Annotated in this window: 43 protein-coding genes; 21 read left to right on the top strand and 22 right to left on the bottom strand. The window is 73.0% G+C overall.

Features of this window, described 5'->3' with window-relative positions:
* Positions 1-2: 2 nt before the first annotated feature.
* Complete coding sequence (locus E1293_RS12710) at positions 3-872, bottom strand: LysR family transcriptional regulator (protein ID WP_165978184.1); 870 nt, start codon at positions 870-872, stop codon at positions 3-5.
* A gap of 76 nt (positions 873-948) precedes the next feature.
* On the opposite strand from E1293_RS12710, the gene E1293_RS12705 reads away from it, so the two are divergent.
* Positions 949-1650 carry a CTP synthase C-terminal region-related (seleno)protein gene (locus tag E1293_RS12705; RefSeq protein ID WP_132197246.1) on the top strand — a complete coding sequence of 234 codons (702 nt, stop codon included), beginning with the start codon at positions 949-951 and terminating at the stop codon, positions 1648-1650.
* On the opposite strand, the gene E1293_RS12700 is transcribed toward E1293_RS12705, so the two are convergent.
* A complete protein-coding gene (locus E1293_RS12700; RefSeq protein WP_132197244.1) occupies positions 1633-3075 on the bottom strand; it encodes an MFS transporter in 1443 nt (480 codons plus the stop codon). The two genes, E1293_RS12705 and E1293_RS12700, sit on opposite strands and share 18 nt — an antisense overlap.
* A gap of 105 nt (positions 3076-3180) precedes the next feature.
* Here E1293_RS12700 and E1293_RS50170 point away from each other — a divergent pair, with 105 nt between their 5' ends.
* Positions 3181-6027, top strand: coding sequence for a helix-turn-helix transcriptional regulator (locus E1293_RS50170; protein WP_132197242.1), 2847 nt, complete (start codon positions 3181-3183; stop codon positions 6025-6027).
* Here the strand turns inward: E1293_RS50170 and E1293_RS12690 are convergent.
* Positions 6021-7214, bottom strand: a complete 1194-nt coding sequence (locus E1293_RS12690) for an FAD-dependent monooxygenase (RefSeq protein ID WP_132197240.1) — start codon at positions 7212-7214, stop codon at positions 6021-6023. The two genes, E1293_RS50170 and E1293_RS12690, sit on opposite strands and share 7 nt — an antisense overlap.
* Before the next feature lie 84 nt (positions 7215-7298).
* On the opposite strand from E1293_RS12690, the gene E1293_RS12685 reads away from it, so the two are divergent.
* Genes E1293_RS12685 through E1293_RS12675 form a run of 3 tightly spaced genes read left to right on the top strand, consistent with a single transcriptional unit; the run spans position 7299 to position 9653 of the window.
* Complete coding sequence (locus E1293_RS12685; RefSeq protein WP_132197238.1) at positions 7299-7877, top strand: TetR/AcrR family transcriptional regulator; 579 nt, start codon at positions 7299-7301, stop codon at positions 7875-7877.
* Positions 7878-7915: 38 nt separating this feature from the next.
* Complete coding sequence (locus tag E1293_RS12680) at positions 7916-8554, top strand: TetR/AcrR family transcriptional regulator (protein WP_243716189.1); 639 nt, start codon at positions 7916-7918, stop codon at positions 8552-8554.
* 4 nt (positions 8555-8558) lie between these two features.
* Entirely contained in the window at positions 8559-9653 is a 1095-nt protein-coding gene (locus E1293_RS12675; RefSeq protein ID WP_243716188.1) for a winged helix DNA-binding domain-containing protein, read from the top strand.
* Here the strand turns inward: E1293_RS12675 and E1293_RS12670 are convergent.
* Entirely contained in the window at positions 9650-10162 is a 513-nt protein-coding gene (locus tag E1293_RS12670; RefSeq protein ID WP_132197234.1) for a MarR family winged helix-turn-helix transcriptional regulator, read from the bottom strand. The two genes, E1293_RS12675 and E1293_RS12670, sit on opposite strands and share 4 nt — an antisense overlap.
* Before the next feature lie 88 nt (positions 10163-10250).
* Here E1293_RS12670 and E1293_RS12665 point away from each other — a divergent pair, with 88 nt between their 5' ends.
* Positions 10251-11015, top strand: coding sequence for a dioxygenase family protein (locus tag E1293_RS12665; RefSeq protein WP_132197232.1), 765 nt, complete (start codon positions 10251-10253; stop codon positions 11013-11015).
* 45 nt (positions 11016-11060) lie between these two features.
* Here E1293_RS12665 and E1293_RS12660 read toward each other — a convergent pair whose 3' ends face one another.
* Entirely contained in the window at positions 11061-11915 is an 855-nt protein-coding gene (locus tag E1293_RS12660; protein ID WP_132197230.1) for an NAD-dependent epimerase/dehydratase family protein, read from the bottom strand.
* 253 nt (positions 11916-12168) lie between these two features.
* On the opposite strand from E1293_RS12660, the gene E1293_RS12655 reads away from it, so the two are divergent.
* Positions 12169-12681: an O-acetyl-ADP-ribose deacetylase gene (locus E1293_RS12655; RefSeq protein ID WP_132197228.1), complete on the top strand. Its 513-nt coding sequence runs from the start codon at positions 12169-12171 to the stop codon at positions 12679-12681.
* On the opposite strand, the gene E1293_RS12650 is transcribed toward E1293_RS12655, so the two are convergent.
* From E1293_RS12650 to E1293_RS12640, 3 genes are all read right to left on the bottom strand, one after another.
* On the bottom strand, positions 12678-13151 hold the full coding sequence (locus tag E1293_RS12650) for a universal stress protein (protein ID WP_132197226.1): 474 nt from the start codon (positions 13149-13151) through the stop codon (positions 12678-12680). The two genes, E1293_RS12655 and E1293_RS12650, sit on opposite strands and share 4 nt — an antisense overlap.
* Before the next feature lie 63 nt (positions 13152-13214).
* A complete protein-coding gene (locus tag E1293_RS12645; RefSeq protein ID WP_132197224.1) occupies positions 13215-14003 on the bottom strand; it encodes a TIGR03084 family metal-binding protein in 789 nt (262 codons plus the stop codon).
* A 55-nt stretch (positions 14004-14058) separates the two neighbouring features.
* A complete protein-coding gene (locus tag E1293_RS12640; RefSeq protein ID WP_132197222.1) occupies positions 14059-15672 on the bottom strand; it encodes an AMP-binding protein in 1614 nt (537 codons plus the stop codon).
* Positions 15673-15798: 126 nt separating this feature from the next.
* Between E1293_RS12640 and E1293_RS12635 the strand changes: the two genes are divergently transcribed.
* Positions 15799-16620 carry a class I SAM-dependent methyltransferase gene (locus E1293_RS12635; protein WP_132197220.1) on the top strand — a complete coding sequence of 274 codons (822 nt, stop codon included), beginning with the start codon at positions 15799-15801 and terminating at the stop codon, positions 16618-16620.
* On the opposite strand, the gene E1293_RS12630 is transcribed toward E1293_RS12635, so the two are convergent.
* Positions 16608-17366 carry an SDR family NAD(P)-dependent oxidoreductase gene (locus E1293_RS12630; RefSeq protein ID WP_132197218.1) on the bottom strand — a complete coding sequence of 253 codons (759 nt, stop codon included), beginning with the start codon at positions 17364-17366 and terminating at the stop codon, positions 16608-16610. The two genes, E1293_RS12635 and E1293_RS12630, sit on opposite strands and share 13 nt — an antisense overlap.
* 128 nt (positions 17367-17494) lie before the next feature.
* On the opposite strand from E1293_RS12630, the gene mshA reads away from it, so the two are divergent.
* From mshA to E1293_RS12610, 4 genes are all read left to right on the top strand, one after another.
* Entirely contained in the window at positions 17495-18808 is a 1314-nt protein-coding gene (mshA, locus tag E1293_RS12625) for a D-inositol-3-phosphate glycosyltransferase (protein ID WP_132197216.1), read from the top strand.
* Entirely contained in the window at positions 18805-19296 is a 492-nt protein-coding gene (locus E1293_RS12620) for a type III secretion system chaperone family protein (protein ID WP_132197214.1), read from the top strand. The genes mshA and E1293_RS12620 overlap by 4 nt, the downstream gene beginning before the upstream one ends.
* Before the next feature lie 29 nt (positions 19297-19325).
* A complete protein-coding gene (locus E1293_RS12615) occupies positions 19326-20126 on the top strand; it encodes a phosphoglyceromutase (RefSeq protein ID WP_132197212.1) in 801 nt (266 codons plus the stop codon).
* Positions 20127-20244: 118 nt separating this feature from the next.
* Positions 20245-21054 carry an IclR family transcriptional regulator gene (locus E1293_RS12610; RefSeq protein ID WP_132197210.1) on the top strand — a complete coding sequence of 270 codons (810 nt, stop codon included), beginning with the start codon at positions 20245-20247 and terminating at the stop codon, positions 21052-21054.
* A gap of 9 nt (positions 21055-21063) precedes the next feature.
* On the opposite strand, the gene E1293_RS12605 is transcribed toward E1293_RS12610, so the two are convergent.
* Entirely contained in the window at positions 21064-22362 is a 1299-nt protein-coding gene (locus E1293_RS12605; RefSeq protein ID WP_207938814.1) for an MFS transporter, read from the bottom strand.
* Positions 22363-22622: 260 nt separating this feature from the next.
* Between E1293_RS12605 and E1293_RS12600 the strand changes: the two genes are divergently transcribed.
* From E1293_RS12600 to E1293_RS12585, 4 genes are read left to right on the top strand one after another with little or no spacing between them, the layout of a single operon-like run.
* Positions 22623-23513 (top strand): DUF6282 family protein, encoded by an 891-nt coding sequence (locus E1293_RS12600; protein WP_132197206.1) that lies wholly within the window; start codon positions 22623-22625, stop codon positions 23511-23513.
* Positions 23514-23531: 18 nt separating this feature from the next.
* Positions 23532-24461: a cupin domain-containing protein gene (locus tag E1293_RS12595; protein ID WP_132197204.1), complete on the top strand. Its 930-nt coding sequence runs from the start codon at positions 23532-23534 to the stop codon at positions 24459-24461.
* Positions 24458-25393 (top strand): 3,5-dioxohexanoate:acetyl-CoA acetone transferase, encoded by a 936-nt coding sequence (kce, locus tag E1293_RS12590; RefSeq protein ID WP_243716187.1) that lies wholly within the window; start codon positions 24458-24460, stop codon positions 25391-25393. The genes E1293_RS12595 and kce overlap by 4 nt, the downstream gene beginning before the upstream one ends.
* A gap of 33 nt (positions 25394-25426) precedes the next feature.
* Positions 25427-26197, top strand: coding sequence for an SDR family NAD(P)-dependent oxidoreductase (locus E1293_RS12585; RefSeq protein WP_132197202.1), 771 nt, complete (start codon positions 25427-25429; stop codon positions 26195-26197).
* A gap of 19 nt (positions 26198-26216) precedes the next feature.
* Here the strand turns inward: E1293_RS12585 and E1293_RS12580 are convergent, their stop codons facing one another.
* Complete coding sequence (locus E1293_RS12580; protein ID WP_132197200.1) at positions 26217-27392, bottom strand: erythromycin esterase family protein; 1176 nt, start codon at positions 27390-27392, stop codon at positions 26217-26219.
* A gap of 90 nt (positions 27393-27482) precedes the next feature.
* Here E1293_RS12580 and E1293_RS12575 point away from each other — a divergent pair, with 90 nt between their 5' ends.
* Entirely contained in the window at positions 27483-28166 is a 684-nt protein-coding gene (locus tag E1293_RS12575) for a TioE family transcriptional regulator (protein WP_132197198.1), read from the top strand.
* 14 nt (positions 28167-28180) lie between these two features.
* Here E1293_RS12575 and E1293_RS12570 read toward each other — a convergent pair whose 3' ends face one another.
* Positions 28181-28918: an SDR family NAD(P)-dependent oxidoreductase gene (locus tag E1293_RS12570; protein ID WP_132197196.1), complete on the bottom strand. Its 738-nt coding sequence runs from the start codon at positions 28916-28918 to the stop codon at positions 28181-28183.
* Positions 28919-28928: 10 nt separating this feature from the next.
* Positions 28929-30083: an MFS transporter gene (locus E1293_RS12565; protein WP_243716186.1), complete on the bottom strand. Its 1155-nt coding sequence runs from the start codon at positions 30081-30083 to the stop codon at positions 28929-28931.
* Positions 30084-30164: 81 nt separating this feature from the next.
* Between E1293_RS12565 and E1293_RS12560 the strand changes: the two genes are divergently transcribed.
* Together E1293_RS12560 and E1293_RS12555 are read left to right on the top strand one after the other, a co-directional pair.
* A complete protein-coding gene (locus E1293_RS12560) occupies positions 30165-30578 on the top strand; it encodes a MarR family winged helix-turn-helix transcriptional regulator (protein ID WP_132197192.1) in 414 nt (137 codons plus the stop codon).
* Positions 30579-30679: 101 nt separating this feature from the next.
* A complete protein-coding gene (locus E1293_RS12555) occupies positions 30680-31018 on the top strand; it encodes a hypothetical protein (protein ID WP_132197190.1) in 339 nt (112 codons plus the stop codon).
* A 23-nt stretch (positions 31019-31041) separates the two neighbouring features.
* Here the strand turns inward: E1293_RS12555 and E1293_RS12550 are convergent, their stop codons facing one another.
* The 3 genes from E1293_RS12550 to E1293_RS12540 are packed head-to-tail and all read right to left on the bottom strand — an operon-like array spanning position 31042 to position 35621.
* Positions 31042-32121, bottom strand: a complete 1080-nt coding sequence (locus tag E1293_RS12550; protein WP_243716185.1) for a WD40/YVTN/BNR-like repeat-containing protein — start codon at positions 32119-32121, stop codon at positions 31042-31044.
* Positions 32122-32166: 45 nt separating this feature from the next.
* Positions 32167-34320, bottom strand: coding sequence for an arylsulfatase (locus E1293_RS12545; protein WP_165978183.1), 2154 nt, complete (start codon positions 34318-34320; stop codon positions 32167-32169).
* Positions 34317-35621: an MBL fold metallo-hydrolase gene (locus E1293_RS12540; RefSeq protein WP_132197186.1), complete on the bottom strand. Its 1305-nt coding sequence runs from the start codon at positions 35619-35621 to the stop codon at positions 34317-34319. Before E1293_RS12540 ends, E1293_RS12545 begins: the two co-directional genes overlap by 4 nt.
* 99 nt (positions 35622-35720) lie before the next feature.
* Here E1293_RS12540 and E1293_RS12535 point away from each other — a divergent pair, with 99 nt between their 5' ends.
* Both E1293_RS12535 and E1293_RS12530 read left to right on the top strand, forming a co-directional pair.
* Positions 35721-36431, top strand: a complete 711-nt coding sequence (locus E1293_RS12535; RefSeq protein ID WP_165978182.1) for a TetR family transcriptional regulator — start codon at positions 35721-35723, stop codon at positions 36429-36431.
* Between the two features lie 178 nt (positions 36432-36609).
* Complete coding sequence (locus tag E1293_RS12530) at positions 36610-38103, top strand: MFS transporter (RefSeq protein WP_132197182.1); 1494 nt, start codon at positions 36610-36612, stop codon at positions 38101-38103.
* On the opposite strand, the gene E1293_RS12525 is transcribed toward E1293_RS12530, so the two are convergent.
* The 6 genes from E1293_RS12525 to phoU all read right to left on the bottom strand — a co-directional run bounded on the left by E1293_RS12525 (position 38100) and on the right by phoU (position 43923).
* The gene (locus E1293_RS12525; RefSeq protein WP_132197180.1) at positions 38100-38456 is read right to left on the bottom strand and encodes a hypothetical protein; all 357 of its coding nucleotides are present in this window, start codon (positions 38454-38456) and stop codon (positions 38100-38102) included. The two genes, E1293_RS12530 and E1293_RS12525, sit on opposite strands and share 4 nt — an antisense overlap.
* Before the next feature lie 10 nt (positions 38457-38466).
* Positions 38467-38928, bottom strand: coding sequence for a hypothetical protein (locus E1293_RS12520; protein WP_132197178.1), 462 nt, complete (start codon positions 38926-38928; stop codon positions 38467-38469).
* A gap of 68 nt (positions 38929-38996) precedes the next feature.
* On the bottom strand, positions 38997-39770 hold the full coding sequence (locus tag E1293_RS12515; RefSeq protein WP_132197176.1) for a hypothetical protein: 774 nt from the start codon (positions 39768-39770) through the stop codon (positions 38997-38999).
* Entirely contained in the window at positions 39770-41113 is a 1344-nt protein-coding gene (locus E1293_RS12510) for a serine/threonine-protein kinase (RefSeq protein ID WP_207938812.1), read from the bottom strand. Before E1293_RS12510 ends, E1293_RS12515 begins: the two co-directional genes overlap by 1 nt.
* On the bottom strand, positions 41100-43190 hold the full coding sequence (locus tag E1293_RS12505; RefSeq protein ID WP_132197172.1) for an outer membrane protein assembly factor BamB family protein: 2091 nt from the start codon (positions 43188-43190) through the stop codon (positions 41100-41102). Before E1293_RS12505 ends, E1293_RS12510 begins: the two co-directional genes overlap by 14 nt.
* Positions 43191-43260: 70 nt before the next feature.
* On the bottom strand, positions 43261-43923 hold the full coding sequence (gene phoU / locus E1293_RS12500; RefSeq protein ID WP_132197170.1) for a phosphate signaling complex protein PhoU: 663 nt from the start codon (positions 43921-43923) through the stop codon (positions 43261-43263).
* Positions 43924-43970 lie beyond the last annotated feature (47 nt).

Genomic DNA, 43970 nt, shown 5'->3' with positions numbered 1-43970 from the left:
GGTCAGGGGAGTGCGTCTATGAACGTCGCGGTCGCGGGGCCGGGGGTGCGGAGGTGGAGGAGTTCGGTTCGGTGGACGATCCGGGGCTCGCGGACGGGGACCTCGACCAGGCCCGGGTGCAGGGCCACGCCGGCGGGGACGACGGCCAGGCCGTGCCCGGCGGCCAGCAGGGCGGCGAGGAGGCCGGGGTCGCCGCCCTCGCAGGTGAGGGGCGTGCGGAACCCGTCGCGCCTGCCCGTGGCCCGCCGGAGGGACGCCATGGGGACGACCACGTCCGGGACGTCGACCCAGAGCGCGTCCGCGAGATCGTGGAGGTCGAGACCGGAGCGGGACGCGAGCGGGTGCGTGAACGGGAGCGGCACGACGAGCGGGCGCTCGCCGATCGCGACCGCCGTGACCGGGACGTCGAGCCGCAGCGGGTCGCTGGGCGCGGCGGCGCCGTCGACGAGCCCGATGTCCAGCTCGCCGGTCGCGACGGCTGCGGCGATGCCGGCGCGCGGCAGGACGCGGACGGTGGCGTCCAGCCGGGGATGTGCGCGGCGCGCCTCGGCCAGCGGGTCCGCGATGTGGACGGCCGCGAGCGGGGACGCGCCGGCGCGCAGCCGGAGACGTGGCGTCGCGGCCAGCCGGGCGATCTCGGACCGCGCCGCCTGGAGTCGCAGCAGGATCGGCGACGCATGGTCGAGCAGCCGTGCCCCTGCCTCCGTCGCGCCGACCGGGCGGCGATGCAGGAGGGTGACCTTGAGGTCGTTCTCCAGCGACGCGATCTGCTGCGAGACGGCGGCCTGCGTGTAGCCGAGTTCGCGGGCGGCGGCGGAGAACGACCCCGTCCGGACGACGGTGACGAAGGTGCGCAGCAGGTGGGGATCCACGAGATAAGTGTTGCTTATGCGTGCATCGGAATTCATCGTTGGCGCTTAAGTGTCGTGGCGGGCCAGGATCGTTGCCATGACCTTCACCGCACGCATCGCGCTCGTGGGGGAGCGTTCCCCCAGCGTCCAGTCGCACGTTCGGATACCGCGCCTCCTGGAGGCCGTCCGGGAGCGGGACGGCCTGCTCGTCGAGGCGTACTGGGTCTCGACGGAGGAGGTGGGGGACGGCCTCACCGGCTTCGACGGGGTGTGGCTGCTGCCCGGCAGCCCCTACCGGAGCGAGGACGGCGCCGTGGCCGCGATCCGTTCCGCCAGGAAAGGCGATATCCCCGTTCTCGGCACCTGTGGCGGCTTCCAGCACATGGTGCTCGAATTCGCCCGCGATGTCTGCGGCCTGGAGCGGGCCGAGCACGCCGAGAACGAGACCGGCGCGGACGACGCGGTGATCACGCCGCTGGCCTGCTCGCTCGCCGGGCACGAGGCGGAGGTGAACGTGACCGCGGGCTCGCTCGCCGAGCAGATCATGGGGACGAGGCGCAGCATCGAGCGCTTCAACTGCGCGTTCGGCCCGAACCCGGCGTACGTCGACGTCCTCCGGCGGAACGGCCTGCGGTTCACCGGCCACGACGACGAAGGGCAGGTGCGCATCGCGGAACTCCCCGGCCACCCGTTCTACTTCGCCACGCTCTTCCAGCCCGAACTGGCCGGCGACGGCACCCGCCCGCATCCCGTCATCGCCGCGTTCACCGCCGCCTGCGCCTCACACGCGCCGGTCTAGGACGGGCTCCGGCCGCGCCGCTTCGGCGGCGGCCGGACGCAGGAACAGCAGTGTGAGCAGGACGGTCGCCGTGACCAGCGCGACGTCGGACCAGACCGCGGTTTCGGCCGCGGCGGCGAAGGCGTCCCGGTCCGGGTGGGCGCCGAGCGAGGCGAAGAACACCGCGCCCAGGACCGCGACACCGGCCGCTCCCGAGAACTGCTGCGCGGTCGTCAGCACGCCGGACGCCGCGCCCGCCTGGGCCGGCCTGATCCCGGACAGGACGGCGCCGATCACGGACGGCAGCGTCAGCCCGCCGCCCGCACCGAGCAGCCCGAGCGGGACGAGCAGCCACCACGCCGTGACGCCGCCGCCGAGGACGTCCAGTTCGACGGCGAATGACAGCACCGCGACCGCGTTGACGACGCTCCCGCAGACGAGGACCCTCGGCCCGAACCGTTCGACGAGGCGGCGTCCGAAGAGCGAGGCGACCATCGTCAGCAGCGCCATCGGCCCGAACGCCAGGCCCGCCTGGGACGGCGTCAGCCCGAGGCCGCCCTGGAGGAGCAGGGTCAGCACCAGGTTGATGCTCCCGAACGAGGCCAGGAACGTGATGTTGATCGCGAGGCCGAGGTTGAACGAGCGGGCGCGGAACAGGGCGAGGTCGAGCAGCGGGTCGCGGCCCGCGCGGGTGAGGCGCCGCTCCCAGCCGAGCGTCCCGGCCAGGACGGGGACGGACGCGGCGAGCGAGAGCCACGTCCACGCCGGCCAGCCCTGCGCGCGTCCCATGGCGAGCGGGACGAGGACGAGCGCGAGACCGCCGGAGACGCCGATGGCGCCGACGGGGTCGAGGCGGGGACGCCGGTCCGAGCGCCCGGCGGGCAGGACGCGGAGCGCGCAGCCGATGGCCGCGGCGCCCACCGGCACGTTGACGAGGAAGATCGTCCGCCAGCCGAGGCCGAGGACGTCCGCCTGGAGCAGCAGCCCGCCGAGGACCTGCCCGGCGACCCCGCCGCCGCCCAGCACCACCCCGTACCAGGCCATCGCGCGGGTCCGCGCCGAGGCCGGCAGGGACGCGGTGATCAGCGCGAGCACCTGCGGGACCATCGCCGCGCCCGTCAGCCCCTGGAGCAGCCGGGCGGCGACGAGCTGGGACGGCGACCGCGCCAGCCCGCACAGCAGCGACGCCACCGTGAACGCGGCCATGCCGTGGACGAACAGGCGGCGGTGCCCGAACAGGTCGCCGAGCCGCCCGCCGGTCACCATTCCGCCCGCGTAGGTGAAGGCGTAACCGGCGATGACCAGTTCCAGGGCGATCGGGCCGGCGTGCAGGTCGCGCTCGAAGGACGGGGTCGCCACGTTGACCACCATGTAGTCGAACGACGCCATGAACGTGGCGGAGAGGATGACGGGCAGGACGAGCCTGCTCCGCGCTTCGGAGATCATGGGATCCACGCTCGCGCCGTGCGGTCCGCGTCCGCATGGAGAGGAATACCTAGATCGGCGGGCCGGGTTCTTCAGATTCCGGAGGCCGATGTTCAGGAGGGGCCGGTGTTCGTCGCGCGTACGGCCGAGATGGGCAGGCTGTCGGAGGCGCATGCGCGGGCGCGCGGCGCGGGGCCGGTCACGGTCCTGATCGGCGGCGAGGCCGGGATCGGGAAGAGCCGGCTGGTCGCGGAGTTCGCGGCGCGGCTCCCGTCCGGGACGCGGGTGGTGCGGGGCGACTGCCTGGAGGTGGGCGCCGGCGGCCTCGCGTACGCGCCGTTCATCGCCGCGATGCGCGCCCTCGTGCGCGAGCTGGGCGCCGAGCACGCGGCCGGGCTCCTCCCCGGGCGTGGACGGCACGGCCTGGCGCACTGGCTGCCGGTTCTCGGTCCCCCTGACGGCGTCTCAGACCCGATCTACGGGCGGGCCCGGTTGTTCGGGGACGTCCTCACGCTGCTGGAAGCGCCCACCGGGCCGTTGGTGCTCGTCCTGGAGGACCTGCAGTGGGCCGACCCTTCGAGCCGTGAGCTGCTTGTCTTCCTCGTCCACAACCTGTCCAGGCCGGGCGTGCTGGTGCTGGGCACTTACCGGTCGACCGACCTGGACGAGCGGCATCCGCTGCGTCCGGTGCTCGCGGGCCTGGCGCGTTCCCCGCGCGTCGAGACCCTGGACCCCGTCCCGCTGAGCCGCGCGGACGTCGGCGCCCTGGTCGCCGGACGGCTCGGCCGGGACCCGGAGCCGGACGAGGTCGCGGAGATCCACCGGCACAGCGAAGGAAACCCGCTGTTCGCGGAGGCCCTCGCGGACGCGGGCACGCGCGGGGGAACGCCCGTCCGGCTGCGCGACCTGCTCCTGACCGGTTTCCGCGCCTTGCCGGACGACTCCCGGGAGGTTCTGCACGCCGCCGCCGTCGCGTCGGCGTGGGGTGGCGAGGCGGCGCATGGCCTCCTGGCCGCGCTGAGCGGCCTGGACGATACGGCGCTTGAGGCGGCGCTGCGTCCGGCCGTGGACCGCGGGCTGCTGCCCACCGGTGAGCGAGGCTACGCGTTCCGGCATGCGCTGCTCCGCCGGGCGATCTACGAGGACGTGCTGCCGGGCGCGAGGGCCCGCCTGCATGCCCGGTCGGGGGCCGCGCTGCACGACGACCCCGGGCTCGTTCCGGACGGGCGGGCCGCGGCCGAGGAGGCGGCGCACTGGTGCCGGGCGGGCGAGCGGGAGCGGGCGTTCGAGGCGCTGTGGCGTGCGGCGCTGGCGGCGCGCTCCGTCCACGCCCATCCGGAGCGGCTGCGCATCCTGACCCGCCTGCTCCGCCAGTGGGACGGGATCGGGGAGCCCGAACGCATGCTCGGTACCGACCGTGTGGACGTCCTGCACAATGCCGCCGAAGCGTGCCTCCCGGCGGGCGAGGCCGCGCGCGGCGCCGAACTGGCGACCGAGGCGCTGGCACTCGGCCCCGTACCGGAACGGGCGGCCGCCCTCCTCGAACTGCGCAGCATGCTGCGGCATCGCCTCGGCGACGACGGCATCGCCGACCTCCGGGCCGGAATCGAGCTGCTCCCGGACGGAGCACCCGCTCGCGGACGGCTCCTCGCCACGCTCGCCAACCGGCTGCTCCTGCTGGGGCACACGGCGGAGGCGGCAGAAAAGGCGGCCGAAGCACGCGCGACCGGACCCGATGCCCGCGTTCGGGCGTCGGCGATGCTCACGCTCGGTTCCATCCGCGGGCTCGACGGCGATCCGGACGCGGCGCGAGCGGCATTCGCGGGGGCGCGGGAGGCCGTTCCCGGTGGAGAGGCCGTCCTGCCGGTCATCGCCGCGATGGCCGAAACGGAAGCGCTCCACGGCCTCGGCCTGGACGAGCAATCCGCCGAATGCGGCCGACGCGGCCTGGAGGTCGCGCGGCGCGCCGGTCTCGCCCGCGACCAGGGTGCGGGCCTCGCGACGAAGGTCGCCGAACCGCTGTTCGCCCTCGGGCACTGGGCGGAGGCCGCCGCCCTGCTGCGAGATGCCCTCGCCCTGGACCCGCCGCCGCTGTTCCGCGCCCTCGCCCACACCAGGCTGGGCTTGATCGCCCTCGCGGAGGGAGACGTCACGGGCGCGGCCGACGCGGCGGGGGAAGCGCACGCGATCATGAGCCCGTCGAGGTGGGGCCGCATGTTCCGCCTCCCGCTCCACGATCTGCGCTGCCAGGTGGCTCTCGCGCAGGACGACCTCCCCGGCGCGGACGAGATTCTCGCCGGCGTCCTCGCCGAGCCGGGCTTGGCCGGCATCCCGCGCCACGCATGGCCCGTGTTGCTGACCGGCGCACGGCTGGCGGCCGAGCGCGCCGCACGCGCACTCGGCGACCCGGGGGAGGCGCAGGCCGCCGCCGTGCGCCTGGCCGGGCTGCGTGACCTGGCCGGACGGCTGCCGGTGATCGGCCCCGTCCAGTCCGCCCAGCGGAAGACCTTTCTCGCCGAAGCGGGCGACGCGCCCTGGGACGACGCGGTATCGGCCTGGCGCGAGCTGGACCGTCCCCACGCGCTGGCCTACGCGCTGCGGCATGCGGCCGAGGCGTCCCTTGATCCGGTGCGGTGCCGCGAGGCGGCCGGCATCGCGTCCAGGCTCGGGGCGAAACCGCTGCTCAAGGAGGTCGAGCTGCTCGCCGTCCGGGCCCGCCTTCCGCTGCACGAACCGGAACCGCGGGACACCGAACCCGGCGACCGGCTGGGCCTGACGCCGCGCGAGACCGAGGTCCTGCGCCTGGTGGCGGACGGACGCAGCAACCGCCAGATCGGTGAGACGCTGTTCATCTCCACCCGGACGGCCGGCGTCCACGTGTCCAACATCCTGGCGAAGCTGGACGCGTCGTCCCGGACGGAGGCGGCGGCGCTCGCGCACCGCCTGCGCCTGTTCGGACCGGTGGGTCAGTAGTTCTTCAGGGTGATCGCGTTGGCCGCCGCGTGGATCGGGGCGATGATCTTCGCCATCATCCGCTCCCGGCCCGGCATCCGCGCCATCAGGCCGAGCATCGCCATCGAGACGCGGACCTGGCCGCGGGTCCGCAGCACCATGCGCTTGATGTTGGACGGGCCGAGCTTCTGGTTCCGCTCGGCGAACGGCCGCATCTCCCGCTCGTAGGCGTCGAACGCGGCCCGGTGGTCGCCGCCGGCCGCCGCCAGCTCCCCGGCGAGGACGTAGGCGCCGACCAGCGCCAGGCTCGTCCCCTGGCCGGACGCGGGGGACGCGCAGCACGCCGCGTCGCCGAGCAGCACGACCCGGCCCCGGGACCAGCGGTCCATGTGGACCTGGCTGACCGAGTCGAAGTAGAGGTCGGCGGCCTCGCCGGCGGCCTCCAGGAAGCGGGGGACCTCCCAGCCTTCGCCCTCATAGGCGGCGGTCAGTGCCTGCAGCCGCCCCGCCCGGTCACGCGGGACGTCCTCCTCGGAACGGAAGAGGAACATCGCCTTGGCGTCGCCGCGTGCGGTGCTGTAGGCGAGCGCGGTGCGGCCGGGACCGACGTAGGTGACCTCCTCGCGGTCCAGTTCGAGGTGGTTCGGCACGCTGAAGATCGAGATGCGGTGCCCGAGGTCGCGGACGAACTCCCGCTCGGGCCCGAAGACCAGCTCGCGCGTCACCGAGTGGAGCCCGTCGGCGCCGACGACCAGGTCGAATGTGCGCGTCGCGCCGCTTTCGAAGGCGGCCTCGACCCCGCCGGACGTCTCGCGGAGCGCGGTGACCGAGTCGCCGAACAGGTACTCGGCCTCGTTCTCCGTCCGCGCGAACAGGAGCCGGTGCAGGTCGCCGCGCAGGATCTCCGCGTCGCCGTGCACGCGCCCGCCGAAGGTGTCGCCGTCCATGCTCGCGACCCGCCGGCCGGACGCGTCCACGACCGTCCCGCTCCGCACGTCGGTGCGCAGGGCGCGGATCTCCTCCAGCAGGTCCATGCGCTCGGCGACCGTCAGCGCGGCACCGCGGACGTCCACCTTGTAGCCGCCGTCGCGGATGCCGGCCGCCCGCTCCACGACGGTCACGGAGAAGCCGTGCCGGGTCAGCCAGTAGGCGAGGGTGACGCCCGCGATGCCGGCGCCGGAGATCAGGACCTTGCGGCTCGTGTTCATGCCGCAGACGGTACAACGGTCTTAGACAGTTGTGCAAGACATGCGTGTTAGACGATCGTGCGAGAACTTCGCTACGGTGGGGCCATGGGCAATCGCGAAGATCTCCTGGCCGGTGCCAAGCGCTGCCTGCTCGCCAAGGGCTACACGCGCACGACGGCGCGCGACATAGCGGCGGAGTCGGGTGTCAGCCTCGCCGCGATCGGCTACCACTTCGGCTCGAAGGAGGTGCTGCTGCAGGAGGCGCTCCGCGACGCGATCACGGAGTGGGGGGACGGGATCGCCGCCGTCCTCGCCGCCGAGACCGACCCGGCCGCGCCCGCCGCCGAGCGGCTGGAGGCGATCTGGGACCGGATCGTCGGGTCGTTCGCCGGCACGCGCCCGCTGTGGGCGCTCCAGTTCGAGGTCATCGCGCACATCGAGCGGACGCCCGACCTGCGCGCGTCGTTCGCCGAGGCCAACCGGCAGGCCCGGCTCGGGCTGGCGGAGCTGTTCGGCACCGGCGCCGAGGCGGTCGGAGACCGGCACGCCGAGCGGGTCGGCGCGTACTATCAGACGATGCTCGCGGGCATGGCGGCGCAGTGGCTGATCGACCCGCAGACGGCGCCTTCTGGACCCGATCTCGTCGCGGCGATGCGCACCGTCGCCGCCGGAATCGCCCCGTGAACGTAGAACGGAATTCTTCGTTCCCTTACTATGGGGGCATGGAGACGACGGCACGGGCGCCCATGAGCGGGCGCAAGGCGCAGGCGGCACGCAACGACGAGCTGATCCGGGAGGCGGCCCGGGCGGTGTTCACCGCCGACCCGGGCGCGCCGATCTCCGCGGTGGCCGAGCACGCCGGCGTCGGCATCAGTGCCCTCTACCGCCGCTACAAGAGCAAAGAGGACCTGCTCCAGAAGCTCGCCGACGACGGCATGGACCGCTACCTCGCCGAGGTGGAGCGCGCACTCGACGACGGCGGCGACCCGTGGGAGGCGTTCGCCGCGTTCATGCGCCGCTGCCTGGACATCGGCGCCGGGTCCCTCACCATGCGGCTCGCGGGCACCTTCGAGGTCACCGAGGACATGAGCCGCAAGGGCCGGGAGATCCACCTCGCGACGACGCGGCTGCTCCAGCGCACCAAGGAGGCGGGCGCGCTGCGTCCAGAGATCGAGGTCGGCGACATCTCGGTCATGCTCGAATACCTGCACGGCATCCGGATCGGCGAAGACGAGCGGATGAACCGGCTCCAGCACCGCTACCTCGCCCTGATGCTCGACTCCCTGAACCTGACCGACAAGCAGGAACTCCCCGGCCCGCCTCCCACCTGGCAGGAGCTGGTCACCCGTTATGGAGACTGAACCGGTGCCTGGAACCGAGCTGAGCCGGAGGGCGCTGAACCGGGCCCTGCTGGCCCGGCAGATGCTGCTGGAGCGGCACGCCATGTCCGCGCTGGACGCGATCGAGCATCTCGTCGGCATGCAGGCGCAGGCCCCGGGCCCGCCGCACATCGGGCTGTGGAGCCGGCTCGCCGGCTACGCCTTCGACGAGGCCGCGCCGCTGCTGACCGAGCGCCGGGCGGTCCGGATCGTGCTGATGCGCGGCACGCTCCACCTGGTCAGCGCCCGCGACGCCCGCGCGCTGCGGCCGCTCACCCAGCCGCTCCTCGACAACTACCTGAAGAGCCGGGCCGCCGAACTCGACGGCATCGACCTTGCGGCCGTCGTCGCCTGGGCCCGCGCCCGGCTGGAGGACGAGCCCCGCTCCGACAAGGAACTCCGGACGCTGCTGACCGAACGATGGCCCGACCTCGACGCGGCGTTGCTCGGCTGGGCCGTCCGCCTCAGCCTGCCGCTCGTCCAGGTGCCGCCCCGAGGGATCTGGGGCGCGTCCGGGATGGCCCGGCACACGACCCTGGAGAAATGGCTCGGGCCGGTCGCCCCCGACCCTTCCGTGGACGACCTGGTGCTGCGCTACCTGGGTGCGTTCGGGCCGGCGAGCGTCCAGGACGTCCAGCAGTGGTCGGGCCTGACGCGGCTCGGCGAGGTCGCCGAGCGGCTCCTGCCGAAGCTCGTCACGTTCCAGGACGAGAAGGGGCGCACCCTCTACGACCTGCCGGAAGCGCCGCGCCCCGATCCCGAGACGCCGGCGCCCGTCCGCTTCGTCCCGGACTTCGACAACCTGCTGCTGTCCCACGCCGACCGGTCCCGGATCATCACCGAGGAGCACCGCAAGCGCGTCTTCACCGTCAACGGCATCATCCGGGCGACGTTCCTCGTGGACGGCTTCGTCCACGGCATGTGGAAGATCGAGAAGAAGCGCGGTGAGGCGGCGCTGCGCATCGACCCGTTCGACCCGGTCCCGCAAGCGGCCCGCGCCGCGCTCGAAGAGGAGGCCATGCGCCTGCTCGCCGCCGCCCACCCCGGGGCGAGGTCGCACATCGTCGAGTTCGCGGCCTAGCCTTCGCCGCGCGCGCAGGGCGCCTCGTGGTCGGGGTCGAGGGAGCTCAGGAGTGCTTGGAGGGTTTCGCGGAACCGCAGCACCTGCTCGCGGGTGAGCGGGTCGAAGAGGTGGCGCCTGACCTCGGCGACGTGGCCGGGGGCGGCGTCGGCGAGGACGGCGAAGCCCTCGTCGGTCAGCCGGGCGATCGTGGTGCGGCGGTCGGAGTCGTGCTTGCACCGCGCCACCCAGCCCGCCTCCTCCAGCCGGTTGACGGCGTGCGACAGGCGGCTCGGGGACGAGTGGACGATCTCGGCCAGCTCGGTCATCGTCAGCGCGCGGCCGGGCGCCTCCGACAGCATCGCCAAGATCATGTAGTAGGTGTGCGGCATGCCCGAGTCGCGCTGCAGCTGGCGGTCGAGGGCCTCGCCGAGCAGGCGTGACGTCCACAGGAAGGCGCGCCAGGTCTCCTGCTCGTCGTCGTCGAGCCACCGTGCTTCCAGGTCGGCCGCCCCCGTCGTCTCCGTCATACCGCCAGTGTACCCAAACGTTGAACCCTCAAGATTTGAAGATTCAATGAAATGGGATATGGTTGAATCCTCAAGTAAGGGAGGCGACATGACGACCCGGATGCCCGTCCTCTACCTCAGCCACGGCGCGCCGCCGCTGGCCGACGACGCCCGCTGGACCGCCGAGCTGGCCCGCTGGTCGGCCGAGCTGCCGAAGCCGGAGGCGATCCTGATGGTGTCCGCGCACTGGGAGGAGGCGCCGCTCAGCATCGGCGCGACCCGCCGGGTGCCGCTCATCTACGACTTCTGGGGCTTCCCGCAGCGGTACTACACCGTCCGATATGACGCGCCCGGTGCTCCGGAGCTGGCTGCTGACGTGCGCAAACTCATCCCGGACGTGCACCAGGACGAGGAGCGGGGGCTGGACCACGGCGCGTACGTCCCGCTCGTGGAGATGTATCCGGACGCCGACGTCCCCGTGCTGCAGATGTCGATGCCCACCCTGGAACCGGAGCGGCTCTTCGAGGTCGGGCGGAGCCTCGCGCCGCTGCGCGACAAGGACGTCCTGATCGTCGGGAGCGGTTTCACCACGCACAACCTGCGGGAGATGCGGCCGGACCCGGACGCCGCGCCGCCCGCCTGGTCGGCGGAGTTCGACGAGTGGACGGACCGGGCCGTGCGGGGCGGCGACATCGACGCCCTGCTCGACTTCCGCGCGAAGGCCCCCGCCGCGCGCGTCGCGCACCCGCGGACGGAGCACTTCGCGCCGCTGTTCATGGCGCTCGGCGCCGACGCCGACGACCCGTCGCGGCGGCGGTCGGTCATCGACGGCTACTGGCTCGGGCTGGCGAAGCGCTCGTTCCAGTTCGGCTGACCGGCCGCCGGGCCGGGCCGGGCGGTCGAGACCGGCCGGTCAGGGTCAGTCGGTGCGGGCGGGCGCGTCCATCTGCGCGAAGCCGGTGCGCCAGGACGCGACCTGCGGCTTCCAGCCCAGGCTCAGCGCCTTCGCGTTGGAGACCGCGCGGCCCGTCGCGGCCGCGTGCTTCCCGGCGTTGCCCGGCGTGGGCGCGCCGAGCGCCGCGCCGTAGACGGGCAGCCAGTCGGCCGTGGTGGCCGGATCGTCGTCGACGACGTTGACCGCCCCGGCGGGCCAGTCGAGCGCCGCGAGCGCGGCCGACGCCGCGTCGTCGGCGTGCACGAACGACGTCCAGGCCGGTGCGAGGCGCAGGCTGCCCGCGCGCACCCGCTCGGCGATCGCGCCGTCCGGCGCGTACCACGTGCCGGGCCCGTACAGCGCCCCGTAGCGCAGGACGACGCCGCGCGGCATCTCGGCGACCGCGTTCTCCAGCGCCGCGATGCCCGCGTACGGGGGCAGGTGCGCGTCGAGCGGGTCGGCCTCGGTGGCCGCGGCGTCGCCCGGGACGTACAGCCAGGCGATGCTCTGCGCGATCATCGTCTCGACGCCCGCGGCCTTGGCGGCCTCGACCAGGTTCCGGGTGCCCTCGATCCGCAGCTGCGAGTTGGCCTCGAAGTCCTCGTCGCTGAGATCGGTGAGCTGATGGATCACGGCGTCGGGGCGTTCGGCGGCCACGGCGCTCCGCACCGCGGCGGCGTCGAACACATCCACGACCACCGGCGCGGCGCCGAGGCCGCGCAGCATACCGGCGCGTTCGGGTCGGCGTGTCGTCCCTGCGACCTCGTGGCCCGCCTGGACGAGCAGCGGGATCAGCCGGCGGCCGACGACTCCGGTCGCTCCGGCGAGGAGAATCTTCAAGGGGGTACCTCCGCGACTGTCACGCCATTGTGCATCGTCTGCTGTGGTGTCTGTGTGCAGTGGTCACGCCCGGCGTTCCGCATGGACACCCCCCTGCGTCCGGCCGGACGAAGTCGGCCGGGCCCCGCCGCCCCCGGGTGGCCCGTCCGCCATGAGCGTACCGCCGGGAAGCGCCCAAACGCGTTTCGCATCCACCGCGGGGGAGAATTCTTCTCTTCTGATGGGGTTCGGCCACCGTGGAGGAACGGCGCAGATGAAGATCACTCTTGTCCGGGGGGACATCACCGAGCAGAAGGTCGGCGCGGTCGTGAACGCCGCCAACTCCTCGCTGCTGGGAGGGGGCGGCGTGGACGGCGCGATCCACCGCAAGGGCGGCCCCGAGGTCCTGGACGACTGCCGCCGGCTGCGCGCGTCCCAGTACGGCGGCGGCCTGCCGACCGGGCAGGCGGTGGCGACGACGGCCGGCCGGCTGCCCGCCGAATGGGTGATCCATACCGTCGGGCCGGTGTACTCCTCGTCCGATGACCGCTCCCACCAGCTCGTCTCCTGCTACCGCGAGGCCCTCCGCGTGGCGGACGAGCTGGGCGTCGACTCGATCGCCTTCCCCGCCGTGTCCGCCGGCATCTACGGCTGGCCCATGGACGACGCCGCCCGCATCGCCGTGGGCACCGTCCGCTCCACCCCGACCAAAGTGACCGACGCCCGCTTCGTCCTGTTCACCGCGGACGCCTACAGCGCCTTCGAACGCGCCGTCGGCATGCCCTAGCCGTCCTTCTCCTCCTGCTTCGGCGGTACCACGAGGACGGGCCGCTTGGCGTGGTGCAGCACGCGGGTCGAGACGCTGCCCAGGATGACCGAACGGGCGCCCGCAAGTCCGCGCGAACCGGTCACGATCAGGGACGCGTCCAGCTCGTCCGCGACGTCCACGATGGCGGCCCACACGGGCCCGCCGCCGCGTTCGGCGCGGGTGCTCACGTCCGTCAGCCCGCCCTTGCCGGCCAGGTCGGCGCCCTGCTGCGCGAGCCGCTCGGCCTGCTTCTCCTCTTCCCACTGGTCGCCGGGCTGCGGCTCCGCGGCGACCGGCGCGGCCGCGGCGAGCGGGGCCCAGGACATCTGCAGCAGGAGCGGCTCCCACACCGTCATGATCACGGTCGGCTCGGCCCGCAGGTGCGCCGCCACGTACTCCACCGCCGCCTGGGCGTCGTCAGAACCGTCATAAGCGATGAGAACTGTCATGCCTGAGACATGTCCAAGATCGGGCCGCGGCGAACGCGACCGGGCCCGGTAGTGGTGAAACTCTCACGCGTGCGACGGGGCGCGGCCGGGGCCGGGCGGACCGGCGAACGCCTGCGCGACGTCCAGCCACCGGCCGGCGTCGGGACCGGTGGCGGTGAGGGCCAGGTCGGCGCGGTGGCGGCGCTGGGTGACGGCATGGCAGAAGTCGAGGGCGGGGCCGGTCACCGACTGGCGGGCGTCCGGCGGGCCCCACGTCCATTCGTCTCCGTCCGGGGCCCGCAGGGCGACGCGGAACTCCTCGGCGGGCGGTTCCAGGCCGCGGTTGCGGAACGCGAAGTCGCGGGTGCGGACGCCGATGTGCGCGACATGCCGGAGGCGGTGGGTCGGCTCGCGCCGGACACCGAGGGCGTCGGCGATGTCCTCGCCGTGGGCCCAGGTCTCCATCAGGCGCGCGGTCGCCATGGACGCGACGCCCATCGGCGGGCCGAACCAGGGGAGGCGCGTGCCGGGCTCGACGCCGGTGAGGGCGTCCACCATGCGGCGGCGCCCGTCGCGCCAGCGGTCCAGGAGGTGGGCGGGGTCCTCCGCGGTGCCGGCCTGCGCGCCGGCCTCGACGTAGCCGCCCGAATTCGCGGCGGCCTCCTCGACCATGATCGCGAACGCGGCCGGGTCGGTGGCCGCGCTGACCGCCTGGCCGTCGGTCCAGGCGAGGTGGGCGATCTGGTGCGCGATCGTCCAGCCCTCGGCGGGCGTCGGGTCCGCCCAGCGGCCGGCGGGCAGCGGGGCGACCAGGGCGTCGGCGGAGTCGCCCTCGGCGGCCAGGTCGGCGAGCAGGCTGTGCAAATCCGGCATCCCGCCAGGATCTCGCGCCGCGGGGGCGCCGGTACAGGGCCGAACGGAATTTCGTTCAGTCGAGGAGCGCGCGGGCGGCCGCGTAGTCGGCCTTGCCGTTGGGCAGCCGCAGGCCGTGGCCGGTCCGGACGAACGCCTTGGGGATCTTGTAGCGGGCGAGGTGCGCGGCGCAGCCGGCGCGCAGGTCGTCGTCGGACGGGGCGCCCGCCGGGCTGACCACCGCGACGATCTCGGTGCCCCAGCGCTCGCTCGGACGGCCGACGACCAGCGCGTCCGTGACGCCGGGCAGGCCGCGCAGGACGGTCTCGACCTCCTCCGCGAACACCTTCTCGCCGCCGGTGTTGATCGTGGTGGCCTCGCGCCCGTGCACCTCGACGGTGCCGTCGGCGAGGAGCCGCGCCCGGTCGCCCGCCACGACGAGGCGCTCGCCGTCCACGGTGAGGAACGTCGACGCGGTCTTCGCCGGGTCGCCGAGGTAGGCGAGCGGGATCGAGCCGCCCTTGGCCAGCCAGCCCAGCTCGTCCTCGCCGGGCGCGAGCCGCCGGGACCGGTCGGCGCTGAGCACCGCCGTGCCCGCCGCCATCGCGAACGTCCGCGCGGCCGCGCCGCTGCGGGTGACCTGGAACCCCGTCTCGGACGAGCCCAGGACGTCCACGAGCCGGGTGTGGGGGAGGAGTTCCAGGAGGCGTTCCTTGACGCCGGGGCTGATGCCGGCGGCGGAGTTGATGATCGTCCGGAGGGAGGCCAGGTCGTGGGGTCGCGCCTCCAGCGCCTGGACGATCGGGCGGGCGAACGCGTCCCCGACCATCGGCATCCGGGTGACGCGCTCGCGCTCGGCCGTGGCCATCAGGTCGGCGGCGTCGAGGCCGTCCGTCCGGTCGGGGAACACGACGCAGGCGCCGCCGCACCAGCCGCCGAGCGCCGACCACGTGCCGCCGCCGTGCATGAGCGGCGGGCCGACCAGCACCCGGACGTCGCTCGCCACGGCCCGCTCGACGGCTTCGCCGAGGTCGGTGACCGGGCCGCCGTCGCGGCGCCGCATGCCGAGCGGCCCCAGCATCAGGTCGCCGATCCGCCACAGCGTGCCCTTCGGCATCCCCGTCGTGCCGCCCGTGTAGAGGATGTGCAGGTCGTGGGCGTCCGGGCGGTCGGGGAGCGGGTCGGTGGACGCCTTGGCGAGCGCGTCCTCGTAGTCGAGCGCGCCCGGCAGGAGCGCGGCGCCCGAATCGTCCGCCACCTGGAGGAGGAGCGGGCGGGTGCCGAGGCGCTCGGCCACGCGCCCGATGACGTCGGCGAACCGTGCGTGGTAGAGGACGGCGGCCGGGCGGGCGTCGCCGAACAGCTGGGCCAGCTCGTCGTCCACGTACCGGTAGTTGACGTTGAACGGCGCGACCCGGGCCTTGTGCGCGCCGACGAGGCCCTCCAGGTACTCGGGCCCGTTGTGCAGGTAGAGCGCGAGGTGGTCGTGCGGCGACTCCCAGGGCGCGGACGCCGTGCCGTGCTCGCCGGCGCCGCGCAGGCCGAGGCCGTGCGCGTGCAGGACGTTCGCCAGCCGCCGCGTCCGGTCGGTGATTTCGCGCCAGGTCATCCGGCGGTCGCGCCAGACCAGGCACTCGCGGTCGGGGATCGCGGCGGCGATGGCCTCGTGCAGGGTCGCCAGGTCGAGCATCGGCACTCCTCGGGTGTCGGCGTCGGCAGCACGGTAACCGATGGCTTACCGAATCCTATTCGGTGGGGTTCGCCGCGGGTTCGCTGGGCGTACGAGGCATAGCGGGCGACAAGGAACAATTGCCCCGTGCCCCCAGCACCCAAGCCGCGGGGGGAGGCGACCCGCGGCACCACCGCCCCCAACCGGCTGCGCCGGATCGACCGCTGGATCGCCGCCACCCAGGCCGGCGCGCTGCGGTCGGACGCCCGCCCGCTGGCCGTCGATCTCGGCTACGGCGCGTCCCCGGTCACCACGTTCGAGCTGTATTCGCGGCTCCGCGCGGTCTCGCCGCGCCTGGAGGTCGCCGGCATCGAGATCGAGCCCGCGCGGGTCGCCGCCGGCCTCGCCCTCCTGGACGCGACCGGCCCGCACGAAGGGCTGACGTTCCGGCGCGGCGGGTTCGAGCTGCCGGTGCCGCGTCCGCCCGTCCTGGTGAGGGCGCTGAACGTCCTGCGCCAGTACGACGAGCCCGCCGCCTGGGACGCCTGGGACGACCTGCGCGAGCGCCTGGCCCCTGCGGGCGTCCTAGTAGAGGGGACGTGCGACGAGATCGGACGTCGCGCCGTCTGGGTCACCCTCACCAAGGACGGTCCGCAGACGATTACCTTCGCCGCCCATGTGCGCACCCTCGAACGTCCGTCGGTTCTGGCCGAACGTCTCCCGAAGACGCTGATCCACCGGAACGTGCAGGGCGAACCCATCCACGAGGTGCTGACCGCATTCGACCGGTGCTGGGCTACGGCCGCCCCGCATTCGGCGTTCGGCCCCCGCGCGCGCTGGGTCGAGGCCGTGTCCCTGTTGGCGCGGACCCATCCCGTCCTGGCACGTCCTCCATACGGTGGACGAAACCGCTGGCGGCTCGGTGAGGTGACACTGCCCTGGAGCGCGGTCGCGCCCTACTCCCGGTGAAGCTTGTAGGGGGCGGCCTGGACGCGCGGCTGGACGTCGATCCGGTCGATGTTGACGTGCGGCGGACGGGTGACGGCCCAGGCGACGCAGTCGGCGACGTCCTCGGCGACCAGCGGCTCGGGGACGCCCTGGTACGGCTTGGCGGCCTTCTCCTCGTCCCCGCGGAACCGGACCAGCGAGAACTCCTCCGTCTTCACCAGCCCCGGCGCGACCTCCGTGATCCGCACCGGCTCGGCGACCAGTTCGAGCCGCATCACGTCGTTGACCGCGAAGGCGGCGTGCTTGGCCGCGTTGTACCCGCCGCCGCCCTCGTACGGGACGTGCGCGGCGAGGGAGGTGATGTTGACGACGTGCCCGGCCCCGCTCTCGATCAGCTTCGGCAGGACCGCCTTGGTGACCCGGACGAGGCCCAGCACGTTCGTCTCGTACATCGACCGCCAGTCGGCGAGGTCCGCGGTCGCGACGCTGTCCAGGCCGAGCGCGCCGCCCGCGTTGTTGACCAGCACGTGGCAGCCGTCGACCGCCGCGGCGAGCGCGTCCACCGACTCCTGCGACGTCACGTCCAGCGCGACCGGCGCCACCTTGCCGGCGCCCGGCACCTCGTCGGCGATCTCCTTGGCGAGGGCGTCGAGGCGGTCGAGGCGCCGCGCCGCGAGCACGACGTTGAACCCCTCCGCGGCCAGGCGCTTCGCCGTGGCCGCCCCGATCCCGCTGCTTGCTCCGGTCACTATCGCGGTCTTACGCATGCGTCCACCATCCCAGACGGGGGCGGGGCCGGTGAGGTCGGTCACTGTGGCGGGACGTCACGATTGTCCCCCTAGCCGGGGGAACACCTAACGCGGTCGATAGGTTGCACTACCGGAGGTGGTGTCCGGTGTCGCGTCGTATCAACCGGGTTGCGACGATCAGTGTTCATACTTCCCCTCTTGATCAACCGGGTACCGGCGACGCGGGCGGCATGAACGTCTACATCGTCGAGGTCGCGAAGCGGCTCGCCGCCAGGGGCGTCGAGGTGGACATCTTCACCCGCGCCACCTCCCGGGCCCTGCCCCCCGTCGTCGAGCTCGCCCCCGGTGTCCTCGTCCGCAACGTCGTCGCGGGGCCGTTCGAGGAACTCGACAAGGCCGAGCTCTCCCGGCACCTCTGCGGTTTCACGTCCGGCGTGCTTCGCGCCGAGGCCGCCCACGACCCCGGCCACTACGACCTCCTGCACACGCACTACTGGCTGTCCGGGCAGGCCGGCTGGGCGGTGAAGCAGCGGTGGGGCGTCCCGCTCGTCCACTCGATGCACACGATGGCGAAGGTGAAGAACGCGGCCCTCGCCGACGACGACAAGCCGGAGCCCGCCGAACGCGTCCTCGGCGAGGAGCAGGTCGTGGCGTCGGCCGACCGGCTCGTCGCCAACACCGGCAAGGAGGCCCGCGAACTCGCCGGCCTCTACGACGCCGACCCGGCGCGGGTCACGGCCGTCAGCCCCGGCGTCGACCTGTCGCGATTCCGCCCCGAGCCCGGTCTCGTCCCGCACCGGACGGGCCCCGCCCGCAGCCGCCTCGGCCTGCCCCGCGACGCCTACGTGCTGCTGTTCGTCGGCCGCATCCAGCCGCTCAAGGCCCCCGACGTCCTGCTGCGCGCCGTCGCCCGCATGCTCGCGGACGACCCGGCGCTGCGCTCCAAGCTCGTCGTCGCCGTCGTCGGCGGCCCCAGCGGCTCCGGCCTGTGCCGCCCCGAGGGCCTGCAGCTCCTCGCCGCCCAGCTGGGCATCTCCGACGTCATGCGCTTCGAGCCGCCCGCACCGCAGGACGAGCTGGCCGACTGGTACCGGGCCGCGGACGTCACGGTCGTCCCGTCCCACAGCGAGTCGTTCGGCCTGGTCGCCGTCGAGTCCCAAGCCTGCGGGACGCCTGTCGTCGCGTCCCGCGTCGGCGGCCTCTGCACCGCCGTCGCGGACGGCGACTCGGGCATCCTGGTCTCCGGCCACGACCCCGCCGACTACGCCGCCGTCCTGCGCCGCCTGCAAGCGGAACCCGCCCTGCACGCCCGCCTCGCCCGCGGCGCCGTCCGACACGCGGACGCCTTCGGCTGGGACGCCACCGTCGACCGGCTCCTCGACGTGTATACCGGTGCCGTGTACACCGGTGCGGTGTCCATGCCGACGTCCATGCCGACCGCTGCGGAGGTCACCGCGTGAGCCTTGCCGAGACCATCAGGGAGACGCTGAAGGCCGCCGAGCTGGAGTTCGACGAGCCGCGCGAGAACGCGTTCTTCGTCAAACTCCCCGGGCAGCACAAGCTCGCCACCATGACCTGGCTGATCGTCGGCGACCACTCCCTGCACGTCGAGGCGTTCTTCTGCCGCCGCCCCGACGAGAACCACGCCGACTTCTACCGGTTCCTCCTGGAGAAGAACGGCCGCATGTACGGGGTGGCGTTCGCCCTGGACGACGTCGGCGACGTCCACCTCGTCGGCAAGGTCCCGCTCGAGTCCGTCTCCCCGGACGAGATCGACCGCCTCCTCGGCTGCGTCCTCACCTACTCCGACGAGAACTTCGACAAGGCCCTGGAGCGCGGGTTCAAGTCGTCCATCCAGCGCGAATGGGACTGGCGCGTCAAGCGCGGCGAGAGCCTCGCCAACCTCCAGGCCTTCGCCTCCTTCGCGGACCCGGCCAACCGCGAGTGACCCGTCCGGGGCCGATAGGCTCTGGTGCCATGGCGACCCTGGTATTGCTGCGGCATGGCGAAAGCGTCTGGAACGCGGAAGGGCTGTTCACCGGCTGGGTGGACGTCGACCTGTCCGCGAAGGGCGAGGGCGAGGCGACCAAGGGCGGCGACCTGCTGCTCGACGCCGACATCACCCCGGACGTGGTGCACACCTCGCTGCTGAAGCGGGCCATCCGCACCGCCAACATCGCCTTGGACGTGGCCGACCTCCTCTGGATCCCGGTCAAGCGCTCCTGGCGGCTCAACGAGCGCCATTACGGCGCCCTCCAGGGCAAGAACAAGGCCCAGACCCGCGAGGAATACGGCGAAGAGCAGTTCATGACGTGGCGCCGCTCCTACGACACCCCGCCGCCGCCCATCAAGGACGACGACCCCCTCTCGCAGGTCAACGACCTCCGCTACGCCGAGCTCCCGTCGGAACTGATCCCGCGCTCGGAGTGCCTGGCCGACGTCGTCGACCGCTTCCTGCCCTACTGGTACGACGCGATCGTCCCCGACCTGGCCGCCGGCCAGACCGTCCTGGTCGCCGCGCACGGCAACTCCCTGCGCGGCCTCGTCAAGCACCTGGACGACATCTCCGACGAGCAGATCGTCGGCCTCAACATCCCGACGGGCATCCCCCTCGTCTACGAACTCGACGACGACTTCGCCCCGCTCAAGCGAGGCGGTGAGTACCTCGACCCGGCCGCCGCGAAGGCCGCGATCGAGGCCGTCAAGAACCAGGGCGCCGCCAAGGCCCCGGTCGCCCCCAAGCCGGCGTCCAAGCCCAAGCGGGGCCGCAAGAAGTGACGCCGTCGGCGGCCCCTGGCCGCCGCACGGGTGTCCGGCTTCTGAGATAGCCTGACAGCCCTGTTCCTATCGTGAGCATGGCTGTCAGGTTCTCGACCACCCTCCGGCGGAGGCCTCCGTGACCAGATCGAAGCGGCCGCCGGACGCCGCCCGCGCGGACCGTGCGGACCAGGCCGACATCCAGGCGGTGAGCCGGGTCAGCCAGATCCTGTCGCTGTACGATCCGGCCACGCCGGAGCTGACCGCCGGCGAGGTCGCCGAGCGGCTCGGCCTCAACCGCACCACGGCGTACCGCTACTGCACGTCCCTCGTCGCGGCCGGGCTGCTCGAACGCAGCCCCGGCGACGGCGGCTACGTGCCCGGCGGCCTGCTGCTGCAACTCGGTGCCTTCGCCATCGGCCGCCGCCGCGTCGTCAACCTCGCTCCGCGCCATATGCAGTCCCTTGCGCGCGCCACGCGGACCAGTACGGTGCTCAGCCTGTGGGGGCTCACCGGCCCGGTGGTCTCCCGGGTGGAGGAGAACGCCTCCACCGCCGTCATCGTATCCGTGCGGGTCGGCAGCCACCTGCCGCTGGACGCGGCGCAGAGCAAGGTCTTCCTGGCCTACCACGGCGACCAGCTGTCCATGGAACGGCTGCTGGCGAACCTGCCGGGCTCGGTGCGCGAGGAGATCCGCGCCGACGTCGAACGGGTCCGCGACGTCGGCCACTGCGCCGCGATGAGCACCCCCGGCATCGTCGCGGTGGCGGCGCCCGTCTTCGACGAGTACGGCATCTGCGCCACCATCGCCATCATCGGCCCGGACAACACCCTGTCGATGTCGGACGACGCCCCCGAGCTGCGCGTCGTCATCGACACCGCGCGCGAGCTCACCCGCGAGCTCGGCGGCCACTACCGTCCCGGCGACCCCGGCCGGCGGGCGGTGTAGCGCCGCGGGTCAGGACAGGGCCGGGATCGTGCTGTCGTCGGCCATGTCGACGTCCTTGGTCTCCGGTCCGAGGAAGCCGCCGAGGCTGATCAGCGCGCCGGCGAGCACGATCAGGACGGCCGGGGCGAGGTGCGCGGGCATGACGCCGTCGAACTGCCGCAGGTAGAACTGGTAGAACGCGGGTGCGATGAGCGCGAGACTGTAGCCGACGCCGTACCCGGTGGACCGGATGTTCGCCGGGAACCGCTCGGTCAGGTACGCGGCGATCGGGCCGAACGTGCCGACGGTGAAGACGCCGATCAGGACGCCCCAGCCCAGCGCCGCGCCGAATCCACCGCCCGAGGCCATCAGCAGGGAGTAGGAGCCGGCGCCGACCACCAGGACCGACAGGCCGTAGCCGATGTAGAACCGCCGCCGCCCGATGCGCTGGGACAGCACGCCGAGGAACGGGTAGGCCAGCGCGGCCGACGCGTTGATCACGAGCATCGTCACCGTGACCTCCTTGCTCGACAGCAGGAGGTGGTCCTTGAGCTGCGCGGGGGTCACCGCGGCCTCCATGTTGGTCGCCAGCCACGTGCCGGTCATCAGCACGAACACCTGCGCCAGCGCCTTCGGGTACCGCACCACCAGCCGTACGAACGGCAGCTTGTGGCGCTCACCACTGCGCTCCTTGGGCGGCTCGTGCACCTGCTTGAGGTAGTAGAGGAACAGCACGGCCGCCAGCAGCGCGCCGATCACGAACGGCACCCGCCAGCCCCACTGCACGTAGTCGCTGTGCAGTCCGGCGGACGGCAGCAGTTGCAGCATCAGCAGCGTGATCGCGGCGATCACGGCGTACGCCCAGGGGGAGGTCGAGGTGATGAGCGAGGCGTAGAGCCCGCGCTTGTGCCGCGGGCTCCACTCCATCGCCAGCGGTACCGCGGTGGTGTACTCGCCGCCGAGGAAGATGCCGTCGACGAACCGGAGCGCGATCAGCAGGCCGATCGACCACGCCCCGATCGTCTCGTGACCCGGCAGGCAGGCGATCACCGCGGTGGTGACGCCGAAGCCGCCGACGGCGACCAGCGTCGTGCGCTTGCGGCCGACCGTGTCGGCGAAGTGCCCGAAGACCAGCGCGCCGAGCGGGCGGCCGACGAGCGTCGAGGCGAACACCAGCGACGACAGCATGGCCGTCGTGCTCGCGCTCAGGGACGCCGACTGGAAGTAGATCGTCGCGGGTGCCAGCACCACGATCGGCAGGTAGATGTCGAACTGGTCGACGAAGTAGGCGAGCGCCCCGCCGCGCACGGCGGCGCGCACCTTGACCATGTCCGGACCGTGCGCCGGTTGGGCGCCGTCCGATGCCGCCGTGTGCGGCGCTCCTGCGTGGGACGGTGTGGACATCGCGTCCTCCGATGTGGGCTGCCGGCCGTCCGCGGTTCATGACTGCGTCAAACTCTGAACCGTGAGTTCACCAAGTGAACATATAGCACCGTAAACATGTGATCTGAACAACACAAGGGCTTGAAACAGGAAGTTTGCTTTCATATATTGAACAGCAACTTCAACATGCGAACGAAGGTGGCCAGATGAGTCAGCGTCCCGCCATCGCCTCCGTCCTGGACGGACTGGTCGACATGCACGTCCACTCCGGTCCCAGCCCGTTCCCCCGCCGCTTCGACCACGTCGAGGCCGCGCGGGACGGCGCCCGGATCGGCATGCGCGCCATGGTCGCGAAGTCCCACCACCACAACACCCAGATGGACGTCCTCGCCATGAAGGGGCGCCTGGCCGGGGTCGCCGCCTCCGTCTACGGGGGCATCGCGCTGAACAGCACCGTCGGCGGGCTCAACGTGCACGCCGTGCGGATGTGCCTGCGCATGGGCGGCAAGGTCGTCTGGTTTCCGACCATCTCCTCGGGCCGGCACATCGAGTGCCACCCCGAGGACGGGGCGTTCCCGACCACCACCGTGCCGCTGACCCTGGACCGCATCGACATCGTCGACGAGAGCGGCGCGCTGAAGCCCCAGGTGATCGAGATCCTGGACGAGATCAAGGAGCGGGAGGCCGTCGTCAACGGCGGTCACATGCACCCCGCCTCCATCCGCACGCTGTTCGAGGCAGCGCGGGACCGCGGCATGACCCGGATGGTCGTCAGCCACCCCGACTTCGTGATCGGCGCCGACCCCGGCCTGTGCCGCGAACTCGTCGGGCTCGGCGCTTTCGTCGAGCACGAGATCGGCATGTACGACCCCGAGGGGAACATGGGCTGGGACCCGAAACAACTGCTGACCTGGATCGACACGCTCGGCCCCGAGCATACGGTGCTGGCCTCGGACTTCGGGCAGGCGGCCAATCCGAAACCGGTGGACGCGTGGCTGCGGGTAGCCGGTGCGCTGCTCGACCTCGGACTGCCGGCGAAGGACCTGCGCCGCATGGTCTGCGACAACCCGGCCCATCTGCTCGCCCTCGACGCCTGACGGAAAGGACTCCACACCGTGTACGAGAAGGACGACCCCCGCTCCGCGCTCGGGACGGCGGCACCGCGACCGGACGACGGCGCCGCGATCGCGGCACCGCAGTACTTCGACTTCCACCGCCTCGCGCCGCCGGACGCCGCGACGCCGGCCGGGCGCACCGCGATCGTCCGCGGTCAGAACGTCGTGCTCGTGCACACCAGCGCGCGTGCGGGCGACGACCTGGACAACGGGACGCTCGACGGCGAACTGGCCGTCCTGGTCACCGCGGACTCGCCCGCCATCTCGGTGATCACCGAGCACGGCGCCACCCGGATCGGCGAGCCCGGGCTCGTCGTGGTCCCGCCCGGCACCTCGCGGATCGGCGTGGACGGCGACGGCCCGCTCGTCCGGCTGGTCGAGGCCGCCGAGCCCGCCTGGCGGGACCGGGCCGCCAACGCCGACGCCTACGCGCGGGACCACCCGCGCGTCACGCTGCTGCGCCGCTGGCCCGAACCTCCCGGCGGGCCGGCGGTGCGGTTCTACCCGCTGGCCGGCGTGCCGGACGACCCGGCCCGGTTCGGCCGCATCTTCCGCACCCGCTCGTTCATGGTCAACTTCCTGCCCGAGGCCGGGAGCCCGCGCGACCCCCGCAAGCTCTCCCCGCACACGCACGACGACTTCGAGCAGCTCTCCCTCGCGGTGCGGGGCGAGTACGTCCACCACATCCGCACCCCGTGGCTGCCCGACAGCACCGGGTGGCGCGAGGACGAGCACGTCCGGCTCGGCAGCCCGTCCGTCGCGATCATCCCGCCGCCCGCCGTGCACACCTCCGCGGCCGCCGATCCCGGCGGGAACCAGCTGATCGACATCTTCAGCCCGCCGCGCGCCGACTTCTCCGCGAAACCCGGCTGGGTGCTCAACGCCGGCGACTACCCGATGCCGCGGCCGGGACGCGACGCACGCCGATGATGCGGGCCGCCGAGAAGGTCATCATCACCACCGCGGTGACGGGCTCGGTCAACGTGCCGTCCCAGAGCCCCCACCTCCCGCTGTCGGCCGGGCAGGTGGCCGAGGCCGCGCTCGGGGCGATCGAGGCCGGATCGGCCATCGTGCACCTGCACGCCCGGCACCCGGACGGGCGCCCCACGTTCGAGGTCGAGGTCTTCGAGCGGATCATCGGGGGCATCACCGCGCACAGCGACGCCGTCCTCAACATCACCACCGGCGGCTCGACGGCGATGACGATGGAGCAGCGGCTGGCCGCCGCCGTGCGGTTCCGGCCCGAGCTGGCGTCGCTGAACATGGGCTCGATGAACTTCGTGTTCGCGGGGATCGCCGACAAGGTGACCGAGTGGAAGCACGACTGGGAGAAGCCCTACGTGCTCAATACCTACTCCCATCCGTTCATCAACACCTTCGAGACGATCGAGCACACCCTGCGGACGCTGGGCGAGGCCGGCACCCGGTTCGAGTACGAGTGCTACGACATCGGGCACCTGTACTCGCTCGCGTACTTCCTCGACAAGGGCCTGGCCAGGCCGCCGCTGCTGATCCAGGGCGTCTTCGGCATCCTCGGCGGCATCGGCGCCGATCACGACAACCTCGATCACATGGTGCGGATCGCCGACCGGCTCTTCGGCGACGACTACTCCTTCTCCGCGTTCGCCGCCGGCCGCGACCAGATGGAGTTCGCGGCCCACAGCGCACGGCTCGGCGGCCACGTACGGGTGGGCCTCGAAGACAGCCTGTGGATAGGCCGGGGACGCCTCGCGGAGAGCAACGCCCAGCAGGTCAGGAAGATCCGGGCCGTCATCGAGGACCAGGGCGGACAGATCGCCACGCCCGCCGATGCCCGCGAGATGCTCGCGCTCCGAGGCATCGACGACGGTAGAGCCACCTAAGTGGAACGAGACCAGGAAAGGGCACTCCGACCCATGCCATCAGCGAAGATCCAACCGCCGCTCGCCGGCAAGGCCGTCCTCGTCGTCGGGGCGAGTACGGGGATCGGGGCCGCCACCGCGCGCGTCCTCGCCGCGGACGGCGCCGCCGTCATGCTCGTCGCACGCAGCAAGGCGCCGCTCGCCGAGCTCACCGAGGAGCTCACCTCGGCGGGACACGAGGTCGCGTACACGACCGGCGACGTCTCGCTCGCGGCGGACGTCGCCGCCTTCGTCGACGCCACCGTCGCCCGGTTCGGCCGGCTCGACGGGGCGTTCAACAACGCCGCGATGCCCGGGAGCGGGCGCCTCGACGCGGTCACGGAAGAGGACTTCGACCGGATCATGGCCGTGAACGTGAAGGGCACGTGGCTGTGCATCCGCGAAGAGGTGCGTGTCATGGCGGAGCAGGGCTCCGGCTCGATCGTCAACATGAGCAGCATCGGCGGCCTGCGCGGCAGCTCCGGGTCGGGCGCCTACCAGGCCACCAAGCACGCGGTCATCGGCCTGACCCGCACCGCGGCCCACGACTTCGGGCCGCTCGGCATCCGGGTGAACGTGCTGGCCCCCGGCCCGACCGAGAGCGCGATGCTCGACCATCTGCGGCAGGCGATTCCCGGCGGGGTGGAGGCACGGATAGCCGCCACCCCGTTGCGCAAGGCGGGGACGGGAACGGAGGTCGGAGCCACCACGGCGTTCCTGCTGAGCGACCGGGCGAGCCACCTCAGCGGGGTCGTGCTGCCGGTCGACGGAGGGTTCCTCGCCTGAGCGTAGGTCCCGCGCCCGTTCAGCCCAGCTTCTTCATCCTGACGGCCCGTTTCAGGAAGACGATGCCGTCGATCGTGTCCAGGTGGGGCGGGTCCAGAGGGAAGTAGGCGAAGTCGTGGGACGTGCGCGGGGCGGGCTCCGGGACGGTCTCGGCCAGGCGGCGGGCGTCGATGATCGAGTGGTCCCACGGGAGCGTGGAGAGGACGCCCTCGATGGTGTCCGGGGGCGGGTCGTCGTCGCCGGCCGTGCCTAGAGCTGAGGCCAGGTAGGTGTAGCGGTCGCCCAGGTGCGTTGCGGCGATCGCTCCTGCGCTCCACCATTCCAGTTGGTGGTCGCCGAACGACATGTAGGTCTTGTTGCGCTGCAGGTGGAGGTTGGAGGCGAAGACCAGGGCCGGGCCGTGCTCGGCGATGGCGCGCAGGTTGGCGGCCATCATCGCGTCCCGCAGGGCCGACAGGCGGGTCCACCGTGCCGGGGACGTGTCGGCCAGCCAATAGTGGTAGCGGAGCAGGCCGACGGCGGTGCGTCCGTACAGCGCCGCCCGATCGCGGGCTTCCGCGCTCAGCTGCGGCGCCTGCGTGTCGAACAGCGCCACCAGGTCGTCGGCGATCAGCCGCAGCCGCCGTGCGTCGGCGGATTGCCCGATCGACTGGGACGGATCCATGGCCGTGGCCTCGTTCGACCACCGGGCGTCCGGGCCCAGCAGCGCGTCGAGGGTCTCCCCGGCCACCACGGCTTGGAGGAGCGGGCCGCCGAGGAGGTCGTAGAGGCCGGTGAGTGCTTGGCGCGGGCTCTCCGCCCAGTACTCCAGCGGGCCGTCGACCCCGAAGAAGCGGACCTTGTCGTCATGCTCCTCGTTGTACGCGCGCATCCAGCGGACGAGGTCGCGGTTGGCCGGGACGGCGCCGAAGCCGTGGCTGAAGCCGTGCTCCATGACGTCGTCGAGCGTGCCCGCGCCCGTCGCGATGTGCTCGTCCACCAGGAGGGCTTTGAGGCAGTCGCTCTCGATGGCGAACGACCGGTAGCCCTCGTGCTCGACCAGGTGCCGGAAGATGTCGTTGCGCAGTTCGCCCAGCTCTTCGACGAAGTGCCTGGCCTCACCCAGGCCGAGCACCAGGGGGCTGACGGGGAGGGAGTGCAGGAACGCCGAGATGCCCGCGCCATCGCATGGCCGGGCCGTGCCCTTGATGTCCATGCCTTCGACGGTATCGTTGAACACTCGGTGTAAACTTTGCCGTGGAAATGCGGGGGAAACGGTGATGGGCCTTCAATCAGTGGTGCATCTATGAGGCCGGTGGACCTGGCGCGCGAGCACGGTCTGTCCACCCAAGCGGTCAGGAACTACGAGGACGCCGGCATCCTGCCCGCGGCCGAACGCACCGTCCACGGGTACCGCACCTACACGCCGCTCCACGCGGAAGCCCTGCGCGCCTTCCTCGCCCTCGTGGCCGGGCACGGGCACCAGGCGGCCACGGCGATCATGCAGGCGGTCGACCGGGGCGCCACCGAGGACGCGCTGCGGCTCATCGACGAGAGCCACGGCCAGCTCCTCGACGACCGCCGCACCCTCCAGGCCGTCGAGGCCGCGCTTCGCGATCTGGCGCCGGTGCCGCAGGAGCGCGGCGACACGTTCATCGGCCCCCTGGCCAGGAGGCTCGGCATCCGCCCCGCGACCTTGCGCAAATGGGAGAACGCCGGCCTCGTCCGACCGCATCGCGACCCGCAGACGGGCTACCGGGTCTACGGCGCGGCCGACGTACGGGACGTCCGGCTGGCGCACCAGCTCAGGCGGGGCGGCTACCTGCTGGAGCAGATCGCCCCGCTGATCGCCCAGGTCCGCTCCGCCGGAGGCATCGGCCCGCTGGAGGCGACCCTGCGCGACTGGCAGGACCGCCTGTCCGCCCGGGGCCGCGCCATGCTCAAGGGCGCCGCCGCCCTGGACGCCTACCTCTGCGTCCGCCACCCCTGAGCCGCCTCAGCGGTTCAGGCGAGGTAGCCGCCGTCCACGGTCAGGACGGTGCCGGTGACGAAGGACGCGGCGGGACTTGCGAGGAACGCGATGCCCGCCGCGACCTCGTCCGGCCGTCCGAAGCGGCCCAGCGCGTTCGCGGCGCGCTGGACGTCGGCGGACGGGCCGTCCGGCGGGTTCATGTCGGTCGCCACCGAGCCGGACTGGACGACGTTCACCGTGATGCCGCGCGGCCCCAGGTCGCGGGCGGCGGCCTTGCTGTAGCCGGCGACGGCCGCCTTGGTCGCCACGTAGTCGGCGACGCCGGGGAAGCCCGCGCGGGTCGCCTGCATCGAGCCCACGGTGATGATCCGTCCGCCGTCGCCGAGGACGCGGGCGGCGGCGCGGATGCCCGCGATCACGCCGCCGACGTTGACGGCGAGCTGCCGGTCGAGGGCCGCGCGGTCGGCGTCGAGGTCGTCGACCTTGCCGGTGACGAACATCGCGGCGTTGTTGACGAGGATGTCCAGCCGTCCGAAATCAGCGACCACGGTGTCCACCAGGCCGCCGACCTGCGCCGGAACAGCCTGATCGGCCCGGTAGGCGGCGGCCTGGCCGAGGCCGGCCGCCAGGGTCTCGGCCTTGGCGCGGGACGCGGCGTAGCCGATCGCGACGGCGGCCCCCTCGGCGGCGAGTGCCCGGACGGTCGCCGCTCCGATGCCGCGCGAGCCACCGGTCACCAGCGCGACCTTGCCTTCCAGAGTCCTGTTCATCGTGTCTCCTTCAGACCTTCGCCGGGGCGGGACGGGTGTCGTGGCGGTGGATGTGGACGGCCACGGCCAGCCCGGCGACGGTGAGCAGCGCGGCGGCCGGGAAGATGGCGCGCAGGCCCGGTCCGGCGATGAGGGCGCCGCCGAGCCAGCCGGCGACCGCGGCGGCGACCTGGAAGCCGGACGCGTTGACGGCGACGGCGAGGGTCGGGGCGGCGCCCGCGCTGGTCAGGACGCGGGCCTGCATGCCCGGGATGATCGCGAAGGCCAGCAGCCCCAGCGCGAACGTCAGCACGGCGGCGAGCGCCCGGACGTCGCTGACGGCCCAGAACAGGGCGAGGGCGGCGGCCAGCGCGGTGAGCAGCCAGATCAGGGACGGCATCAGCGCCCGGTCCGAGAGCCGTCCGCCGGCGAAGTTCCCGATGACCGCGCCCGCGCCGTACACGAGCAGCAGCACCGGGACGGCGCCCGAGCCGAAGCCCGCGAGCTTGGTGAGCAGCGGCGCGATGTAGGTGAAGACGGTGACGACGCCGACGTTGCCCAGGGCGGTGAGCACGATGGCGAGGCGGACGTCCCGTCCCGAGAAGACGCGCAGTTCACCGAGCACCGAGCCGGTCGCGCCGGGCCGGGCCGGGACGAGACGCAGCACCATCGGCAGCGCCACGGCGGTGATCGCCGCGACGGACGCGAAGGTGGCGCGCCAGCCGAGGTCCTGGCCGATGAGGGTGCCGATCGGCGTCCCGAGGACGATGCCGAGGTTCAGCCCCAGCGCGACCTTCGCGATCGTGGACGCCTCCCGGCCCGGCTCCGCCATCGAGACGGCGGTGGCGATGGCGACGGCGAAGAAGGTGGCGACGACCAGCCCCGCGACGAACCGCGCCGCGAGCAGGACGGGATAGTCCGGTGCCGCGGCCGAGCCGAGGTTGCCCAGGATCGACACGGTGATGAGCCCGGCGATCAGCGGCTTGCGGGGCAGCCGCGCGGTCAGCGCGGTGACGACCGGGCCGCCGACGATCATGCCGAGCGCGTAGGCGGTGACCAGCCGTCCGGCGGCGGGGACCGAGACGGCGAGGTCGCCGGCCACGTCCGGCAGGATGCCCGCGATCACGAACTCGCCGGTGGTCAGGCTGAAGACCACCAGCAGCAGGGACAGGAGGGGTAGCGGCACGTCCGGCACTCCATTGCTTCGAACTCGGATTATTCGAACTAGCAATATCATGACTCGAAGCACATGGGCTACACTCGGGGCATGGACGAGCAGATGGACCGCGACATGTGCAAGCTCATCCACAAGTTCGCGCAGCGGCTCGACGTGCACGTCCGGCACATCGCCGACGACGTGGGCATGACCGCCACCCAGGTCGTCGCGCTCCGCGAGCTGTCCGAGCCGATCACGGCGCGCGAGCTGGCCAACCGGATGGCCTGCGAGGCGTCCAACGCGACCTTCGTCCTCGACCGGCTCGAAGGGCAGGGCCTCGTCGAGCGCCGCCCCCACCCGACCGACCGCCGCGCCAAGCAGATCGTCCTCACGCCGGCGGGCGAGCGCGCCCGCGCGGACGTCGTCGAACGGCTGAGCACCCACTCCCCGCTGGCGCCGCTCACCCCGATCCAGCAGGACTCCCTGCGCGACCTCCTCCAGACCCTCCTCAAGCAGTCTGAGTAGCCGCACCGCCCCCGAATGAGTACGTGCGCGCTGCCGCGCCCGCCCCCGCCGACGCGACGATGATCCTGTTCCCGGAAAGCAGGACGTCGAGGAGGCAAGGGATGGATCAGCAGCAGACCGACAAGGTGTCACTGGGCGCCGTGCTCGTCGTGCCCGTGGTGTTCCTGCTGGCCGGAATCCTGGTGCTGTTCAACCTCGTCGTGGGCGCCCTGACCGACGCCGGACCGGACTCCTGCGGCACGGCCTCCTGCTCCGGCAGTCCGGCGCTCGCCAAGGTCTTCGTGGGCATCGCGGTGTTCAGCGCCGTGTCGGCGCTCGGCACCCTCTTCACCCTGCGCCCGTCGCGTCTCCCGGCGCGCGGCGTGCTGATCGCCATGGCCCTGGTCGTCCCGGTCTTCGCGGACGCCGTCGCCTTCGCCGCGGCCCCCGACTGGCTCTGACCGCCCCGCCGCCGCGTCGAGTGCTAGCCGGCGCGGGAGAAGGTCAGGCGGGCTGCTCGGCCCTGCTCGCCGGCGGCCCAGCAGGTGCCGTCGGACGCGCAGTCGACCGTGTCGAAGCTTCCCGTGTCGAAGCTTTTCCAAGTGCGGCCGGCGGTCAGGGTGCCGTCGCTGCCGGTCGGGCCCACGGCCACCGCGGCCGGACCCGAATACGCCGGCCACGCCACCCCGGACCGGTACTCGGCCGGCGGACGGGACGCGACCCGCCACGTCCGGCCGCCGTCGCCGGTCGTCGCCGCGGCCTTCGGGGACGGCTCCCCGGGCCGGTAGTCGCCGCCGACCGCGATGCCGTGCCGGGAGTCGCGGAACGCCACCGCGAACACGCCCGAGGCCGGGCCGCTCGGCAGCGGCGTGTCGGCGACCGTCCAGGTGAGGCCGCGATCGCGGGAGTGGAACACGCGCGACCGGGACCCGCCGCCCGTGGCGAGCCACACGTCCCGCTTGCCATGGCTGACCAGGCACTGCCCGCTGGCCGCGAACCCGGCCTCGCCCTCCAGCGCCGGAGGCATTCCCTTCGACGGCAGCACGCGCCAGCTCCGGCCCCCGTCGCTGGTGGAGATGATCCGGAACCGTCCGTCCACCGGGTCGCTCATGGCCAGGCCGTGCCGGGAGTCGAAGAACGTGACGCAGTCGTAGAACGCCTTCGGGTCGTCGTTCTTGAAGCCGAGCGTCCAGGAGCGGCCGCCGTCGGACGTCCGGTACACGCGGGACGCGTCGCCCTCGCCGATGGCCAGCAGGACGGCGCGCCGCGCGTCGAACGCCTCGATGTCGCGGAACTCCAGACCCGCGCCGTCGGCGGGCGCGACGTTCTGCCAGGTGCGGCCGCCGTCGGTCGTCCGCAGGACGGTTCCGCCGCTGCCCGCCAGCCAGGCGACGTCGTGGCCGACCGCCGCCAGCCCGCGGAACCGCGCGTCCGACCCGGTCGGGGCCGGCCGCCACGACGGCCCGCCCGCGGCCCGCGCCGGCACCGCGAGCGACGCCGCGACCACCGCCCCGCACACCCCGGCCATCGCCAGCTTCCGGACCACCGCGCGCATCGGTTCCATGACGCGCAAGCTAGCCAATGATGATCAAGCCGTCCAGGCCCATCGTCAGTCGAGGGTGATGTCGACGCGGTCGATCTCGCCGCCCTCGAAGGGGTAGGCGGGCGGATGGTCGCCGACCGGGGAGCCGGTGTTGAGGCCGATGTCGAAGGTCTCGTCGATGGAGAACACCGCGGGCGGGGTCGCCGCGAGCCGGTCGCCGGCGGCCTCCGTCCCGTCCACGGTGAGGACGAGCGTGCCGCCGCGCCCGAGGCCGTCGCTGTCCGCGGTGAAGTCGACCCGCAGGATGTGCCGGCCGGCCGTCAGGACGAGGTCGGGGACGAGTTCGGCCACCGCGATCTCGAACGTGCGGTAGATGAACACGGGACGGCCCGTGTCGCCGACGAAGAGGGACCAGCCCGCCGCCCGGCCGCCCATCGTGGCGATGACGCCGCGCGGCCGCCCGGTGACGTCGAGCGTCGCCTCCAGCGTCCAGGACCGGCCGATCATGCGGGGCGCGTTGCTCTCCGGGATGCCGACCGCGCCCGGATGGTAGGTGAACCTCTTGCGGCCCGCGGCGAGGTTGGGCATCCGGGTGCGGGAGACGCGGGCGTCGCGCAGCGGCAGGATGCCGACCCGGCCCGCCTCCCGCTCGAAGACCGCCTGGAGGCGGGCGAGGCGTTCCGGCTCGGCCGCGGCGAGATCGACGGCCTGGCTGAAGTCCTCCTCCAGGTCGTACAGCTCCCAGACGTCGTCCTCGAAGGGGCGGCCCTTGCCGGGCAGGGCGACGCCCCACGGGACGCCGCCGTGGTGCGCGGACGCCATCCAGCCCTCGTGGTAGATCGAGCGATGCCCGTAGACCTCGAAGTACTGGGTGGTGTGCCGTTCGGGCGCGGCCGGGTCGTCGAAGCTGTAACAAAGGCTCGTCCCGTGCATCGGCTCCTGCGGGACGCCGTTCACCGTCCCGGGCGGTTCCAGCCCGGCGGCCTCAAGGATCGTCGGCGCCACGTCGTTGACGTGGGAGAACTGGCTGCGCAGCCCGCTGCCGGAGATGCCGTTCGGCCACGTCACCGCCATCGGGTTGCGGGTGCCGCCGAGGTGCGAGGCGATCTGCTTGACCCACTGGTAGGGAGCGGTCATCGCCCATGCCCACCCGGCGGGGTACTGCGGGTAGGAGTCGGCGGTGCCGATCTCGTCGAGCTTCGCGAGGGTGTCGGCCGGGGACTCGGTGATGCCCTGGAGTGCCCCCATGTAGTTGACGCTGCCGGGCAGGCCGCCTTCGGCGCTGCTGCCGTTGTCGCCGACGATGTAGAAGAAGAGCGTGTCGTCGAAGTCGCCGCTCCGCCTGAGTTCCCCGACGAGCCGCCCGACCTGGACGTCCGTGTGCTCCAGGAACCCGGCGTACACCTCCATCAACCGCTCGGCGACGGCCCGCTCGTCGTCGGTGATGTCGTCCCAGCCCGGGATCTCCTCGGGGCGCGGGGTCATCCGGGTGCCGTCCGGGACGACGCCGCGCTCGATCTGCCGCTCCAGGATCCGGTCGCGCTCGGCGTCCCAGCCGTGTGCGAACCGTCCCCGGTAGCGGCCGCTCCACTCGGGCGGGACGTGCAGCGGGGCGTGGGTGGCGCCTGGCGCCAGGTAGAGGAAGAACGGCCGGTCGGGGGTCATCGACCGTTGCATCCGGATCCAGCGGATCGACTGGTCCACGAGGTCCTCGGTCAGGTGGTACCCGGGGTCGGACGACGGTTCGACCGGGGCCGTCCCCTCGTACAGGGTCGGCTGGTACTGGTGGGTCTCGCCGCCGAGGAACCCGTAGAACTTGTCGAACCCCTGGCCGGTGGGCCACCGGTCGAACGGCCCCGCCTGCGACGACTCCCACGGCGGCGACAGGTGCCACTTGCCGATGCACGCGGTCGAGTAGCCGTTCTGCCGCAGGACCGTCGCGATGGTGGCGCTCTCGGGGCGTAGCACCCCCTCGTAACCGGGGTGACTGTTGGCGCTGTTCAGGACGGTCCCGACGCCGACCGCGTGCGCGTCGCGGCCCGTCAGCAGGGACGCCCTGGTCGGCGAGCAGATCGCCGTCGTGTGGAACCGGTTGTAGGCCAGGCCCTCGCCGCACATCGCGTCCAGCGTGGGGGTCTCGATCGCGCCGCCGAACGTGGCGGCGGCACCGTAGCCGACGTCGTCGAGCAGTACGACGACGACGTTGGGACGCCGCGTCACCGGTGTGCCCGCTGCCGGGCCTCGGCGACCCACCGGTGACCGACCCGGAAGTTGACCTGCGCCATCAGGGACGGCTCGGCGGACGCGCGCCGCTCCAGGACCTCGGCGTAGCAGTCCTGCGCGCCGGCATCGGACCGGTCCGCCAGGAACGCCCATTCGGCCAGGTGGCTTGCGAGGCGGGGGTCGGTGTGCGCGAGTTCGCGGGCGCGGGCGGTCAGGGCGGCCGTGCCGCCGGCGAGGCGGGCGATCTCCGCGGCCTGCGCGGCCTTGGGCGCGGGCAGCAGGTCCGCGGGATGCCCGTTCCACCAGCCGCCGTACCGCCGGATGACGTTGCGGCAGATGAACTCCGGCTTGTCGTAGATCGCCGCGAGCCGGGGATGCCCGGCCAGGTCGGCGGGAACGCGCAGCGTCTCGACGATCTCCTCGGGCGGCACGCCGGCGTTCAGGCCGCCCAGCGCGTGCCGGACGATGTGCCGCAGGCAGCGGGCCAGCGCGGTCAGCTCGTCCTGGATCGCGCCGGCGCCCCGGACCAGGTCGCCGTGCCCGGGGATGATCGCCTCGGGACGCAGCGCGGCCATCGCGTCCGCGGCGTCGGCCCATTCCTCGGCGTAGCGCTGCACCTTCTTCGGGTTGCCCGCGTTGGGCAGGTAGCCGGTCACCAGGTCGCCCGCGGCGATGACGCCGCGTTCGGGCGCCCAGACCCACGTCGCGTCGTCCGTCTCGCCCTTGCCGTGGAACAGCTCGAACCGCTCGCCGCCGATGGTGAGGGTCAGCGTGTCGCGGTACGTCTCGTCCGGCCAGACGAAGTCCGACTCCTCCGCCGCCCACGCCTTGCCGTCCGGGCCGGGCAGCTGCCCGTTGATGTGGGCGTTCAGCCCGGACGTCTTCATGTAGCGGCGGAAGTGGGCGGGGACGTTCTCGTGCGCGACGACCCGCGGCCGCTCGCCCGCCTCCAGGAACGCCCACAGCCCGAACGCGTGGTCGCTGTGGCCGTGGGTGTAGACGACCGTGTGCAGCGGCTGCGAGCTGACCGAGCGGACGGCCTTGAGCAGCGCCGGGCCGTCGCCCGCGCAGCCGCAGTCGACCAGCAGCAGGCCCTCGCCGGTCTCGAAGAGCGCGACGTTCACCATGCCGGGCTGGATGAAGAAGGTGCGCGGCGCCGCCTCGGCGACGACCGGTTCGAGGCCGGACCCGTGCGCCCTGGAGAAGATGTGGCGGGCCTGTCCCGCGCTGAACAGACCGAACGCCGATTCGGCGGTCTTCTGCTGATTGTCGGGGAACGCGGGCGCGTCCGGCATCATCGGCCTCCGGGATTAAGTCACGTGTCTTAGGGGACGGTAAAGCAGCCTGCTTAACGGGTCAAGGGCGAGAGCGCCGGGCGTCCTTGTAAGGTGGTCGCCGTGAGCGGGGAAAAGGCGGACGGCGCAACGGGGACGGCGCCCGGCGCGCACGACACCAGGGCCAGGCTCATCGACGTCGCCGAGCGGCTGTTCGCCGAACTCGGCATCGAGTCGGTGTCGCTGCGCATCGTCGGCATCGAGGCGGGCCAGCGGAACAACTCCGCGGCGCAGTACCACTTCGGCTCCAAGGCCGGCCTGATCGCCGCGATCATCGCCGCCCGCTCGGCGGCGGTGGACGGGCGCCGCGCCGAACTGGTCGCCGCGCTGCGCTCGGCCGACCGCCGGCCGGGCCCGGCCGACCTGGTCGCCCTGCTCGTGCTGCCGCTGGTGGAGACGATCGACGCGACCAGTGAGCGGACCTGGTACCTGCGCTTCCTGGCCAACGCCATGGACCACCCGATGCTCGACGCGCCCTGGCGGCCGGGCCGGTCCAGGCCGCCCGGCGCGCCGGACCCGCCGGACCCGCCCGGGCTCCGCTACCTGCGGCGGGAGCTGAAGCGGCTGCTGCCGGACCTGCCGGACGCCGAGTTCGAGCGGCGGATGCGGTGGACGTCGATGACCACGTTCCGCGTCCTCGCCGACTACGAGCGGCAGCGCTCGACCACCGCCGGGGCGCCCCCGTCCCGCCAGGTCGTCTCCGACCTGACCCGGATGCTGGTGGCCCTCCTGACCGCCCCGTACCCGGCGCCCGGACCGTCCTCAGGTGGTTAAGAAGCAGCTCTTAACGGTCTAAAACCCGCTTCTTACGTGCGGTCTGAAATTCACCGTGAACTGTCCCACTGAGCGGGACCGTCCTTGCGTCACCCGGATCACTCGTCGAGTTTCGCAATTCACAAAGCGACCGCTGAATCGCCGACGGCCGCCGAATCCGAACCGATCGAAGGATCCCATGGCGCTCGATCTCACCCCGTCCCATGGCGCGGCGCCCAGGTACCGGCTCCTCCTCGCCCTCGCCGTCATCATCCTGTTCTCCGAGACCGCGACCTTCGAGGTCCTCATGGTCATGCCGGCCCTCCCGGACATGGCCGCGCACTACCGGACCACCGACACCGCCTGGGTCGTCTCGATCCTCACCCTCGCCGGGGCGACCGTCATGCCGCTGGTCGGCAGGGCAGCCGACCGGTGGGGCAAGAAGCGCGTCATCCTCCTGCTCGGTTGCGCGTTCCTCGCGGGCGGCGTCCTGTGCGCCACGGCCGACTCGTTCGCGCTGCTCCTGACCGGCCGGGCCCTGCAGGGCTCGATGGTCGGCATCGTGGGCCTGTCCTACAGCCTGGTCCGCGACATCATGCCCCGGAACTTCGTCCCGGTGGCGCTCGGCATGGTGGTGACCGGCGTCGGCATGTCGGCCGTCGCGGGCCCGTTCGCCGCGGGCGCGCTCATCGACGCCTTCGGCTTCCGCGGGATCTTCTGGTTCATGGTCGCCTACGCCGCGATCCTGCTGCCCCTGTACGCGCTGCTGATCCCGGAGAGCCGCGGGCAGGCGGGCCAGCCGATCGACTACCTGGGCTCGGTCCTGCTCGGCCCGGCGGCCGCCGCCCTCCTGTACGGGCTCTCGCGAGGCTCGCAGGACGGCTGGACGTCCGGCGCCGCGCTCGGTCTCCTGCTCGCCGGGGCCCTCCTGCTGGCGGGGTTCCTCGTGCGGCAGCGGACGGCGCGGCACCCCCTGATCGAGCCGCGGATCCTGTTCGGCGCCCGGTTCGGGCCGACGCTGCTCGCGGTCGGATGCGTCTCCTACATGATGAACGCCCACGCCCTGCTCGTCCCCACCATGCTGCGGACGCCGCCGGGCGCGGGCGGGACCGGCTACGGCGCCGGCCTGTCCGCGACCGGATACGCGACGTGGACGTGGCCGCTCGGCGCCCTGGCGATGATCACGGGGCCGCTCGGCGGCTACCTGGCCAAGCGGATCGGCCCCCGGCGGGTCCTGCTCGGCTCGGCCTGCCTGTTCCTCGCGACCCTGTACGCCGGCGGCCGGCTTCCCCACGTGTTCTGGCAGGTCGCGATGATGAGCGTCATCGCCGGCATGGCGGTGGGGTTCCTGCACTCCTCGAACGCCAACCTCGTCCAGGACGCGCTGCCGTCGTCGCACAGCGGGGTGGGGAACACGATCGGTGCCATGAACTCGCTGCTCGCCGCGTCCATCGGCAGCACCGTCACCGGCATCGTCATGGCGGACCACGTCCGGGCCACCGATCCGGTCAGCCACGCCGTCCTGTACGAGCCCGGCGCCTTCACCAGCGGCTACCTGTACGCGGCCGCCGTCGGCGCGGCCGGCCTGGTCGTGGCCCTCGTCATGAGGCACGGGCACCGTCCCGCCCAAGGCGGCCTGGCCGAAGACGGAGGCCGCCCCGTCAAGCGAGACGACTCGCCGTTGCCCACCTAGGAGGGCGTGATCGTGACGACGGCTTCGTCTCCCTTGATGCCGAGGGCTTCGATGGAGATGTTCTGCAGCCGGTTGCTGACCTTGGCGACTCCGCCGACGGAGAAGGACCCGCCACCGCCGTCCGTGGACTTGAAGGTGATCTCGTCCTCGCTGATGGCGACCTGGACGGGGGTCATGCCGAACTCCTTGTCGAGCGGGATCTCGGCCCCGCTGGAGACGCGGACGGTGCAGTCGGCGTCGGCGCAGGCGGTGAGGTCGGTCCCGTCCGCGGCCTCCGGGAGGGGCTCCTGCCCGCATCCGGTGAGGAGCAGCGCGAGGGCCGCGGCGAGGGGCAGCGCACTTCGGATCGGCATGGTCGTCCTCCTAGACATGCTCGACCGTGATGACCGCTTTGCGGTCCTCGACCGCGATGACCGCGAGGGAGATGTCGTTGATCCGGCTCGGCCCGCCCTGATCCGGCGTCTGATGCGAGAGCGTCGCCCGCATGCCGCCGGCGGTCACGCTCGTGAAGGTGACCGAGTCGCCCGTGACCGTGACATCGAGCGGCGCCGCCAGGCCCAGCCCGTCGTCCAGCCTGATCTTGTCGCCGTCGTGGACGAGGACCTCGCACTCGGCGTCGCCGCAGGCGTCCAGGTCGTCCCCGTCGGCGGCCTTCGGGAAGCCGGTCGGGGACGGGGACGAAGGGGAGGGCGCCGGTGCGGACACTGGAGTGCTCGCGCTGGGGGACGCGGCGGCCGGCTCCGGTGTGGTGGAGCCGCAACTCGTGAGCAGGACGGTCATGGCCGCGCCCGCCAGCGCCGCTCGTGTGCCCGTTACCGTCGGCATCGGCTTCCTTTCTCGACGTGGTCGGAAGGAGCATGGCCGAACGGCTCCGGGACCGGTCCCGGAACGGCTCACTCCAGGAGCAGCAGGTCCGATTGGACGATCGTGGCGCTGACGAGCAGTTCGGTGATGAGGTTGTGGTTGAGCATGTTGCCCAGCGGCGGCGTGAGTTCGCTCTCCCGGAGGCCGGGGACGTGCGGGCTGAGGCGCTTGCGCACCTCGGCGACGATGTGGGCGGCGCGTTTGGCGGTCCACCGCTCGTCCGGACGCAGGCGGCCCAGTTCGTCGGCGGCCTGGACCCAGGTCAGCGGTTGCGGGTCGGGCTCCTGCGCCAGGTAGCGGCGGCTCAGGCAGACCAGGACGAGGTGTTCGACGGGCGTGAGGGGCCAGCCGTCGGGGTCGGAGGTGCCGATCTCGTACTGGTTCTCGGCCTCCCAGCGGGTCCGGGGGGCGATGCTCACTTCGAGCAGGTGCTCCTGGTTCGGGGCGACGATGAACAGGGGCGTGTAGGACGGGGGAAGCTCGGCATGATGCCCGCCGAGGACGAGGCGGTCGGGGAACCGGATCGCCAGCCTGCCGACGTTGTGCAGCACCCAGCGCAAGCCGTCATGGTGGATGTATCCGGCCTGGCGGCTGACGTGCGGGTCGTTGCCCCCCACGCAGACGTGCACGTCCGGCTCGCCCCGTCCGAAGACGAGGGAGAACCGGGCGTCCGGTGCCACGCGCATCCCGCCGCTCGGCCCCTTGGCGAACAGGGTCCCGGGGGCGGCGGGCGGCAGGCCGTGGGCGAGGCTGCCGCCGCCGGGCAGGATCTCGACCTTGCGCGGGGACTTCGTCCCGTCCATCAGTAGATGCCCTCCGCGTGGCCCGTGCCCCCGCCGAACGTGGCCCCGCGTGTGAGGAGCCGCCCGTCCACGTCGACGTTGTAGCGGACCTCGCCGCCGCTGGTCTTCAGGTCGAGCTCGTACGCGGTCCGGGGCACCGACGCCGGGATGGGCACCGTGGCCTCCCACGGCAGGTCGACGTCCTCCACCTTCGTGGACTCCCCGTTCACCGTGTACGTCAGCGACTCGACCTTGCCGTCGCCGGAAAGGGAGAACTTGATCTCACCGACCGGCGTGGGCGACGCGGCCGGCGCCGACGCCGACGGGGACCGCGGGGTAGGCGCGGCCACGGCTTCCGCCCGGGGTTCGCGGCCCTGGTACCAGACGGCGGCGGAGACTCCCGCGACCACGAGCACGGCGGCGGCGACGGCGGCGATGACGACGACCGGGGTCCGGTCGCGGCGTGCGGCGGGGGCGGGAGGGTTCTCGGCCTCGCGCCGCCGCCGGTCGATCTCGGCCGCGACCGGGGACGGCCAGGCGGCCTCGGGCGGGCGGTCCGCGAGCCGCTCGGCCAGCTCCCCGGCGGCCGGGCGGTGGGACGGGTCGCGCTCCATGCAGCCGGCGATGACCGCCCGCAGCGACTCGTCCGGGACCCGGTCGAACCGCGGCCGTTCGGAGCGGAGGCGGACGAGCTGCTCGTGCCACGGGCCCGCACCGAACGGCTCCTTGCCGGTGCACGCGAACATCAGCGTCGCCCCGAGCGTGAAGATGTCGCTCGCCGGGCCGATCTCGCCGCCGGCGGCCTGCTCGGGCGACATGAACCCCGGCGAACCGAGGGGCGTCTCGGAGTCCGTGATCGTGGCGGCGTCCAGCGCGCGGGCGATCCCGAAGTCGATCACGCGCGGGCCGTCCGCGGTCAGCAGGACGTTCGCGGGCGTCAGGTCCCGGTGGACGATCCCGGCCCCGTGGACATCGGCCAGCGCCTCCGCGACGCCCGCCGCCAGGTACCGGACGACGTCCGGCGGCAGCGGGCCCCAGGCCCGGACCGCGTCCCGCAGCGGCACCGACGGCAGGTACTCGGTCGCCAGCCAGGGGCGCGGGGCGTCCGGGTCGGCGTCGACGACGGGTGCGGTGAACCCGCCGCCGACCGTCGCCGCCAGTTCCGCCTCGCGCCGGAACCGCTCCCGGAACCCCGGGTCGGCACCGAACTCCGGGTGCACGAGCTTGATCGCCACGACCCGTCCGGCGGCGGAACGCCCCAGGTAGACGGTCCCCATGCCGCCGGACCCGAGGCGCGCGAGCAGCCGGTAGGCGCCCGCCGGCGCCTCGACCGAGCGCGGGTCGCCCGGCTCAAGAGCCTCCACGTGATCCTCCGGCGGTCTCGGGCGGGGCGACCGCCCGGACATGCCCGCCGGCCGTCGCGACGAACACCCGTCCGGCGACGCTCGCGGGGATGCCGAGCCGGATCGCCTCCGCTGCGTACGTCCAGCGGACGCGGCCGTCCGCCGCGTCCAACGCGTACAGTGTGCCGTCGGTGCACGCTGCGTACAAGATCCCGCCGGACAGCCGCAGCGCCGTCGCCTGGCTCCGGGGGGCGTTCGGCACCTGCGCGAGGCGGCGCGACCAGGCCGTCCGTCCGGTGGCCGCCTCCAGGGCGAGGATCTCGGCGTCCGCCCCCTCCACGTACAGGAGGCGGTCGCCGAGGCGTCCCGACCAGGCGCCGATGTCCCGGCGCCGCCACAGGACGCCTCCGTCGGCGGCCCGCAGCGCGTGCAGCGTCCCGACGCGGTCGCACGCGAAGACCATGTCCCGGCCGATGATCAGGTAGTCCCCGTGGTCCATCGGCCGGTTCCACCGGGCCCGTCCGGTGCCGGCGTCCAAGGCGGTCAGCCGCTCGGACGACGCGGCGACCACGAGATCTCCCTGGGCGGCGAGCGCGTCGGGGCCGTCGCCGAGCCTGCTCGTCCAGAGCCGCCGCCCGTCTTCGCGGTTCAGCGCGCCGATGCCCGACCGCCGGTCCGGGCCGGTCGGCGAGATGCCGAAGCAGACCACCCGGTCGGACGCAGCCAGGTCGCTCGGGCCCTCTCCGAACGCGAAGTCGTGGCTCCACCGCGTGCCGCCGGTGGACGCCCGGACGGCGCGCAGCCTCTTGCCCTTGTTCTCCGCCAAGTACACGTCGTCGCCGGAGACGGTGGCGGACGCGTCGCGTTTCCACAGGACCTTGCCGCTGTCCGGACTCAGCGCCTGCACGCTCTTCTCGGCGCTCACCAAGACCACGCCTCCGGCGGTCTCCAAGTCCGACTCCTTGTCGCCGAGCGGTCGTCGCCACAGCGGGACGCCTTTGGGCGGCGGCTTCGAGGGCCCCCGGGCGCCCCCGGACGCGTCCCCGCCGGACAGGGGCCCGCCGGACAGGGGCCCGCCGGACAGGGGCCCGCCGGACGTCCCGTCGCGCAGGAGCACGCCCGCCCCCGCGACGGCCAGCAGGCCCGCGCCGATCCCGGCGAGGGCCGTCCGGCGTCCCGGACGCCACGGCCCCGCAGGCGACGGCGCCGCCGCCGGGACGACCTCGGCCGTGCGGCGCTCGACCTCCGCCGCGACCGGCGCGGGCAGCCATCCGACGCCCAGCAGGGGCGGGTCGTCCGGTGCCCCGAGACCGTCCAGCACCTCGGCGGCCGACGGGCGCGCGGACGCCTCGGCCCGCAGGCACGCCGTGACCAGGTCCCGCAGCCACGGTTCGGCGATCGCGGCGAGATCCGCCTGGACGTTCACCACCCGCAGATGCCGGGTGTGCACGGGGCCGGTCCCGAACGGCTCGACCCCGGACGCCGCGTAAGCCAGCGTCGCGCCCAGGGTGAAGACGTCGGAGGCCGGGCCGATCTCCCGCCCCCGCACCTGCTCGGGGGACATGAACCCGGGCGAGCCGATGGGCCGGCCCGCGCGCGTGAGGGGATCGGCGTCGTCCGGCCGCGCGATGCCGAAGTCGATCACCCGGGGGCCGCCCGCGGTCAGCAGCACGTTCGCCGGTTTCAGATCGCGGTGCACGAGCCCGCCGCGGTGGATCGCCGCGAGCGCCTCGGCGAGCCCGCCGGCCAGCGCCCGCACGGCGTCCGGCGGCAGCGGCCCGAACTCCGCGACCGCCTCCCGCAGCGACGGCCCCGGCAGGTAGGCGGTGGCGAGCCACGGCGTCGGCGCGTCCGCGCCCGCGTCCAGCACGGGCGCGGTGAAGGCGCCGACGACCCGGCGCGCGGCGTCCACCTCGCGGCGGAACCGGGCGCGGTACTTGGCCTGCCCGGCGAACCGGCTGTGGACGACCTTGACCGCCACCGCCCGTCCGCTGCGGGCCCGGCCGAGGTACACCGCGCCCATGCCGCCGGCGCCGAGCCGCGCCACCACCCGGTACGGGCCGATCCTGTCCGGATCGCCCGGCTGAAGCGGGTCCACCGCTGTGCCCTCCGTGAACGCCGTCTCGGTGGCAGCAGGCTAGCGGCCCGCGGCGCCGGGCGGCGCCGGGTCAGGACACCTCGTTGATCTCCTCGGGGCGCTGCCCCGTCACCAGGTACACGACGTTCTCCGCCACGTGGACGGCGTGGTCGGCGAACCGCTCGAAGTACCGCCCCGCCAGGGTGATGTCGACGGCCGGCTCCACGCCGTGCTTCCACTTGGGGGACAGCAGGATGTCGAACAGGCGGCGGTGCAGGCGGTCCATCTGGTCGTCGTCGGCGTCCAGTTCCAGGCCCATCTCGACGTCCTGGGACGCGATGACGCTGCCCGTCTTGGCGATCATTCGCTCGGCGATCTGCCCCATCTCCAGGACGGTGGCCTGCAGCTCGGGCGGGACGGCCGACTCGGGGTGCCGGCGCCGGGCCGTCTTGGCGATGTGCACCGCGAGGTCGCCCATCCGCTCCAGGTCGCCGCTCATCCGCAGCGCGGTGATCAGCGTGCGCAGGTCGCCGGCGACGGGCTGCTGCCGGGCCATCAGGTCGAACACCGTCGCCTCGATGTCCGCGTCGATCTTGTTGACGTGCTCGTCGCCGCTGATGACCTCCTCCGACAGCCTCAGGTCGGCGTCCAGGAGGGCGGTCAGCGCACGGGCCATCGCGGACCGGACGAGGCGGGTCATCTCCACCAGGCTGTCGGTGAGGGAATCGAGTTCCTCGTGGTAGGCGTCGCGCAATTGGTGTCCTTCGGAGTGAAGCCGCCCTTCGGAGCGAAGGGGCGGAG

The sequence above is a fragment of the Actinomadura darangshiensis genome (genome assembly GCF_004349235.1).
Lineage (GTDB): Bacteria > Actinomycetota > Actinomycetes > Streptosporangiales > Streptosporangiaceae > Spirillospora > Spirillospora darangshiensis.
Note: the sequence above shows the minus strand (reverse complement) of the source record. Positions and strands in the feature narration are given on the sequence as shown.

Bases quoted from the DNA above. Each gene is read 5' to 3' on its own strand.
- E1293_RS12615 (WP_132197212.1), top strand. From the start codon at position 19,326: ATGGCGACCCTGGTATTGCTGCGGCATGGCGAAAGCGTCTGGAACGCG.
- E1293_RS12700 (WP_132197244.1), bottom strand. From the start codon at position 3,075: ATGATCTCCGAAGCGCGGAGCAGGCTCGTCCTGCCCGTCATCCTCTCC.
- E1293_RS12685 (WP_132197238.1), top strand. From the start codon at position 7,299: ATGGGCAATCGCGAAGATCTCCTGGCCGGTGCCAAGCGCTGCCTGCTC.
- E1293_RS12555 (WP_132197190.1), top strand. From the start codon at position 30,680: ATGGATCAGCAGCAGACCGACAAGGTGTCACTGGGCGCCGTGCTCGTC.
- E1293_RS12580 (WP_132197200.1), bottom strand. From the start codon at position 27,392: ATGGACATCAAGGGCACGGCCCGGCCATGCGATGGCGCGGGCATCTCG.
- E1293_RS12525 (WP_132197180.1), bottom strand. From the start codon at position 38,456: ATGCCGATCCGAAGTGCGCTGCCCCTCGCCGCGGCCCTCGCGCTGCTC.
- E1293_RS12575 (WP_132197198.1), top strand. From the start codon at position 27,483: ATGAGGCCGGTGGACCTGGCGCGCGAGCACGGTCTGTCCACCCAAGCG.
- E1293_RS12705 (WP_132197246.1), top strand. From the start codon at position 949: ATGACCTTCACCGCACGCATCGCGCTCGTGGGGGAGCGTTCCCCCAGC.
- E1293_RS12630 (WP_132197218.1), bottom strand. From the start codon at position 17,366: ATGCGTAAGACCGCGATAGTGACCGGAGCAAGCAGCGGGATCGGGGCG.
- E1293_RS12650 (WP_132197226.1), bottom strand. From the start codon at position 13,151: ATGACAGTTCTCATCGCTTATGACGGTTCTGACGACGCCCAGGCGGCG.
- E1293_RS12520 (WP_132197178.1), bottom strand. From the start codon at position 38,928: ATGCCGACGGTAACGGGCACACGAGCGGCGCTGGCGGGCGCGGCCATG.
- E1293_RS12665 (WP_132197232.1), top strand. From the start codon at position 10,251: ATGACGACCCGGATGCCCGTCCTCTACCTCAGCCACGGCGCGCCGCCG.
- E1293_RS12605 (WP_207938814.1), bottom strand. From the start codon at position 22,362: ATGGTCAAGGTGCGCGCCGCCGTGCGCGGCGGGGCGCTCGCCTACTTC.
- E1293_RS12530 (WP_132197182.1), top strand. From the start codon at position 36,610: ATGGCGCTCGATCTCACCCCGTCCCATGGCGCGGCGCCCAGGTACCGG.
- E1293_RS12560 (WP_132197192.1), top strand. From the start codon at position 30,165: ATGGACGAGCAGATGGACCGCGACATGTGCAAGCTCATCCACAAGTTC.
- kce (WP_243716187.1), top strand. From the start codon at position 24,458: ATGATGCGGGCCGCCGAGAAGGTCATCATCACCACCGCGGTGACGGGC.
- E1293_RS12570 (WP_132197196.1), bottom strand. From the start codon at position 28,918: ATGAACAGGACTCTGGAAGGCAAGGTCGCGCTGGTGACCGGTGGCTCG.
- E1293_RS12640 (WP_132197222.1), bottom strand. From the start codon at position 15,672: ATGCTCGACCTGGCGACCCTGCACGAGGCCATCGCCGCCGCGATCCCC.
- E1293_RS12540 (WP_132197186.1), bottom strand. From the start codon at position 35,621: ATGATGCCGGACGCGCCCGCGTTCCCCGACAATCAGCAGAAGACCGCC.
- E1293_RS12550 (WP_243716185.1), bottom strand. From the start codon at position 32,121: ATGGAACCGATGCGCGCGGTGGTCCGGAAGCTGGCGATGGCCGGGGTG.
- E1293_RS12680 (WP_243716189.1), top strand. From the start codon at position 7,916: ATGGAGACGACGGCACGGGCGCCCATGAGCGGGCGCAAGGCGCAGGCG.
- E1293_RS12655 (WP_132197228.1), top strand. From the start codon at position 12,169: ATGAAGATCACTCTTGTCCGGGGGGACATCACCGAGCAGAAGGTCGGC.
- E1293_RS12645 (WP_132197224.1), bottom strand. From the start codon at position 14,003: ATGCCGGATTTGCACAGCCTGCTCGCCGACCTGGCCGCCGAGGGCGAC.
- E1293_RS12515 (WP_132197176.1), bottom strand. From the start codon at position 39,770: ATGGACGGGACGAAGTCCCCGCGCAAGGTCGAGATCCTGCCCGGCGGC.
- E1293_RS12670 (WP_132197234.1), bottom strand. From the start codon at position 10,162: ATGACGGAGACGACGGGGGCGGCCGACCTGGAAGCACGGTGGCTCGAC.
- E1293_RS12690 (WP_132197240.1), bottom strand. From the start codon at position 7,214: ATGAACACGAGCCGCAAGGTCCTGATCTCCGGCGCCGGCATCGCGGGC.
- E1293_RS12585 (WP_132197202.1), top strand. From the start codon at position 25,427: ATGCCATCAGCGAAGATCCAACCGCCGCTCGCCGGCAAGGCCGTCCTC.
- E1293_RS12600 (WP_132197206.1), top strand. From the start codon at position 22,623: ATGAGTCAGCGTCCCGCCATCGCCTCCGTCCTGGACGGACTGGTCGAC.